Source organism: Microbacterium sp. 67-17, assembly GCF_001898325.1.
GTDB classification, from domain to species: domain Bacteria; phylum Actinomycetota; class Actinomycetes; order Actinomycetales; family Microbacteriaceae; genus Microbacterium; species Microbacterium schleiferi.
This window is the reverse complement of sequence record NZ_MKTR01000034.1, coordinates 298,555-354,306: the sequence shown is the minus strand read 5'-3', so window position 1 is coordinate 354,306 and position 55,752 is coordinate 298,555. Positions and strand designations below refer to the sequence as shown.

General features: G+C 67.2%; 58 protein-coding genes and 1 tRNA gene (2 of these 59 cut by a window edge). 28 read left to right on the top strand and 31 right to left on the bottom strand.

Annotated elements, in window-relative coordinates; genetic code table 11:
* From BGO47_RS14880 to BGO47_RS14855, 6 genes are all read left to right on the top strand, one after another.
* Window positions 1–2,231: the 3' portion of a discoidin domain-containing protein gene (locus BGO47_RS14880; RefSeq protein WP_292713167.1), read on the top strand. The gene continues 247 nt to the left of window position 1, outside the view; 2,231 of the gene's 2,478 nt are visible here — the last part of the coding sequence; its start codon lies off the left edge, out of view; the stop codon is at window positions 2,229–2,231.
* Between the two features lie 64 nt (window positions 2,232–2,295).
* Window positions 2,296–3,879: an FAD-dependent monooxygenase gene (locus tag BGO47_RS14875; protein ID WP_292713165.1), complete on the top strand. Its 1,584-nt coding sequence runs from the start codon at window positions 2,296–2,298 to the stop codon at window positions 3,877–3,879.
* Window positions 3,880–4,157: 278 nt separating this feature from the next.
* Window positions 4,158–4,502, top strand: coding sequence for a metalloregulator ArsR/SmtB family transcription factor (locus BGO47_RS14870; RefSeq protein ID WP_292713163.1), 345 nt, complete (start codon window positions 4,158–4,160; stop codon window positions 4,500–4,502).
* Window positions 4,499–5,743 (top strand): MFS transporter, encoded by a 1,245-nt coding sequence (locus BGO47_RS14865; RefSeq protein ID WP_292713161.1) that lies wholly within the window; start codon window positions 4,499–4,501, stop codon window positions 5,741–5,743. Before BGO47_RS14870 ends, BGO47_RS14865 begins: the two co-directional genes overlap by 4 nt.
* A gap of 151 nt (window positions 5,744–5,894) precedes the next feature.
* On the top strand, window positions 5,895–6,326 hold the full coding sequence (locus BGO47_RS14860) for a DUF6153 family protein (RefSeq protein WP_292713159.1): 432 nt from the start codon (window positions 5,895–5,897) through the stop codon (window positions 6,324–6,326).
* Window positions 6,327–6,407: 81 nt separating this feature from the next.
* A complete protein-coding gene (locus tag BGO47_RS14855) occupies window positions 6,408–7,025 on the top strand; it encodes a DUF305 domain-containing protein (protein WP_292713157.1) in 618 nt (205 codons plus the stop codon).
* A 379-nt stretch (window positions 7,026–7,404) separates the two neighbouring features.
* On the opposite strand, the gene BGO47_RS14850 is transcribed toward BGO47_RS14855, so the two are convergent.
* A tRNA-Ser gene (locus BGO47_RS14850) sits at window positions 7,405–7,495 on the bottom strand.
* A gap of 148 nt (window positions 7,496–7,643) precedes the next feature.
* Between BGO47_RS14850 and BGO47_RS14845 the strand changes: the two genes are divergently transcribed.
* The 8 genes from BGO47_RS14845 to BGO47_RS14810 all read left to right on the top strand — a co-directional run bounded on the left by BGO47_RS14845 (window position 7,644) and on the right by BGO47_RS14810 (window position 15,506).
* Window positions 7,644–8,168, top strand: a complete 525-nt coding sequence (locus BGO47_RS14845; RefSeq protein ID WP_292713154.1) for a ferritin — start codon at window positions 7,644–7,646, stop codon at window positions 8,166–8,168.
* Between the two features lie 55 nt (window positions 8,169–8,223).
* A complete protein-coding gene (locus tag BGO47_RS14840; protein ID WP_292713201.1) occupies window positions 8,224–9,609 on the top strand; it encodes an MFS transporter in 1,386 nt (461 codons plus the stop codon).
* Window positions 9,610–9,633: 24 nt separating this feature from the next.
* On the top strand, window positions 9,634–10,584 hold the full coding sequence (locus tag BGO47_RS14835; RefSeq protein ID WP_292713152.1) for an L-lactate dehydrogenase: 951 nt from the start codon (window positions 9,634–9,636) through the stop codon (window positions 10,582–10,584).
* 152 nt (window positions 10,585–10,736) lie between these two features.
* A complete protein-coding gene (locus tag BGO47_RS14830) occupies window positions 10,737–11,198 on the top strand; it encodes a DUF296 domain-containing protein (protein ID WP_292713150.1) in 462 nt (153 codons plus the stop codon).
* A 67-nt stretch (window positions 11,199–11,265) separates the two neighbouring features.
* Window positions 11,266–12,474, top strand: a complete 1,209-nt coding sequence (locus tag BGO47_RS14825) for an amidohydrolase family protein (protein WP_292713148.1) — start codon at window positions 11,266–11,268, stop codon at window positions 12,472–12,474.
* Complete coding sequence (locus BGO47_RS14820; RefSeq protein ID WP_292713146.1) at window positions 12,471–13,847, top strand: amidohydrolase; 1,377 nt, start codon at window positions 12,471–12,473, stop codon at window positions 13,845–13,847. The genes BGO47_RS14825 and BGO47_RS14820 overlap by 4 nt, the downstream gene beginning before the upstream one ends.
* Before the next feature lie 84 nt (window positions 13,848–13,931).
* A complete protein-coding gene (locus tag BGO47_RS14815) occupies window positions 13,932–14,675 on the top strand; it encodes a creatininase family protein (RefSeq protein ID WP_292713145.1) in 744 nt (247 codons plus the stop codon).
* A gap of 72 nt (window positions 14,676–14,747) precedes the next feature.
* Window positions 14,748–15,506, top strand: a complete 759-nt coding sequence (locus BGO47_RS14810) for a GntR family transcriptional regulator (RefSeq protein ID WP_292713143.1) — start codon at window positions 14,748–14,750, stop codon at window positions 15,504–15,506.
* Between the two features lie 12 nt (window positions 15,507–15,518).
* Here the strand turns inward: BGO47_RS14810 and BGO47_RS14805 are convergent, their stop codons facing one another.
* A complete protein-coding gene (locus BGO47_RS14805) occupies window positions 15,519–16,004 on the bottom strand; it encodes a nucleoside deaminase (protein ID WP_292713141.1) in 486 nt (161 codons plus the stop codon).
* Between the two features lie 181 nt (window positions 16,005–16,185).
* Here BGO47_RS14805 and add point away from each other — a divergent pair, with 181 nt between their 5' ends.
* The 9 genes from add (at window position 16,186) to radA (ending at window position 27,095) form a co-directional block, all read left to right on the top strand.
* Window positions 16,186–17,289 carry an adenosine deaminase gene (gene add, locus BGO47_RS14800; RefSeq protein ID WP_292713139.1) on the top strand — a complete coding sequence of 368 codons (1,104 nt, stop codon included), beginning with the start codon at window positions 16,186–16,188 and terminating at the stop codon, window positions 17,287–17,289.
* On the top strand, window positions 17,286–17,918 hold the full coding sequence (locus tag BGO47_RS14795) for a hypothetical protein (protein ID WP_292713137.1): 633 nt from the start codon (window positions 17,286–17,288) through the stop codon (window positions 17,916–17,918). Before add ends, BGO47_RS14795 begins: the two co-directional genes overlap by 4 nt.
* Before the next feature lie 20 nt (window positions 17,919–17,938).
* Window positions 17,939–18,952, top strand: a complete 1,014-nt coding sequence (locus BGO47_RS14790; protein WP_292713135.1) for a BMP family ABC transporter substrate-binding protein — start codon at window positions 17,939–17,941, stop codon at window positions 18,950–18,952.
* Complete coding sequence (locus BGO47_RS14785) at window positions 18,949–20,514, top strand: ATP-binding cassette domain-containing protein (RefSeq protein WP_292713133.1); 1,566 nt, start codon at window positions 18,949–18,951, stop codon at window positions 20,512–20,514. Before BGO47_RS14790 ends, BGO47_RS14785 begins: the two co-directional genes overlap by 4 nt.
* Window positions 20,511–22,331, top strand: coding sequence for an adenine deaminase C-terminal domain-containing protein (locus BGO47_RS14780; RefSeq protein WP_292713131.1), 1,821 nt, complete (start codon window positions 20,511–20,513; stop codon window positions 22,329–22,331). The genes BGO47_RS14785 and BGO47_RS14780 overlap by 4 nt, the downstream gene beginning before the upstream one ends.
* Window positions 22,328–23,473 (top strand): hypothetical protein, encoded by a 1,146-nt coding sequence (locus BGO47_RS14775; RefSeq protein ID WP_292713129.1) that lies wholly within the window; start codon window positions 22,328–22,330, stop codon window positions 23,471–23,473. Before BGO47_RS14780 ends, BGO47_RS14775 begins: the two co-directional genes overlap by 4 nt.
* Window positions 23,470–24,417 (top strand): ABC transporter permease, encoded by a 948-nt coding sequence (locus tag BGO47_RS14770; protein ID WP_292713127.1) that lies wholly within the window; start codon window positions 23,470–23,472, stop codon window positions 24,415–24,417. Before BGO47_RS14775 ends, BGO47_RS14770 begins: the two co-directional genes overlap by 4 nt.
* 24 nt (window positions 24,418–24,441) lie before the next feature.
* Window positions 24,442–25,560: an acyl-CoA dehydrogenase family protein gene (locus BGO47_RS14765; RefSeq protein ID WP_292713125.1), complete on the top strand. Its 1,119-nt coding sequence runs from the start codon at window positions 24,442–24,444 to the stop codon at window positions 25,558–25,560.
* A 152-nt stretch (window positions 25,561–25,712) separates the two neighbouring features.
* The gene (radA, locus tag BGO47_RS14760) at window positions 25,713–27,095 is read left to right on the top strand and encodes a DNA repair protein RadA (RefSeq protein WP_292713124.1); all 1,383 of its coding nucleotides are present in this window, start codon (window positions 25,713–25,715) and stop codon (window positions 27,093–27,095) included.
* A 100-nt stretch (window positions 27,096–27,195) separates the two neighbouring features.
* On the opposite strand, the gene BGO47_RS14755 is transcribed toward radA, so the two are convergent.
* From BGO47_RS14755 to BGO47_RS14710, 10 genes are all read right to left on the bottom strand, one after another.
* Window positions 27,196–28,050, bottom strand: coding sequence for a fumarylacetoacetate hydrolase family protein (locus BGO47_RS14755; protein ID WP_292713123.1), 855 nt, complete (start codon window positions 28,048–28,050; stop codon window positions 27,196–27,198).
* The gene (locus BGO47_RS14750) at window positions 28,047–28,457 is read right to left on the bottom strand and encodes a RidA family protein (protein WP_292713121.1); all 411 of its coding nucleotides are present in this window, start codon (window positions 28,455–28,457) and stop codon (window positions 28,047–28,049) included. Before BGO47_RS14750 ends, BGO47_RS14755 begins: the two co-directional genes overlap by 4 nt.
* Window positions 28,458–28,467: 10 nt before the next feature.
* Window positions 28,468–30,846 carry a bifunctional salicylyl-CoA 5-hydroxylase/oxidoreductase gene (locus BGO47_RS14745; protein WP_292713119.1) on the bottom strand — a complete coding sequence of 793 codons (2,379 nt, stop codon included), beginning with the start codon at window positions 30,844–30,846 and terminating at the stop codon, window positions 28,468–28,470.
* A 19-nt stretch (window positions 30,847–30,865) separates the two neighbouring features.
* On the bottom strand, window positions 30,866–31,723 hold the full coding sequence (locus BGO47_RS14740; protein WP_292713117.1) for an acyl-CoA thioesterase domain-containing protein: 858 nt from the start codon (window positions 31,721–31,723) through the stop codon (window positions 30,866–30,868).
* Window positions 31,720–32,145, bottom strand: a complete 426-nt coding sequence (locus BGO47_RS14735) for a cupin domain-containing protein (protein WP_292713115.1) — start codon at window positions 32,143–32,145, stop codon at window positions 31,720–31,722. The genes BGO47_RS14740 and BGO47_RS14735 overlap by 4 nt, the downstream gene beginning before the upstream one ends.
* A 24-nt stretch (window positions 32,146–32,169) precedes the next feature.
* Entirely contained in the window at window positions 32,170–32,373 is a 204-nt protein-coding gene (locus BGO47_RS14730) for a hypothetical protein (RefSeq protein WP_292713113.1), read from the bottom strand.
* Between the two features lie 13 nt (window positions 32,374–32,386).
* Entirely contained in the window at window positions 32,387–33,712 is a 1,326-nt protein-coding gene (locus BGO47_RS14725) for an AMP-binding protein (protein WP_292713111.1), read from the bottom strand.
* Window positions 33,713–33,892: 180 nt separating this feature from the next.
* Window positions 33,893–34,681: an amino acid ABC transporter ATP-binding protein gene (locus BGO47_RS14720; RefSeq protein ID WP_292713109.1), complete on the bottom strand. Its 789-nt coding sequence runs from the start codon at window positions 34,679–34,681 to the stop codon at window positions 33,893–33,895.
* Entirely contained in the window at window positions 34,678–35,553 is an 876-nt protein-coding gene (locus tag BGO47_RS14715) for an amino acid ABC transporter permease (RefSeq protein WP_292713107.1), read from the bottom strand. Before BGO47_RS14715 ends, BGO47_RS14720 begins: the two co-directional genes overlap by 4 nt.
* A 61-nt stretch (window positions 35,554–35,614) precedes the next feature.
* Window positions 35,615–36,583, bottom strand: a complete 969-nt coding sequence (locus BGO47_RS14710) for a transporter substrate-binding domain-containing protein (protein WP_292713091.1) — start codon at window positions 36,581–36,583, stop codon at window positions 35,615–35,617.
* A 176-nt stretch (window positions 36,584–36,759) separates the two neighbouring features.
* Between BGO47_RS14710 and BGO47_RS15145 the strand changes: the two genes are divergently transcribed.
* Window positions 36,760–37,071: an ATP-binding protein gene (locus BGO47_RS15145; protein ID WP_366246894.1), complete on the top strand. Its 312-nt coding sequence runs from the start codon at window positions 36,760–36,762 to the stop codon at window positions 37,069–37,071.
* Here BGO47_RS15145 and BGO47_RS14700 read toward each other — a convergent pair.
* From BGO47_RS14700 to BGO47_RS14640, 13 genes are all read right to left on the bottom strand, one after another.
* Window positions 37,043–37,999: a DUF1214 domain-containing protein gene (locus BGO47_RS14700; RefSeq protein WP_292713089.1), complete on the bottom strand. Its 957-nt coding sequence runs from the start codon at window positions 37,997–37,999 to the stop codon at window positions 37,043–37,045. The genes BGO47_RS15145 and BGO47_RS14700 overlap by 29 nt on opposite strands.
* A complete protein-coding gene (locus tag BGO47_RS14695) occupies window positions 37,977–38,762 on the bottom strand; it encodes an alpha/beta hydrolase (RefSeq protein ID WP_292713199.1) in 786 nt (261 codons plus the stop codon). The genes BGO47_RS14700 and BGO47_RS14695 overlap by 23 nt, the downstream gene beginning before the upstream one ends.
* 5 nt (window positions 38,763–38,767) lie before the next feature.
* Complete coding sequence (locus tag BGO47_RS14690) at window positions 38,768–39,268, bottom strand: flavin reductase family protein (protein WP_292713087.1); 501 nt, start codon at window positions 39,266–39,268, stop codon at window positions 38,768–38,770.
* Complete coding sequence (kynU, locus tag BGO47_RS14685; protein ID WP_292713085.1) at window positions 39,265–40,503, bottom strand: kynureninase; 1,239 nt, start codon at window positions 40,501–40,503, stop codon at window positions 39,265–39,267. Before kynU ends, BGO47_RS14690 begins: the two co-directional genes overlap by 4 nt.
* Window positions 40,500–41,357: a tryptophan 2,3-dioxygenase family protein gene (locus BGO47_RS14680; protein ID WP_292713082.1), complete on the bottom strand. Its 858-nt coding sequence runs from the start codon at window positions 41,355–41,357 to the stop codon at window positions 40,500–40,502. Before BGO47_RS14680 ends, kynU begins: the two co-directional genes overlap by 4 nt.
* Window positions 41,358–41,406: 49 nt before the next feature.
* A complete protein-coding gene (locus tag BGO47_RS14675; RefSeq protein ID WP_292713080.1) occupies window positions 41,407–41,703 on the bottom strand; it encodes an antibiotic biosynthesis monooxygenase in 297 nt (98 codons plus the stop codon).
* Window positions 41,704–41,737: 34 nt separating this feature from the next.
* Window positions 41,738–42,745, bottom strand: coding sequence for an LLM class flavin-dependent oxidoreductase (locus tag BGO47_RS14670; RefSeq protein ID WP_292713078.1), 1,008 nt, complete (start codon window positions 42,743–42,745; stop codon window positions 41,738–41,740).
* Window positions 42,742–43,023 carry a TIGR04076 family protein gene (locus BGO47_RS14665; RefSeq protein ID WP_292713076.1) on the bottom strand — a complete coding sequence of 94 codons (282 nt, stop codon included), beginning with the start codon at window positions 43,021–43,023 and terminating at the stop codon, window positions 42,742–42,744. The genes BGO47_RS14670 and BGO47_RS14665 overlap by 4 nt, the downstream gene beginning before the upstream one ends.
* On the bottom strand, window positions 43,020–43,352 hold the full coding sequence (locus tag BGO47_RS14660; protein ID WP_292713074.1) for a hypothetical protein: 333 nt from the start codon (window positions 43,350–43,352) through the stop codon (window positions 43,020–43,022). Before BGO47_RS14660 ends, BGO47_RS14665 begins: the two co-directional genes overlap by 4 nt.
* Complete coding sequence (locus BGO47_RS14655) at window positions 43,349–44,593, bottom strand: hypothetical protein (RefSeq protein ID WP_292713072.1); 1,245 nt, start codon at window positions 44,591–44,593, stop codon at window positions 43,349–43,351. Before BGO47_RS14655 ends, BGO47_RS14660 begins: the two co-directional genes overlap by 4 nt.
* A gap of 16 nt (window positions 44,594–44,609) precedes the next feature.
* Window positions 44,610–45,359, bottom strand: a complete 750-nt coding sequence (locus BGO47_RS14650) for an SDR family oxidoreductase (RefSeq protein WP_292713070.1) — start codon at window positions 45,357–45,359, stop codon at window positions 44,610–44,612.
* 131 nt (window positions 45,360–45,490) lie between these two features.
* Window positions 45,491–46,444, bottom strand: coding sequence for an alpha/beta hydrolase (locus tag BGO47_RS14645; RefSeq protein ID WP_292713068.1), 954 nt, complete (start codon window positions 46,442–46,444; stop codon window positions 45,491–45,493).
* Complete coding sequence (locus BGO47_RS14640; protein WP_292713066.1) at window positions 46,441–47,349, bottom strand: PaaX family transcriptional regulator C-terminal domain-containing protein; 909 nt, start codon at window positions 47,347–47,349, stop codon at window positions 46,441–46,443. Before BGO47_RS14640 ends, BGO47_RS14645 begins: the two co-directional genes overlap by 4 nt.
* Window positions 47,350–47,494: 145 nt before the next feature.
* Between BGO47_RS14640 and fgd the strand changes: the two genes are divergently transcribed.
* Entirely contained in the window at window positions 47,495–48,520 is a 1,026-nt protein-coding gene (fgd, locus tag BGO47_RS14635) for a glucose-6-phosphate dehydrogenase (coenzyme-F420) (protein ID WP_292713064.1), read from the top strand.
* Between the two features lie 66 nt (window positions 48,521–48,586).
* On the opposite strand, the gene BGO47_RS14630 is transcribed toward fgd, so the two are convergent.
* The 4 genes from BGO47_RS14630 to BGO47_RS14615 are packed head-to-tail and all read right to left on the bottom strand — an operon-like array spanning window position 48,587 to window position 51,080.
* On the bottom strand, window positions 48,587–48,997 hold the full coding sequence (locus BGO47_RS14630; RefSeq protein WP_292713062.1) for a dehydrogenase: 411 nt from the start codon (window positions 48,995–48,997) through the stop codon (window positions 48,587–48,589).
* Between the two features lie 47 nt (window positions 48,998–49,044).
* Complete coding sequence (locus BGO47_RS14625; protein WP_292713060.1) at window positions 49,045–49,728, bottom strand: hypothetical protein; 684 nt, start codon at window positions 49,726–49,728, stop codon at window positions 49,045–49,047.
* On the bottom strand, window positions 49,725–50,525 hold the full coding sequence (locus BGO47_RS14620) for a hypothetical protein (RefSeq protein WP_292713058.1): 801 nt from the start codon (window positions 50,523–50,525) through the stop codon (window positions 49,725–49,727). The genes BGO47_RS14625 and BGO47_RS14620 overlap by 4 nt, the downstream gene beginning before the upstream one ends.
* 48 nt (window positions 50,526–50,573) lie before the next feature.
* Window positions 50,574–51,080 (bottom strand): amino-acid N-acetyltransferase, encoded by a 507-nt coding sequence (locus BGO47_RS14615; protein WP_292713057.1) that lies wholly within the window; start codon window positions 51,078–51,080, stop codon window positions 50,574–50,576.
* 182 nt (window positions 51,081–51,262) lie between these two features.
* Between BGO47_RS14615 and BGO47_RS14610 the strand changes: the two genes are divergently transcribed.
* Entirely contained in the window at window positions 51,263–51,520 is a 258-nt protein-coding gene (locus BGO47_RS14610) for a hypothetical protein (protein ID WP_292713056.1), read from the top strand.
* A 57-nt stretch (window positions 51,521–51,577) separates the two neighbouring features.
* Here BGO47_RS14610 and BGO47_RS14605 read toward each other — a convergent pair whose 3' ends face one another.
* The gene (locus BGO47_RS14605) at window positions 51,578–54,106 is read right to left on the bottom strand and encodes an ATP-dependent Clp protease ATP-binding subunit (RefSeq protein WP_292713054.1); all 2,529 of its coding nucleotides are present in this window, start codon (window positions 54,104–54,106) and stop codon (window positions 51,578–51,580) included.
* A 356-nt stretch (window positions 54,107–54,462) separates the two neighbouring features.
* On the opposite strand from BGO47_RS14605, the gene BGO47_RS14600 reads away from it, so the two are divergent.
* Together BGO47_RS14600 and BGO47_RS14595 are read left to right on the top strand one after the other, a co-directional pair.
* Window positions 54,463–55,032 carry a hypothetical protein gene (locus BGO47_RS14600; RefSeq protein WP_292713052.1) on the top strand — a complete coding sequence of 190 codons (570 nt, stop codon included), beginning with the start codon at window positions 54,463–54,465 and terminating at the stop codon, window positions 55,030–55,032.
* Complete coding sequence (locus BGO47_RS14595) at window positions 55,029–55,271, top strand: helix-turn-helix transcriptional regulator (RefSeq protein WP_292713050.1); 243 nt, start codon at window positions 55,029–55,031, stop codon at window positions 55,269–55,271. The genes BGO47_RS14600 and BGO47_RS14595 overlap by 4 nt, the downstream gene beginning before the upstream one ends.
* A 108-nt stretch (window positions 55,272–55,379) precedes the next feature.
* Here the strand turns inward: BGO47_RS14595 and BGO47_RS14590 are convergent, their stop codons facing one another.
* Window positions 55,380–55,752, bottom strand: partial view of a hypothetical protein gene (locus BGO47_RS14590; RefSeq protein ID WP_292713048.1) — the final stretch only. 590 nt of this gene lie beyond the right edge of the window; 373 of the gene's 963 nt are visible here — the last part of the coding sequence; its start codon lies beyond the right edge, outside the window — the gene reads right to left on this strand; it ends in the stop codon at window positions 55,380–55,382.

Sequence of the window (55,752 nt, the reverse complement as noted above, 5' to 3'; positions counted from 1 at the left end):
ACACGATCTCGGGCGGCTCGTGGGGAGCGCTCGTCACCGGCACCCTCGCACTCGAGCCCGGCGACGAGCTGCTGATCTCGGTGGGCGCCGCAGGCGAGCCCGCGAGCGGCTGGGACGACGCAAGCAACCCGCACCCGCCCCTCGGCGGCTGGGGCGGTCTCGGAGCGAGCGGCGGCAACGGCGCCTGGGACAGCCTCGAGGAGCGCACGAGTGGTGCAGGTGGCGGCGCGACGACGATACAGCTCGTCCGGGGTGGCGTGACCACGACGATCGCCCTCGCGGGCGGCGGGGGCGGCGCGGGTGGATCCAGCAGCGACCCCGACCACTTCGGGCTGGGCGGCAACGCAGGGTATGAGGGCCGCTGGACAGGCGAGGACGGGCACCACGGCACGGTCGGACCTCTCGGAGGCAGCGGCGGTGCCGCCGCGGGCGCGGCCACGAGTGAGGGCGAGTCGGGCCACGGAGGCACCGACCTCGGCGGGAGCGGCGGAGGAGGCGGCGGCGGCGTGAAGGGCGGTGCCGGCGGGGGCGGCGCTCAGGGCGTCTCGGCCGGCGGAGGAGGCGGCGCAGGCTCGTCCATGGTCGACTCACTCGTCACGGGCGCCTCGATCGCACCGACCGGCGTCGACTTCTCGACCAACGGATGGGACTACCCGCCGAACGGATGGGTCGAGCTGGTCGTCACCTACAAGCCCGCCCCGACGATGAATGTCGCCGTGGAGAGCGCTTCGATCCTCGAGGGCGGGTCGATCGGCTGGGTCGCAGCATCCCTTCCGGATGACGCGACGGGCACCGTCGACTTCAGCGATGTCACGAACGCCTCGTCCCCCATCCCGCTCGGCTCGGCGACGGTGAGCGATGGGCTCGCCATGCTGGCACAGATATCCGTCCCCGTGACCGGTCTCGGCACGCACACGATCCAGGCCTCCTATTCGGGCGACCCGGCGTATGCGACGGCCACCGCCACAATCACCATCAGCGTCAGCGCGAACGATCTCGCGCTCGGCAAGACCGTGACCGCGAGCAGCTCGTTCGAGGCGAACGGATGGTCCGCGCAGTACCTCACCCAGGGGAACACGCAGAGCGAGGTCGGCCACTACGGATTCACGACCGACCCGGCTTCACCGACGCAGGACGCCGAGGCCTGGGTGTCGGTCGACCTCGGCGGCGAACAGAGCGTGGGCGGCGTGATCCTCGTCCCCCGTTCCACGACGGCGACAGACCCGGCGAACGTCGATGGCGCGGGGTACCCCCAGGCGTTCCGCATCGACGTCTCCGATGACGGGGCAAGCTGGACGACAGTAGAGACGTACACGAACCAGAGCGGCGACCATGGCGCGCGAACGTATGTCTTCGACACGCCGGCGACCGGTCGCTACGTGAGGGTCTTCGTCACAGAGCTCGGGCCGGAGGCCGCCGGTGATGACGGGTACCGCTTCCAGCTCGTCGGTCTGCAGGTCTACACGGATGTCCCGGCTGCCGCCCCCGCGTCGTTGGACGTGACCGTCGACGCCACCGACGCCTGGGCTCCGCTCGTCGATGTCGCAGCCCTGGATGTCTACGGAGTGCCGACGGGTCAGTCCTTCGGCTGCGACGTGGCACTGACCAGCAGCGACAGTGTCGACCGGATTCTCCCCGCGGCGGACTGCTCGTCGTGGACGGTGGAGCTGGATGAGTTGAACCCGGCATCGCGGACCTTCACGGCGACGCTGACGACCGACCCGTCCGTCACCGGAACGGCAGCGTATGAACCGCCCAGCGCGCCGGACGAACGCGCGGCCACGGTCGTGGCCGTCCGCGATGCACGATTGGTCGGCGACTCGGGTGTCGTCATCCACGCGGATGTCGCGGCGGCGGCGACCCAGATCAGCGCGGCCGCCGTGCCCCTGGGAACGATGCGCGTGCTCGAGGGCGACACGGAACTTGTGCGGGCCGACGTGCAGGAGGGAACGGCAACGCTCGCCGTCGAGAACCTCCGGCCGGGCATCCACAGGCTCCGCCTGGAGTACCTCGGCAGCGCGGAGCACCTGCCCTCGTCCGCCGAGGTCACGATCCAGGTGCGAGGAGCAGACACCTCCCCGCCCACAACCTCGCTGGCAGCCACCGGCGGAGAGGCGCCCGTCGCGACGCTGTGGCTAGCCGCGGTCGTCCTCACGCTGGGTGCCGCGTCGCTCGGCTGGTCCGCCGTTCGCCGTGCACGGGTTCGGGTCGAGGGTCCGGCGCATGACTAGTTCGCTGCCGGATGCCCCACGCCTAACCGCAACACGATCCGCACACTCGAAACAGGAGAGCACGATGGTCAACGAAGTATCCACACCTCCGCACACCGGCGTCCTCGTCGTGGGCGCAGGGCCGGTCGGACTGGTCGCGGCGGTCGACCTCGCACGGCGAGGTGTGGCGGTGCGGATCATCGACAAGATGCCTGATCCCACCGACGAGTCGCGGGCGGTCGTGCTGCACGCTCGATCCCTCGAACTGCTCGACCAGCTCGGTGTTCTCGCCGACATCGAAGCCACAGGTGTGAGGACGACCGGTGCGCAGATGCACGCGAACGGCTCGATCCTCGGACGCGTCGGCTTCGACACGATCGACAGCCCGTTCCCGTACTCAATCACCATCCCGCAGACTGACACCGAACGCATCCTGCGCGAGCGTCTTTCGTCGCTCGGCGTCGAGATCGAGCGGGGCGTGACTTACACCGGCCTCGAGCAGGACACGAGCGGGGTGCGTGCGAACCTGACCCACCCCGACGGCACCTCCGAGGTCGCCCACGCGGCGTGGCTCGTCGGCGCCGACGGCGCGAAGGGAGCGGTACGGCACAGCCTGGGTCTGAAGCTTGAGGGCGTCTTCAAGGGCGAGCGATTCCTCATGGGCGACGTCGATGCCGACTTCGCGCACGAGAAGCAGTCGTTCCACATCTTCTTCTCTCCCGGCGATGCCGTGGGGATGCTGTTCCCGATGGCGGGCAAGCGCGTGCGCGTGATCTGCCAGATCCCCGCCGACACTCCCGAGACCCGTGAGCCCACGCTCGAGTGGCTCCAGGAGTCGGTTGACGAGCGCAAGATGGACGTCAGGATCGAATCCTCGCGGTGGCTCACGATCTTCGAGATCCATCACGCGCAGGTGCCTCGATACCGGACGCGGCGCGCTTTCCTCGCGGGCGACGCCGCCCATGTCCACTCCCCGGCGGGCGGGCTCGGTATGAACACCGGCATCCAGGATGCCTTCAACCTCACCTGGAAACTCGCCGCCGCCGTGCGCGGCGAAGCGAGCGAGGAACTGCTCGACAGCTACCACGCCGAACGCCACCCCGTCGCCGCCGATGTCATCACGTTCACGACCGAGTTGACGCACGCGGGCACCCTTGCCTCGCCGTTCGCCCGCGAAGCGCGCAACCTGCTGATGAAGGCGGCGTTGAGGATGCCACTCGCGCGCCACGCGATGGCGAACGAGATCGAGCAGATGACCGTTGACTACCGGTACGCACCCCTGGCCGAGTCAGGTCACCGGGGGCCCGTCCGGGCGGGCGACCCCGTTCGCGCTGTCGCCGAGGTCGGACTGTGGCCGGCCCTGGCCCACCGTGATCCCAGCGGATCGGGTTACGCCCTCGTGCTGGTCGCCGACGAGGCCGGAACCTTCCCCGCCTTTGCCGCGCCGGCCGGAGCGCAGACGATCCGGGTCGCCCCGACGGCAGATGCGGGCGCCGTCGCCGATCCCGACGGGCGAGTCGCCGCGCGCTACGGTCTGGACGAGCGCGGCGGCGCGATCCTGGTGCGCCCCGATGGGTACATCGCCGCGATCGCCGACGCCGAGCACCCGAGCGACGTCGACGCCTATGTCATCGCCGCGTCTGCCGAACCCTCAGGAACAGTTCGGTGAGCACATCAGCTGCTACGGAGTGACCTGATCGCTGCGTAACCCGGTTTCCGAAGCGATCCATAATCGTCCAGGATGCGAGGTAGTCGGACTGTAGTCGGGAGCTCCTCGCCGAACGTGAAAGAACCCCTGCGATCCCCTTGTTTCCAGGGGATCGCAGGGGTTCTTGACGACGTGCACCATGTCGGCGCTTGGACGCTGCGGCTTGCATACCTACCGAAGCTTCGCGCAGCCATCGGGCCGGCTCCCGCGCATGCTCGCGAGTAACCTATTATTTGCGTATGCATGCAGATACTAACTTTAATGGCTCGCAGCTCGAAGGCGAGTTCGTCGAGATCGCGGCCGAGATCTTCGGGCTCCTCGCCGACGCAACCCGCATCAGAATCGTGCTCGCCCTGCACGCTGGCGAGCTGCCCGTGAACGAGATCGCGGAGTTCGTGGGACGCAGCCCGGCGGCAGTGTCGCAGCACCTGGCGAAGCTGCGGTGGACCAAGATCGTGCTCGTGCGCAAGGACGGCAACCGCATGTTCTATCGACTCGCGGATGAGCACGCACACCGCCTGGTGATCGAAGCGATCAAGCAGGCCGAGCACGCGGTCAGCGATACTCCCCGCCACCACGCGTGATCCACGTTCTTCGAGACCCCACCTACCGGTCGCTTTTCTCCGCACAGGTGGTGGCCCTGGTGGGGACGGGTCTGCTCACCGTCGCCCTCGGTTTGTTGGCGTTCGACCTCGCAGGAGGAGTGGCCGGGTCGGTCCTCGGCACTGCGCTGACGATCAAGATGGTCGCCTACGTCGGTGTCTCCCCCATCATGGCGGCCCTCGTTGACCGACTACCCAAGAAGATGGTGCTCGTCGGCGCTGATCTGATCCGCCTGGCGATTGCGATCACCCTCCCGTTCGTCAGCGAGATCTGGCAGATCTATGTGCTCGTGTTCATCCTGCAGTCCGCGTCGGCCACGTTTACCCCCGCCTTCCAGTCGCTCATCCCGAGCGTCCTCCCCGACACCCATGACTACACGCGTGCGCTGGCGCTGTCTCGTCTGGCATACGACCTTGAGGCGCTCCTGAGCCCGACCATCGCAGCCGCGCTCCTGGCCGTCACCCCCTACAACAGCCTCTTTGCCGGCACTGCTGTGGGGTTCGCCGTATCCGCGGCACTCGTCCTCGTGACACGCCTCCCACGTCAGGACGCCGACGCTGCCTCATCGACGTTCTGGCAACGACTTGCCGAAGGGTTGCGGGTGTTCGCCCGCACACCGGCGCTCCGGTTCCTCGCGCTCGCGAACATCGTGGTCGCCGCCGGTACCGCAATCGTGCTCGTCAACTCCGTCGTCTATGTCAAAGCTGTCCTCGCGCTGGACGACTCCGCTCTCGCCCTCACGCTCGGCTCCTACGGCATCGGGTCACTGTTCGTCGCTCTGATGATCCCACGCCTCGTCCGCCGACACGGCGCCATCCGCACGATGATTGCGGGGACCGCAGTCATCGTGACCGGGCTGATCACAGCATCCGTGGTCACCGCGTGGGGAACGGGCCTCGTCGCGGGGTGGTGGATGACCCTGGGAACCTGGGCGGCCCTGGGAGCGGGAACCGCGCTGGTCACCACCCCCTCCGCGATCCTCCTCGCCGAGGCATCCACCCCGAGCAACCGCAACCTCGTCTACACGGCACAGTTCGCCCTCTCACACGCATGCTTCCTGATCACCTACCCCCTCGCCGGATGGTTAGGAGTTGTAAGCCTCACCGCCGCAGCCGTCGCCCTCACCGCCATCGGAGCCGCCGCCGCCATCGCGGCACAAACCACACGCGGCGCACGAGAGCTTCACGCCGCGCAGAATGTCGGTGACACGCCAGGGCTGTGACGATCGAACGTTGCGTATGCCCGCGGGACGTGTCCTGGTAGTCAAGCACGACACGCACGTCCTCGGATCCGACTCGATCGATAAGTGGCACGGGGTGAGACGGGGTGGGGGCAAATACCCCTCCGGGGTATACTTCCGCCAAGGAATGCCCATGACCCTCAACGCAACGCGAACCCGTCTGCATCCGCGGATGCCGTGGCGGTGGATGCTGTCGGTACTGCTTGCGGCCCTCGTGATGGTGGGTCTGCTATCAATGCACACACTCATGACTGGGCACTCCGAGGCGCCGAGTGGGGGCGTGTCGAGTATCGAGGCCGAGCACGGCCACGGGTCCTCGCCGAACGCCGGTGCCCTCTCCGAGTCCGCCTGCGAAAGCTGCACCTCCGGAGGGATGCACGACGCGCTGAGCGTGGTGTGCGTGATCGGCCTGCTGGCGGCGGCGCTGTGGGCTGCACGCTCCGGACCGGGGGTGATCCGCAGGCGAAGGAGCGCGCGGACCGTGCTGGCGCGCCTGGTCGCGGTGCCGACTTCGGCGATGACTCGCCCGCCGTCATTGCTGGATCTTTCGATAAGTCGAACATGAATCGGCCTTCCCGGCTCCCGCGGTCAGGGTCGAGCCATGCCCGCACGCGGGCGCAGTTCACTAATCGATGGAGAAGAACAAGTGAGTGTGAAGAAGTATCGGTTGATGGCGTTGACGGTCGCGCCGGTCGCGATGGCGGTTTCGCTGGCAGGATGCGCGTATCTCGGTGGCGCCTCGGCACCGGGGATGGGCCAGGGCGGGATGATGTCGTCCGCGGCTCCGTCTGCCCTCGCGGAGGGCGAGATCAACGCGTCGGACTCGATGTTCGTGATGATGATGATCCCCCACCACGAGCAGGCGATCGACATGAGCGATATGGTCCTCGGCAAGGACGGCATCGACGAGCAGACGCGGGATCTGGCGCAGCAGATCAAGGATGCCCAAGGCCCCGAGATCGAGCTCATGCGGTCCTGGCTGACCAGTTGGGGAATGGGCACCAGCAACGACATGAGCGGGATGGGGCACGGCGACGGGATGATGTCGGATGACGACATGGCGGCCCTAGAAGGCGCCCACGGCGCCGACGCGGCGCGGTTGTTCCTGGAGCAAATGATCGTGCACCACGAGGGCGCGATCGCGATGGCGCAAACCGAACTCGACCAAGGGACCAACCCAGCGGTTCGTTCGCTCGCCCAAACGATCCTGGATGCGCAGACCGCTGAGATCGTCAGGATGAAGGACCTCCTCACCCAGATATGACAGGACATCCCTCGGACTACTCCGCGCCTTCCTGACGGTGGGGCTTGGTCGACGCCGCGGCGGCACTCCTGCGTTGCGTCCTTCTATGAGCAGCGACCTTGTCGTTGTCGCACGGACCATCGCACGATGACTCAACAAGGTCCGATGCGTCGGCCACCCTGCCGAAATCCCTCCACCACGCGGCATGTCACCAGTCTCGCCAACGCCCAGTGGATCCCGCCAACCTACGGTGGGATCCTTTTACCCACGGAACACGCTTAGCGGTCCAGATCAGAAAAGCCCAGGTCAAAGGCTATTTCCGGGCCTGGACGCGTTTACCCGAATCTTTACCCACACGCAGATCAGCGCCCCGAAAAGAGGCGCTGATCTGGGAGAAAAATGGCGGTGACGGTGGGATTTGAACCCACGGTAGGGGGTTACCCTACACAACTTTTCGAGAGTTGCACCTTCGGCCGCTCGGACACGTCACCGTCGTCCAGCTTACGACACGCCACACCGGCGTCGAAATCCTGCACCGGGTCGCTTCGCCGTGATCAGCAGCACGCCCTCACCACTGTCTTCGTCACACCACCGTCTGCCAGGATGGGATGGAGAGTTTCGCGACCCGATCGGAGTGTCATGACCACGTTCGACCAACTGCTCTCTGAGCAGATCGGCCACGAGTTCGCGGCCAGCCAGCAGTACATCGCCATCGCGGTTTGGTACGACGACCACGACCTGCCACAGCTCGCGCGCCACTTCTACCGCCAGTCGGTCGAAGAGCGCAACCACGCGATGATGCTCATCCAGTACCGCCTTGACCGTGACATGGGCGTATCAGTCCCCGGCGTTCCGGCTGTGCGCACCGACTTCGCCGATCACGCCGAGCCGATCCGTCTCGCCCTCGAGCAGGAGAAGCGGGTGTCCTCCCAGATCGAGGCATTGTTCGCTGCGGCCCGCGCAGAGAGCGATGGCCTGGGCGAGCAGGCGATGCTGTGGTTCCTGAAGGAGCAGGTTGAGGAGGTCGCGTCAATGACGACTCTGCTGACCATCGCCGAACGCACCACAAACCTCTTCGACATCGAGAACTTCGTCGCCCGCGACATGCCCAATGGAGACTCGGCCGAGGCCGACGCACCACCCGCTGCCGGCGGAGCCCTCTGATCTGAGCGACCCCACTGTCGCGCGGGGCGCGTAGCGTGGCGGTGTGGCATCTCGCATGAGTCGGCCCCAGCGGCTCATCCTCACGATCGCGATCCTGGCGTCGTTCGTCGCGTTCCTCGACGGAACGCTCATCAACGTCGCCCTCCCCGCGATCGAAGCCGAACTCGGCGGTGGCCTCACGACGCAGCAGTGGGTCGTGGATGCCTATCTCATCACTCTCGGATCGCTCATCCTGCTCGCCGGCTCGATCTCGGATGCCTTCGGCCGACTGCTCGTGCTGCGGATCGGCCTCTACGGGTTCGCCGCGGCATCCGTCGTGATCGCGATCGCACCGGACCCCGTCATCCTGATCGTCGCCCGCGCGGTGCAGGGCGCGGCCGGCGCGTTCCTGGTGCCCAGCTCTCTGGCGCTGATCACTTCACGCTTCGACGGCGCGATGCGGGGACGTGCCATCGGGATCTGGACCGCCATGACCACCGGCGCGATGATCGTCGGCCCCCTCATCGGTGGGGTTTTCGTCGACTACCTGTCGTGGCGGTTCGCATTCGTCATCAACATCGTGCCCATCGGCATCACACTGTGGCTGCTGCACCGGCTCGGGGAGCGCGACGAGCGTCGCCCCGACGCGCGCATCGACTGGATCGGCGCTGCCCTGTGCACGTTCGGACTCGGCGGGGCGGTCTTCGCGCTGATCGAACAGCCGAACCTCGGATGGGGATCGCCGGTGATCTGGGGGACGTTCGCGGCCGGCATCCTGCTGTTCGCGCTCTTCCTATGGCGTCAGCGGTCGGCGACGACGCCGATGTTACCGCTTGACCTGTTCCGCATCCGCAACTTCTGGACCGGGAACATCGCGACTCTGTTCGTGTACGCAGCGCTCTCGCTCAACGGCTTCGTGGTCACGGTCTACCTGCAGCAAGAGGCCGGGTTCTCGGCGACCCTGGCGGGACTCGCGAGCCTGCCGACCACCGTGATGATGGTGCTGCTGAGTGCGTCGATGGGATCCCTGTCCGACCGCTTCGGACCCCGGGTCTTCATGACCGTCGGGCCTCTCGTGATGGCCGGCGGATCGCTGCTGCTTCTGGCGGTCACAGACCCCGTAAACTACTGGCTCCAGCTGCTGCCGGGGCTCATCCTGTTCGGCCTCGGGCTTGCGATCACGGTCTCACCGCTCACCGCCGCGATCCTGGGTGCCGTCGATCCCGCTCGCTCGGGGATCGCCTCGGCGGTGAACAATGCGGTCGCGAGGATCGCCGGGCTGCTCATCATTGCCACTCTCGCGACGATCGTCGCAGGGAGCCTCGACCTGGACGGCTTCCACCGCGCCGCGATCGTCACAGCCGGACTCATGGTGGCGGGCGGGATCGTGTCGTTCCTCGGCATCCGGAACCCCACCGTCGCCGCAGTCGAGGCGGACCCGGCACCCGCTACCGGGGCGTAACGTCGACCTGCCAGACTGTCCCCCATGAGTGTGATCGAGAACTCGAAAGTCACCGTCGTCGGCGCCGGCAGCGTCGGCTCCAGCGTTGCCTATGCCGCACTCATCCGCGGCTCGGCCCGCCACGTCGCCCTCTACGACATCAATACCGCCAAGGTGGATGCCGAGATTCTCGATCTCGCCCACGGCACCCTCTTCACCGGATCGAGTGACATCAGCGGTGGCAGCGACATCTCCGTTGCTGAAGGCTCCCACGTCGTCGTGATCACCGCAGGCGCCAAGCAGAACCCCGGACAGAGCCGCATCGAGCTGGCAGGTGTGAACGCGGGCATCCTGCGAAAGATGCTCCCCCAGCTGCTAGAAGTCGCCCCCGACGCCGTCTACGTGATCGTCACGAACCCGTGCGATGTGCTCACCGTTCTCGCGCAGGAGGAGACCGGCCTTCCCCCGGAGCGACTCTTCGCGTCAGGGACCGTCCTCGACACCTCACGCCTGCGGTGGAAACTCGCCCAGCGAGCCGGGGTCGCCACCTCGAGCGTGCACGCCTACATCATCGGTGAACACGGCGACACGGAGTTCGCTCTGTGGTCCCACGCAAGCATCGGCACGGTCCCCCTCCTGGAGTGGGAATCGGAGGGCCACCCCCGGATGACGGTCGATGAGCTGGATGGCATCACGGTGGACGTGCGCGACTCCGCCTACAAAGTCATCCAGGGCAAGGGCGCAACCAACTACGCGATCGGACTCTCGTCGGCCCGCATCATCGAGGCGATCCTCCGCGACGAGAACGCCGTGCTCCCCGTCAGCACCGTCCTGCGCGATTTCCACGGCATCAACGGCGTCGCGCTGTCTGTGCCCTCGATCGTCAACTCTCGCGGTGCGTTCCCGATCCGTCAGACGCCGTTCTCACCGAACGAGCTCGCACTGCTGCGCCGCTCGGCCGACGCCTTGCGCGAGGTGGCGGTGTCACTGCGCTGATCCGGTCACCGCGCGACACCCTACGGTGGAGCCATGCACCCGACAGCACGGCGACGCCCCCACTTCTCGCGCACATCGCCCGCACCGACCCCAACCTCCGCGGAGGAGATCACTGGATGGGCGAGCCATTCGGACCCGCGTGCAGGTGTGCGGTGAGAAGTGCACAGATCACGACGGGTCGTCAGTGGATGCTCGTGCTCGATCCCGGCGAAGAACTCCTCGAGACGATCACCGCTTGGTGTGTCGGCGCGGGAGTCGCGCAGGCGACAGTAACCCTGTTCGGCGCGTTCCGCTCGGTGCGTCTCATCGGCACCAATGCACCGCTCGCCGACGAGGAGCCTCCACTCGCCGACGCCGTCGACATCGCCTACCTCGAGGGCGTGGGGTCGGGCACAATCACAAGTGTCGGAGGAACGCCCAGGCCCCACATCCACGTCGCCGCGGGCGTGAAGTCACAGGGGTCAACCGCGTATGCCGGGCATCTGCTGCGGGGCGAGGTGCACTACACCGTCGAGGTGACGGTGACCGAGGTGGTCTCACCGACATTCGCTCTGCGCCCCGACAGCGCCGCCTTCGGTCTGACCTGTCTCCACTTCACGAACGGCGAGGAATGACCGACTCTACGAAGGGATGCGCGCCGATCGTGCTCGAACACCCGACTCTGAGGCAGAGGAAGACACCATGACAGGCACCACGATCTCCGGCATCGATGTGTGGGACGGCCACCAGTCACTGGGCCTCGTCGACCTCACCTGGGAGGCGGGGATGATCACTTCGGTCACGCCGTCGGATCGGGAGGCACCCGCCTCCGGTCTCAGCGTGATCCCGGGCCTGGTCGACACCCACGTCCACCTGGATACCAACGCGATCTCGGGCAAGGCCGACCGCTCGTGGGCACTCATCACGCCCCCCGAGGAGCGGTCGCTGCACATCCTCGCGCACGCCCAGCGGGCCGTGAGAGGCGGCGTCACGACCCTCCGCGACCTTGCCTCCGACACGTGTCACTTCGCCGTCTCGCGAGCCCTCGATGCGGGCATCGTGGACGGTCCACGTCTGTATGGCGCGGGACCCGTGGGAATGACCGCCGGCCACGGCGACCTGTTCACCCCGCCGCACTACCCGCACCGGCCCGCGACTGCCGACAGTCCCGATGAGTGCCGCAAGCTCGTGCGTACCTGGGCCCGAGCAGGGGCGGAGTCGATCAAGATCTACACGTCGGGCGGCATCCTCTCGATGGGTGACAAAGTCACGTGGCGCAACCACACTGACGCAGAACTTGCCGCCACCGTGGATGAAGCGCATGCCCTCGGCATGCTCGTGGCCGCGCACAGCCACACCGCGGAAGGCATCGACCGGGCCCTGGCTGCCGGGGCCGATTCGATCGAGCACGGCACCGGGATGACGCCGGAGCAGATGCGCGTACTGGCAGAGCGAAACATTCCGGTCGGCCCGACGCTCCTGATCCACGAACGCCTCGAAGCGGGCGCCGAGGGGATCGCCGACGATGCACGGGAGAAATCGGCCGAGATGGCCCGGGTCCGCGGCACCCGTCTGCGCGATGCTGGTCGTGCGGGGGTGCGGTTCGTGCTCGGGACCGATGCCAACGGCGTGTTCACCCTCTTCGGCGACCAGATGGAGGAAGTTCGTCTCATGGCGGAGCTTTTCGGCTGGGATGCCGAGCGCGCACTGCGGGCAGCAACGAGCGATGCTGCAGACTCGATCAACCTGGGGGGGCTCGTCGGCACGATCCGAGCCGGCATGGCGGCCGATTTCATCGTTGTCGAGGGGCGCCCCTGGGAGGACATCGCCGCGCTCGACACGGCGCGGATTCGCGCGGTAGTCGCACGCGGGCGCGTCCAGGCTGGCGCGCTGCCGGTGGTCGTGGCATGAGCGCGGGCATCCAGCTGATCACGGCCGACATCGTCGTGCCGATGACGCGCGAGACCGAGGTCCTCGTGGATGCCGGAGTCGCGATCGACGGCGACACGATCGTCGCGATCGATGACATCACGGCCCTGCGCGGGCGATTCCCCGGCGCATCCGAGCGGCACCTGGCCGACCACGTCCTGCTCCCGGGGCTCATCAACGGTCACCACCACTCGGGCCTCCTGCGCGGCACCGCCGAACACCTTCCTGTCTGGGAGTGGCTGCGCCTGCACATCGACCCGATGCACCGCGTGCTCGAGCCAGACGACGCCGAGGCCGCAGCCCGACTCTGCTACGCAGAAGGGTTGCTGTCGGGCACGACGACTGTCGTCGACATGTGGCGGTACATGGATCGCGCCGCGGCAGTTGCCACCGAACTCGGCAACCGGCTCGTCACCGTCAACTACGTGGGCGAGCACCCCGACTACGACTACTTCGACACGCTCGACGACAACGAACGGGTCCTCCGGGAGTGGACCGGCGCGGCAGGCGGGCGCATCATGCCGTGGGTCGGACTAGAGCATCCGTTCTACGCCGACGAGGCGGGCCAGCAGCGCGCGATCGCGATGGCAAAGGACTTCGACACCGGGATCTACACCCACTGCAGCGAGTCCGAATGGGACGTCCAGATCTTCCAAGAGCGCATGGGCATGCGGCCGATGCACGCACTGGAGAAGCTGGGATTCTTCGATACGCCGCGGACCATGATCGCCCACGCGGTATGGCTGGATGCCGACGAGATCACCCTGATGGCAGATCGTGGCGTGAGCATCTCGCACAACCCCGTGAGCAATATGAAGCTTGCCAGCGGCATGGCCCCTATCGCTGAGCTCATCGAGGCCGGCGTCGCGGTTGCCCTCGGCACCGATGGTGAGAAAGAGAACAACAACCTCGACATGTTCGAGGAGATGAAGGTCGCGTCCCTGCTGGGCAAGCTACGAAAGATGGATGCCGCGGCCATGGATTCCTGGCAGGTGCTGCGGATGGCCACGATCGAGGGCGCCCGCGCGATCGGGCAGGCGGATCGGCTCGGTTCCCTCGAGCCGGGCAAACAGGCAGACCTCATCGCCGTGCGTTCGCACACTCCGCGGATGACGCCCCTGCTTCCTGCCGGCGCCTACGCCAACATCCACCACAACCTCGTTCACGCGGTGCGCGGGTCGGATGTCTCGCTGACGATGGTGGCAGGTCACGTACTCGTCGAGGACGGTGACCTGCGTTCGGGTGACCTGTCTCGCATCATCGACGATGCGCGCGACCGCATCCCGGGCCTCTTCGCGCGACGCACCGCATACCTCGATTCGATCGAGAGGCCGCCGGGACTGTTCGATGACTGACGGCCACGCAGCCCGCTACCGTTGGGCCAGGAACGCGCATCCGACTCAGCGGCGACACGCTCGCCCCGACCCCGCGGAGACTCTGTGATCGAACTCAGCTCGTCGACATGGACCGACATGCGCGATGTCTTGGCTTCGGGTCCTCCCCTCGCCGTCTTGCCGTTCGGAGCTCTAGAGCAGCACGGCCCGCATCTGCCTCTGGATACCGATACCCGCCAAGCAGAGGCGATCGCCCGCGGAATCGCCTCGGGCCTGGATGCCGTGCTCCTCCCGAGCATCGAGTACGGAAACACGTGGGGAAACGCCGCCTTCCCCGGCACCGTGTCACTCTCGGTCGACACTGTGGCGGCGATCTGCGGCGATATTGCGGCGTCGCTGGATGCGGCGGGCTTTGCCCTCTTGGTCGTGGTGAACGGGGACTACGGCAACCGGCTGCCCCTCCAGCTCGCCGCCGAGAAGCGGGCGGCGGCAGGCGAACGGATGCCGGTCCTGGTGCTCGACTATCCCGGGCTTGTCGACATCGGCGATCAGGTCAAAGAGAGCCCCTGGGCAGCCCCGGGCCTGTGCCACGCCGACGAGCTCGAGACGTCGATGATGCTCGCCATCTTTCCCGACACCGTGCACCCCGAGCGGTTCGCCGCTGAATATCCAGAACTGCCGCCCGACTTCGGACAGCGACCCCAGGCGTTGGCGCCGCTCGGGGAGACAGGAGTGTTCGGCGACCCTCGCGCGGCGACCGCCGCGAAGGGCGAACAGATCATCGCGCATGTCGTCACACAGTCGCTGGCCGCGATCGAGCGCACTCTGCGAAGTCTTGGGCTTCGGTGAGCACCCATGACATGGCCGACCGCTAGCGTGTGGCTCAGCCCCACTGCCACCGCGCCTGCGTGAGGAGACCCCGTGACCACCTACCTCCCGCTACCGCGCCCGGCTGGTGACGCGGACACCATGCGTGTCCAGCACGGGCTGCTGCGCTATGTGCGCGAAGCTGCCGCGCTCGGGGCACCCCTGCCCGGTGAGCTGGAACTGACGGCGCGGCTGGAGTGCAGCCGCCAGCAACTGCGCAACGCCATGGCGCAGCTCGAGGCGCAGGGAATCGTGCGGCGGCGACAGGGGACCGTGACCACGGTCGATCCCATCGCGCTGCGACTGAGCGTCCGTCTCGAGGAGCAGTTCGAGCACACCGAGCTTCTCGACCGCCTGGGCTATCACGCCGAGGTGGAGGTCCTCGAGTCCCGCACGCTGTCGCTCGGCGCTGAGATCGGTGCCGTGATGGAGCGGCCCGCAGACACGACTCGACTCGCCGTTCGCAAGCGGTGGCGCGCGGATGGCGCCGTCGCGATGATCGCCGACGACACGGTGCCGATTCCGGGTGAGCTACCCCCGGAGTTCGACCCGGGCGAGTCGGTGTTCACCTTCGCGGCGCGGGTATGGGGAGAGCCTGTCGTGTGGGAAGTCACGACGCCCGGGGTGGCGACGCTGTCGGGCGAACTCGCCGAGCTGTTCGAGAAGCCCGAGGGCACCCCGGTCATGACGCTGGAGGTCATCGGCATCGGCGCGAGCGCGCGCCGCATCCTGCATAGCGTCGAGTACCACGACCCCGGGATCGTGTCCTACTCGCTCGTGCGCACCGTCCGCCCGCCGTGGAGCGCGCTGTAAGCTCGTCGCCCGCTAGAGCCAGAAGCCCTCGTGCACGACGGAGGCCTCATCTTCGATGTGCGGCCCTGAGACCTCAATCGCGCGCTGTCCTCGGGCGAACACCTCACGGCACGGCAGCGAGAACGTCGGGTTCTCGGGGTGGTCACCGGTGAGACCGAGAAGTCGATACTCCGAGAGTGCATAGACGACCCGGTCGATCCCTGCCCAATAGGCGGCCCCCGAGCACATGACGCAGGGTTCCGCACTGGTGTAGAGAGTCGATCCCTTCATGCCCTCGATGCCGAGCGCCCGGGCAGCCGCGGCGACGGCCCGCAGCTCAGCGTGTTGGGTCGGGTCACCGGCCGGTGGCAGGGAGTTGTTTCCCGCCGTGGCAACGACCGCACCGGACGCATCGACCACGAGTGCTCCGAAGGGGTGGGCGCCGGCCTCACGCGTCTGGGCGGCGATATCGATGGATGCCCGAAGATGCGCGAGGTCGAGGTCGGTCAGATCAGACACGGAGAAGCTCCCTTGTGAACAAGTCGATGAGGTCGGCCCGAGTCTACGTCGTAACAAGCCGTAATTTAGCGCGTCGATTACGACGCTGTTACAGGTGTCGAAAGGTTACGGGTCAACTTGTCAACAAGTACCACCCAGCGGATAGCGTTCTGACAGCCGACCCGAAAGGCACCGCACCCTCATGCCGACCCCCGTTCCTGCCGCCCCCCGTATTGACGAGCAGGCCATTCGCGCGCTCCCGAAAGCTGAGGTGCACATCCACCTCGAGGGGACGTTCTCGCTGCACGACATGCTCGTGTTGGCGAAAGAGAGCGGCGTCACGCTCCCCGGGCCGGCCCGGACGATCTTCGACATCTCCACCCACGACGACTTCTCCGCGCCGAGCGTGACCACGGGCGGCGGCACAGGCGCCGGGTCTGCGGGTCTGACCGGCTTCCTGCGCTTCCTCGACTGGCAGTGCGGCCTCGTCCGCACGCCGGAACAGGCTGCGCGCGTGGCGTACGCGTTCGCTGCCCGGCAGACTGCGTCGGGAATCCGCTACTCGGATGTCATCGTCAATCCGACTCACTGGAACGCCTGGCGCGGGCGCGAGCTCGATCTGCTCGCCGCCCTGTCGGAAGGATTCGACGAGGCAGCCCAGGACGGCCTCTGCGAAACCGGCATCGCGTACTCCCTGCTGCGCAGCCAAACAGCCCGTGAAGCCGAGGACATCGTGGCCGCGCTCACCTACCGCCGACCCGAGCGCGTGGTGGCACTCTCCGTGGACGGCGACGAAAAGGTCACGGGTCGCACCGGCGAGAAGTTTCAGGCGGCATTCTCCCGCGCCGCCGTTGCGGGCCTTCGCCGCACCGTCCATGCCGGAGAGTCGAGCGGCCCGGCGGGGGTCTGGGATGCGATCGATCTGCTGCAGGCAGAACGCATCGACCACGGGGTTCGCTCGATCGAAGACCCCGCCCTCATCGAGCGACTGGTGCGCGACGAGATCAGCCTGGGCGTGTGCCCGCGCTCGAACGTGTCGCTGGGCATCTATCCCGATTGGGTCTCGCATCCACTGCCGCGGCTCCTGGATGCCGGTGTCCGTGTCACGCTGAACACCGACGACCCGGTGCCGCTCGGCACGACCCTCGAGGCCGACTGGGCCGTGGCTGCCGCGCAGTTCGGTTTCACCGAAGCCGACCTTGCGGGCTTCGCCCGCCGCTCGATCGAGGCATCTTTCGCATCCGACGACCTCAAGCGCGACCTCCTCACCGAACTCGACGCGCACGTGGCGGCGCCGACATCATGAGCCCCCTTCGCCCCCCGGTGACGATCGCTGCCGCGGCCCTTGTCGCGTCGACAGCGCTCGCTCTGGCGTGGGCGGCAAGCGCGCATGCTGCCGACGAAAGCGTGGCGCTGGCGCCGATCGTTGCCGACTGGCCCGACCGGTTCAGCGTCGTCGGCACGAAGGCGGAACCGCTGTACACCGAGCGCATTTCGTTCGGGCGGTCCGGTGACGATTTCACGCTCGAGATCGAGGTTCTCTCCCAAGGCGACGTTGCGCTCGGGACCCAGACCAGCACCGTGTCGGTGGATGACGGCACTGTTCGCTGGGTCGAAGGGTGCACGAAGACCGACGCCCAGTGTGAGAACGACACCGGTCTACGCGGCTTTCTGACGACAGCTCTCGTCGTCGCTGCGCAGCGAGCGGGCACACTCCCGGCATCCGGCGTCGTGCGCGATCTGCACGGCACGGATGTCGTCTGCATCGACGACGCGGACCTGTACTCCGCGCCGTCCACGGTCTCCCTGCACCCCTGCTTCGACATCGCTTCCGGGGCTGTCCTCGGGCAATGGTCCCCCGATTCACACGCGTTCGTCGGCGCCACCCTCGCCGACGGATTCCACATCACCACCCCTGCACCACCACTTCCCTGACCCTCCCGAAAGGACACAGCATGCGTATCTCCCGCTCCCTCGCGTTCCTCGCAACCGCCGCGACAGCCGCGGTCGTTCTCGCCGGATGCTCGGCCTCCACCGAGCCGGCAGCATCCGGCGAGCCCGCCTCCGGGGTCATCACCGTCGGTGCCCTCACCCCCGGCAATGCGAACGACGGCGCGTTCAACCAGGCGCTCGCCGACGCCCTCGCACAGCTCGAGGAGGAGGGTCTGATCACGTACGAGCTGCGCGAGCAGATGGCCGACCCGGCCGAGAGCGAGCCCGTGATCGCCGACTTCGCCAGCCAGGGCGTAGACCTCATCATCGGACACGGCATCGAGCTCGGCGACGCCATCTTCTCGGTAGCCGAGGACTTCCCCGACGTCGCCTTTACGGCATCGGGTGGGGCCGACATCCTGGAGAAGTACACCGACAACGTCGAGACCTGGACCTACGACGTCTCTCAGGTCGGCTACCTGTCGGGCTACATCGCGGGGCTGACGCAGCTCTCGCCGATCGGGCGGGTCGAGAGCCTGGAGCTCGACTTCATCACGGCGACTGACGCGTTCTTCCAGCAGGGTGTGGCAGCAGCCAACCCGAGCGCCGAGCTGCTCCCGGTCGTCTACGCCGGAAGCTTCGACGACGCCGAGGCCGCAGCCTCCGCCACCACCGGCCTCATCGGCCAGGGCGCGCAGCTGGTCTACACGACCGGCGATGGCATCGCCGCGGGTGTCGGAGCCGCAGCTGCTGACGCCGGAGTTCCCACGGTCGGCGTCTCGCCGGCGGCGGGCGAAGAAGCACTCTCGGTGAACGTCTCGACCGTGGACCTCGACATGTACCCCATCGTCAAGGCGTGGGTCGAAGAGGTGGCTGCCGGCGAGTTCGGCGGCAAGGGCGTGGTCTCCACGCTCCAGAACGGCGGCCTGACCTACCAGGAGATCAACGACGTCAACGGCACCATCCCCGCGGATGTCGCCACGAAGGTCGAAGAACTGATCGCCGGCCTCACCGACGGAAGCGTCACGATCTCTTGACCAGCACCTCCTCCTTCGAGACCGGCCGGGCCCTGGTGGCCCGGTCGGTCTCGAAGACCTTCGGCGCCACGCGTGCTCTGCACGACGTGGATATCGTGGTGCGCCCCGGCACCGTTCACGCCCTCGTTGGCGAGAACGGCGCCGGCAAGTCGACGCTCGCCAAGATCCTCGCGGGAATCCAGGCGCCGGATGCCGGCACGATGACCATCGGCGGTGCCGCATACGCTCCGCACGACCGCGCTGCAGCCAAGGCCCGCGGCGTGAACATGGTGCCGCAGCAGTTGAGCCTCGTCGGCGAGCTCTCGCTGCTCGAGAACTTCCTGCTCGTGAGCCCCCGCCGCCTGCTACGGCGCCGCGCAGCTCACACCCTTCTCTCCCACACCCTCGAACGGGCAGACGTCGACGTCGACCTGACCGTACCCACGCGGAGCCTCACGCAGGCTCACCGCCAGCTCGGCGAGATCGTCGTCGCCCTGGCTGAGGGCGCGACGACCCTGATCCTCGACGAACCGACGGCAAGCCTTGGCCCCCACGAAGTCGGCGGCCTGTTCGACCACCTCCGCGCGCTGTGCGAGGGCGGCACGGCAATCGTGCTCATCACGCACCGCCTCGAAGAGGTCGGGGCTGTCGCCGACGACGTTTCGGTACTCTCCCACGGCCGCCTCGTGCACCACGGTCCCGCCGCCGAGCTCAGCCCAGACCGCGTCGCGCGCCTCATGGTCGGCGAGCTACCGCCTCCCGCCGAGCGAGCACCGCGAACCCCGGGTGACACCGTCCTTGAGCTCCGGCACGTCACCGCGGTCTCCGACACGGATGCCGACCTCGAGGCCGTCAGCCTGCAGGTGCGCGCGGGCGAGATCGTCGGGGTAGCCGGAGTAGCCGGGAGCGGCCAGAACACGCTCATGGATGTCCTCGCGGGGTTGACTGTCCCCCGCGGGGGGACCGTGCGGATCGACGACCTCGACCGGCCGCGGGCCGTGGACCTGCTCGAACGCGGCGTCGCCTGGATCCCCGAGGAGCGCAGCGACGGGCTTGTGCCGAGCCTCAGCCTCGGAGACACCCTCTCGCTCTACGACAATGCCGTGGGCTCGGCATCCCGGCGCCCGAAGGAACGTCGCGATGCGGAATCGACGCTCCAGGACTTCGACGTCCGCCCCGCGAACCCCACTCTCGCCGCCGGCGGCCTCTCGGGCGGCAACCAGCAGAAGCTCCTGGTCTCGCGGGAGCTCGGCACGGGCTCCCCGCGAGTCGTGCTCGCTTACGGTCCGACACAGGGCTTGGACCTGCGCGCAGCGCAGGCGATCCGTGAGCGGCTGGTCGCGGCGGCCGAATCGGGTGCCGCAGTTCTTGTCGCGTCGCACGATCTCGAGGAGCTGATGCAGCTCGCGGACCGCATCCTCGTCATGTTCTCGGGACGCATCGCCGCCGAGTGGCCGATCGCTGAGGTCACCACCGACAAGGTCGGGGCGGCGATGGCGGGTCTGAATTCCACCGCCTCGTCGACGACGTCCCCAACGACCGCCACGTCAACCACCACTCCTACCACTGAGGATCTCCCGTGACCGAGCTGAGCAGTCTGGTCCCCACGACCGAGGAACTGGTGCGCCTGCGCGCCGTCGCGTCGGGGAACGACACCCCTGACCTCATCATCCGCGGTGGCCTGGTGCAGTCGCCGGGCACCGAGGAGTGGCTCGAACGGGATGTCGTGATCAGCGGACGACACATCGCCACGCTCACCCCCTGGGGCCACATGCCCGAGGCGCACCGCGAGATCGATGCATCCGGCAGCTACGTGGTTCCGGGCTTCATCGACGCGCACCTGCACATCGAGTACACGAACCTCACCCCCGGCGAACTCGCGCACCTGTCCGTCCCACGCGGCACGACAACAGTCCTCGTCGATCCCAACGGCGCTGCAAACGTCTGGGGGGCTGACGGGATGGATTTCATGCTGTCCACCCGCACTCCGCTGCACATCTTCCAACAGGTCTCACCGACCACGCCGGGCGCCCCACACCTCGAGCTCGGCGGTGCCGTCATCCCCGAGGAGACGGTACGCGCACGCCTGTGGGATGACGTGACCGCGACCCTCGGCGAGACGAACCCGTTCGACTACAGCGAGCGCTCGACGGGAAGGTTCCGCGAAGCCCTGGCGGCGCGGCGCCGGATGACGGGCCACACCGCCGCTCAAACGCACGAGTCGCTCTGGGGATACCTCGCCGCGGGCATCAGCGATGACCACAACGCGTCCACCGTTGATGAGGTGCTCGAGCGCACGCGACTCGGGGCGATGATCACGATCATGGCTTCGTCCCTCACCGACAACACGCTGCCGCTGTTCGCCGACCTCGAAGCCATCGCACCGGCACTTCGGAGCCTGTGCTTCTGCGCCGACGACAAGCACGCGCTCGATCTGTCGGCAGAGGGTCACATCGATCACCACATCCGTCAGGCCATCCGCTTCGGTGTGGATCCGCAGCTGGCATACCGGATGGCGACGACGCAGCCGGCTCATTACTACCGCCTCGACCAGGTGCTCGGCATCCTCGCCCCCTCGCGCCTGGCCGACGTGCAGATCATCCCGGATCTCGCCGAGGTCCGCCCCTCGCACGTCATCGTCGCCGGTCAACTGCAGGGGCACGACGGCGCCCCGCTGTTCACCAACACCGACGACATTCCGGCGTGGACCCTGGACACGGTGCACCTGCCGGCCGAGCTCCCGGCTGACATCTTCGCGCTGGCTGCTCCCGAGGGCGCGCAGCGGGTGAGCGTGCGGGCGATGGAGATGTACAACGGCTACTTCAAGCGGGAGTTCGAAGCGAGCCTCGAGGTCGTCGACGGGCGCGTGGTCTCGGACGCCGAGACCGATGTCTTGAAGATCGCCGTCGTCGACCGTCACCATGGGACTGCCGAGACCGGCATCGGATTCGTGCGCGGCTTCGGCCTGACTCGCGGGGCTGTGGCGATCACCATGAACTGCCCCAACATGAATATCGCGGTGGTTGGCGCAGACGATGCGTCAATGCTCATGGCCGTCGAAGAGCTCGGGCGAATGGGTGGCGGTTTCGTCACTGTCGCTGACGGCGAGGTCGTCGGGCGGGTTCCGCTTCCCGTCGGCGGAATGATGAGCGCCGAGCCCTGGCAGCAGACCGCCGCAGCCCTCGCGGAAGGTCACGCCGCGACGGCGGCGCTGGGATGCCGCATCCCGTCGCCCTACATCATCCTGTCGTTCGTCGGCCTCTACGTCGTGCCCGACCTCGGGCTGACCGAGCGGGGTCTGATCGACGCCGCGACGCAGTCGTTTGTCGATGTGCTTCTCCCCGGCCCCGCCGGCGCGTGCGGTCACACGCATCCCCCCCACGATGAGGCGCACACATGAGCGGCAGGGTGCGCGGGTGGATGCTCGCGGGAAGCGTCGTCGTCGCCGTCCTGGTCGTCGCGACAGTGCTCATCCTCCTCGCCGGCGCCGACCCACTAACCGGCCTGCAGGGCCTGATCGCCGGGGTCTCGAGTTCCCCCTATCGCGTCGGTGAGTTGCTCGTCGGGGCGGTGCCGATCGCGATCGTCGCGCTGACGCTCATCCCCGCGCTGCGCGCCGGCGTGTTCTCCGTTGGAGCCGAGGGCCAGGTGATCTTCGGCGCGATCTTCGCAACCGCCGCGACCCTCGGCACAGCCGGCCTGTTCGGCGAGGGGGTTCCCGCCCCGGTGTACTGGGTCATCGGCATGGTCTCGGGCGCCCTCGGCGGTGCCGCGTTCGCGCTGCTGCCGGCGTGGCTCGCCGAGCGCTGGCACGTGAACATCATCTTGTCGACCCTCCTGCTCAACTACATCGCTGCGGGCTTTCTCGGCTGGACGCTTCGCACATGGCTCGCAAGTGATGAGAACACAGCTACCCCGCAGAGCCCCCAGCTGCCCGAGGCATCCGCCCTGCCCGACCTGATTCCCGGCACGCGCGCGCACATCGGCGTGCTGCTGATCATCGTGGTCGCCGTGCTGTTCGAGTGGTGGCGGCGCACCTCGCAGGCAACCCGCATCGGCGTGTTCGCCGAGCGTCCACGCCTGGCCCTACGGCTGGGAACGACCCGCGCGCGGACTCTCTACGGCACGATGCTCGTCTCCGGCGCCGGAGCTGGCGTGGTGGGGTGGCTGCAGGTTGCCGGCGTGAATGAGCGCCTCTTCAACTCGGTCTCGGGAGGCGTCGGGTTCTCCGGCCTCGCTGTCGCCCTTCTCGGGGCGCTCCTGCCCGGCGGCATCCTGCTCGCCGCACTCTTCTTCTCCGCGCTGACCGCGGGAGCCCTCGGCATCCAATCGGCGACGGGCACCGTGCCCTCCTCGATCGCCGACGTCATCAAGGGCGTCCTGCTGCTGGGCGTCGCCGCCGTCGCCGGTGTTACGGCACGATCGGGGGCGGCCAGACCCGCCGCGGCGCCTCCGTTGACGGATGTCGCATCAGTCGCTCCCGACGGTGAACCCACCCCGGCGGCTGCGTCGGTGTCGGCAGGGACGGAGGAGCGATCATGAGCATCGAGCTGTGGGCCTCCATCCTCGCCGGCGCGATCGTGCTCGCGACGCCGCTGGTCATCGCCGGGCTCGGCGAGGGGTTCGTCGAGCGCGCGGGCCGGCTGAACCTCGGCATCGAGGGGATGATGATCCTCGGCGCGTTCGTCGCCGTATTCGTCGCGAGCTTCGCGGGGCTCGTCGCCGGCCTTGTCGCAGCGATGCTCACCGGCCTCGTCCTGGCCGCCCTCATGAACCTCGTCGTATACCGACTCGGCGCCAACGAGATCGTCGTGGGGCTTGCGATCACGATGCTCGGCCTCGGGCTGTCCACCTATCTCTATCAACTGTGGGTGCCCGCCGGTCAGACCAACGTCTCAGTACCGACGGCACCCAAGCTCGATCTCGGCATCCTCACCGACATCCCGCTCATCGGGCCTGCCCTGTTCGGGCAGAGTCCCCTCGTCTACGGTGCCCTCGTGCTCGCGATCGCCGCCTGGGCGGTGTTCCGCTTCACGCGCTTCGGCCTGCAGGTGCGCGCCGTCGGCGCCGACCCGACCTCGGCGGCGCTTCGGGGTGTCCGCCCGCGGCAGATCGGAGCCCAGACGCTGCTGATCGGCGGGGCGCTCGCGGGGCTCGCGGGCAGTGTCATCACCCTCGGCTCGATCGGCGCGTTCAGCCCCGACATCACCGCAGGCCGGGGCTACATCGTGCTGGCAATCGTGATCATGGGGAGGATGACTCCCGTCGGCATCGCGATCGGGGCGCTGCTGTTCGGCTTCCTGCAGAGCTTCTCGCTGCTGGCGCAGTCGACCGCGATCCAGCTTCCGAGCGAGCTGTACCAGACCTTCCCCTACGCCATCACACTGATCGTTCTCGTGCTGACCTCTCGCGCAGCGCTCCGCCGTCACCTGGGCCGGCACGTGCGCAGCAAGCCGGGCCGTACCCAGAGCCTCACCCCCGCCTGACCTCATTCGACCAAGGGAACACCCATGCTGACCCGACGCTCCCCGTTCGCCGTCCCCGCTGCCGAGCAGATCTGGATCGACACAGTCACGACGCTCGCTCAGGAGTTCGCGGCAACCGTAGCCGACGACGACCGTGACGCCCGGCTGCCGATCGAGCACCTGCGCGCCCTGTCGACCTCGGGACTGGATGCCGCGTTCCTGCCCGTGGAGCATGGCGGCCAGGGCCTGTCTTATGTGACGCTGGCGCACACGGTCCGGATCCTCGCCGCCCACCATCCCGCCGTCGCCACCGTCTGGCTCATGCACATCGGCGCAGCCCACGCGCTCGTGACGATGTCGAGTCCCGACGAGGCGGCGTTCTTTGCCGCCGAGCTGCGCGCGGGAAAGCGATTCGTCAATGCCCTCTCCGAGCCCGCGGGGGGCAGGTTCTTCCTCGCGCCCCAGCAGAACGCGACCCCCACCGGCGAGAACTGGACACTCACCGGTCGCAAGGTGTTCGTCTCGGGCTCCGAGGCCGCCGACCACATGCTCGTCAACACGAGCATCGACGGGGTACCGGCCTTCTTCGGAGTGACCGTCGACGACAGCATCAGCTTCCCGCCCATCGACGAGACCGTCGGGATGCGCGCCACGCGCAGCCGCACGGTGCTGTTCGAGAACACACCGCTGCTGGCATCCCGCCGGTGCGGTTTCCCCCCTGCCGACTACGCCAACCTCATCACCGTCGGCTTCGGAATGCTCTCGATCGGCATCGCCCAGTCGGCGATGGATGCCTATGCCACCGCCGCCCGCAAGAGCAAGGGCGGCGCGCCCTCCCAGGCCGAGAACCAGTGGGTGCAGATGGAGACCGGCATGCTGTGGACGCAGCTGCAGGCAGCACGCCTGTTCGCCGAGCGCGTCGCCTGGCTTGCCGACGAGCGGTCCGAGGAAGCGATGCCCGCCGCCGCCGAGTCGAAGATGCTCGCCAACGAGGTGGCCAAGCAGGCAGCGGCCGAGGCGCTCCGCGTCGGTGGCGGCGGGAGCTTCCTGCTGAGCTCGCCGATTCAGCGGATCTTCCGCGACGCGCAGGCCGGAGCCCTCATGGCTTACTCGGTGCCGCTGACCCAACAGGTCGTCGGCGAAGCAGTCCTCGCCGACGGCTGATCCCGGCGCAGGCGTCGCTAACTCCTCAAGGCTGCCGCCGCAGCGGCTCCCGAACCGCCGATCGACCCGAACATCCGCCGGATGTGAGGAGTTAGCCACAGAGGGAGGCGTGCCCGGGCGGCGGTGTCGGATGCCGCGGCTAGCCTGATCGCATGGCCAAACGTCCCACCGCCGCTCCCTACCGGTGTACCGAGTGCGGCTGGACGACACTCAAGTGGGTCGGGCGCTGCGGCGAGTGCCAGCAGTGGGGCACGGTCGTCGAGGCAGCCGAACAGACCGGGATCGTGCGGACGCTCGCCCCCACGGCGCCGAGCGCCGATCGCGCAGCGCAACCGATCACGCGGGTCTCGGCATCGGACGCTCCCCGCCGCACGACAGGCATCGGCGAATTCGACCGCGTGCTCGGCGGCGGGCTCGTCCCGGGTGCCGCAATCCTGCTCTCCGGCGAGCCCGGCGTCGGCAAGTCGACCCTGCTGTTGGATGTCGCGGCGCACTCCGCGGCATCCGGTCACCGTGTTCTCTATGCAAGTGCCGAAGAGTCGGTCGCGCAGGTCAGGCTGCGGGCATCTCGCACCGGTGCCCTACACGATGAGTTGTACCTCGCGAGCGAGACCGACCTCGCGATGATTCTCGGCAACGTCGACGAGGTGCAGCCGAGTCTGCTGATCGTCGACTCGGTGCAGACTGTCTCGTCGGCACTGCATGAGGGCGCGGCCGGTCATCCATCGCAGGTGCGCGAGGTGGCCTCGACCCTCATCCGCGTTGCCAAGGAGCGCGGTCTTCCGGTCATCATCGTCGGGCACGTGACCAAAGACGGTTCGATCGCGGGACCCCGCATCCTCGAGCACCTCGTCGATGTCGTCTGCCATTTCGAGGGCGACCGCCAAAGTTCGCTGCGCTTCGTGCGCGCCCTCAAGAACCGATTCGGCCCGACCGACGAAGTCGGATGCTTCGATATGACAGGCGACGGCATCCAGGAGGTCGCCGACCCCAGCGCGCTGTTCCTCGGGCACGGCGACCCGGTAGCGGGAACCTGCGTCACGATCGCGATGGAGGGGCGCCGGGCCCTCCCTGTCGAGGTTCAGGCGCTCACGATCAAGACCTCGGCCCCGAACCCGCGACGCATCGTGAACGGCGTCGAAGCTTCCCGCGTTGCCATGGTGCTCGCCGTGCTCGAACGCCGAGCGGGCATCGTCGTCAGCGACCACGACGTGTACGTCTCCACCGTCGGCGGGGTGCGCCTCGCGGAGCCGGCCGCCGACCTCGCGATCGCCGTGGCCGTTGCCAATGCCGTCAGTGAGACCGCCCTCGCCAAGGGAACCGCAGCGATCGGCGAGCTGAGCCTCGCGGGCGAGATCAGACCCGTGATGCAGGCAGGCCAGCGGCGGGCCGAGGCCGAACGTCTCGGCTACCGCACGGTCGTGGATGCGGCATCCAAGAACCTGCGCGGCGCCCTCGGCGACCTGAGTCTGCACACCGTGCGGCCGGGGCGGCGACCCGAGCCCGGGCGCTTCGACGATGGACCGGGCTTCTAGCGGGCAGCTCGGTCAGTCCTGGAGCCCAACCTGATCATGACCGCTGCGCACGAGCGCCGTGTCTGTCGTGCGGCCGCATCAACCGGGCCACGCGGCCGTGTCAGATTCCCCCGACATCGAGGATTCGGAGGCGGTTCGACACACTCCCGATGCCGTCCACGGTGACTGTTACGCGTTCGCCATCGGCGAGGTGCTCGGGAGGCTCTGACGCATGCCCAACGCCTCCGGGCGTGCCCGTGGCCACGACGTCGCCCGGCCGAAGCGTCACGATCCTCGAAATGTACGAAAGAAGATCCGCCGGCGAGAAGACGAGATCGTCGATGGATGCGTGCTGGCGGCGTGTCTCACCGACCGTGGTCGAGACATGGGCCCGCGCCGGGAGCTCGTCGGCGGTCACGAGCACCGGGCCGAGGGGGGTCGAGGATTCGAACGTCTTCCCCTGGAGCCACTGCGTCGTGCGGTACTGGTACGCCCGCACGGTCACATCGTTCATGACGGTGAAGCCAGCGATCGCCTCGGCCGCCTGCGCCGTCGAGGCGTGGCGCAGCGGTCGCCCCACGACGACGGCGAGCTCGCCCTCCCAGTCCACGGTGTCGGCCGCTTCTCGAGGGATGAGGATGTCGTCTCCCGCACCGATGAGCGCCTCGGCGTACTTCGCGAACAGTGTCGGATGCGTCGGCAGCTCCCGGCCCATCTCGAGGATGTGCTCGCGATAGTTCAGGCCGACGCACACGATCTTGCCAGGACGAACGACCACCGGAGCATAGTCCGTCGACGCAAGGGCCGACAGCGTGTGAACGCGACCCGATGCGCCCGCCGCCCTCGCCCGCCAGTCCGGGTCGCTCAGGAGCTCACCGAGATCGCCGGCTCCGTCGATCTCGATGGCAGCATCGGCTCCGGGGTCGACGCGCACGGCGCGCGTGAGCCCCGCCGTCCGAATCGTCGCGAGCCTCACACGCCCTCCGGGCCGGCGAGCACCGCGACGCCGGCGATCTCGATCATGGCTTCCGGCTGCCACAACCCGGTGACGCCGATGCCGGCCATCGCGGGGTAGTGGGCACCTGCGAGCTCGCGCCAGATCGCGCCGATCTCACGTCCGTGCGCCTGGTAATCGCTGATGTCGGTCAGGTAGATCGTGACGCTCACGAGGTCCTCGGGACGTCCGCCAGCCGCTGCGAGGGCATCCAGCAGGTTGCCGAACGACTGCCGGAACTGCGCCACGATGCCGCCCGACACGATCGCGCCGTCGGCGGTCATCGCCGTCTGACCCGCGAGGTGAACGGATGCCCCGGGCCCGGCGACGACCGCATGGGCGAAGCCCGACGGCCGAGCGAGCGAGGGAGGGTTGATGAGCTGGTGCACGTCGGGGCTCCTAAAGTGTGACGACGACGGGCGCGGCGGGGCGCCAGCGCGCGGGAATGGGGGTATCGGCAGCTGCCGCGCGGAGCATGAGGCGCGGGCGGACCGCGTCGGTGCGAGACACCGGGGGCTTGCGGCGCCCCGCGCGGAACGGGAGTGGCCACGCGACGCCGTCCCCGCGGTAGTCCTGTTCGGCGGCGGCGTGCAGGGTCCACTGCGGGTCGTAGAGGTGGGTGCGACCGAGTGCGCACAGGTCGGCTCGACCTGCCAGCAGCAGGGAGTTGACATCGTCGTACGACGAGATCGCACCGACGGCGATGACCGGGACCCCGCGGGCTGCCGCGACCCGATTGCGGATGGCGTCAGCAAAAGGCGCCTGGTAGCTGCGCCCGAACTGCGGAGTTTCATGGCCCACGACCTGGCCGCTGGACACGTCGATGGCCGCAGCTCCGTGGTCGATGAACGCCGTCGCGATCGCCACGGCGTCATCCACATCATTGCCGCCCTCGGCCCAATCAACCGCCGAGAGCCGGACGGTGAGCGGCTTTCGCGCAGGCCACACCGCTCGCACCGCGTCAAAGACCTCGAGCGGGAAACGCAGACGGTTCTCGAGCGACCCGCCGTAGCCGTCGGTGCGCGCATTGCTCAGCGGGGACAGGAACGACGACAGAAGATAACCGTGGGCGGCGTGGATCTCGAGCAGATCGAAGCCCGCGGCATCCGCCCGCTGAGCGGCGGTGGTGAACTCCGCGATGACCGCATCCATGCCGGCACGGTCGAGTGGGCGCGGGAGAATGCTGCCCTCCTTGTACGGTAGGGCCGACGGCCCGATCGGCTCCCACGCTCCGTCTTCGAGAGGATCGTCGATCCCCTCCCACATCAGTCGCGTGGAACCCTTGCGGCCCGAGTGACCCAGCTGCGCGCCGATCTTCGCATCCGACTGGTCGTGCACGAAGTCCACGACCCGCCGCCAGGCTACGGTCTGCTCATCCGTGTAGAGACCCGTGCACCCCGGTGTGATGCGACCCTCGGGCGATGTGCCGATCATCTCGGTCATGACCAGGCCTGCACCTCCGAGTGCCTTCGAGCCCAGATGCACGAGATGGAACTCGTTGGCGAGGCCATCCGTCGCGCTGTACATGTCCATCGGCGAGACGACGATGCGGTTGGCAAGCTCGAGCTCACCGATGCGGATCGGCTGGAACATGGCAGGCGCGACGCGTCCGCCGTCGACGCCGGCGGCGAAGTGGCGGTCCATGGCTGTCGCGAACGCGGGGTCGCGCAGCTCCAGGTTGTCGCGCGTGATGCGCCGGCTGCGGGTCATGAGGTTGAAGGAGAACTGCAGCGAATCCTGGTCGACGTACTGTCCAATATTCTCGAACCACTCGAGGCTCGCCTGCGCAGCGCGCTGCAGCGACAGCACGACAGGTCGGCGCTGCGCATCGTATGCTTCCAGCGCCGTGTCGACGGAGTCGTTCTCGCTCATGGCGGCTGCCAGGGCGAGGGCGTCTTCGAGGGCGAGCTTCGTCCCCGACCCGATCGAGAAGTGCGCCGTGTGCGCGGCATCCCCCACCAGGACGACATTGCCGCGATGCCAGCGCTCGTTGCGGACGGTCGTGAACGTGAGCCAACGGGAGTTGTTGGCCAGCAGCCGGGACCCGTCGAGCTCGTCGGCGAACAGCTCGGCGATACGGGCGATCGAGCGCTCGTCGCTCCTGCCGGGCGGCAGTGCGGGATCGTCCCAGGCGGCGAAGCCGGCGCGCTCCCACACGTCGGGATGCATCTCGACAATGAAGGTGCTCTCGGTCGACGAATACGGGTAGCCGTGCACCTGCATCCGCCCGAACGGCGTGTCCCTGACGATGAAGGTGAATGCCTCGAATGGGCGGTCCAGTGCGAGCCAGATGTACTTCGACTTCCGCGGATCCAGTGAAGCGCCGAAGCCCTCGGGCCAGCGTTGGCGGGTGCGGGAGTTGAGGCCGTCGGAGGCGACCACGAGGTCGTACTCACGCTGGAGTTCCTCGACGTCGGGCGCGGTCGTGGCAAAGTGCATCGTGACGCCGAGCGCCGCGCACCTCGCCTGCAACAGCTGCAGCAGTCGCTTGCGGCTGAGCGCCGAGAAGCCCTGGCCCCCGACGCGATGCGTGTCGCCGCCGACGTGGACGTCGATCTCGCTCCATCGCGCCATCTCGGCGGCCATTCCCGAGAACATGTCAGGGTCGGCGGCGCGGATGCCGTCGATCGTCTCGTCGCTGAACACGACGCCGAACCCGAACGTGTCGTCCGCGGCGTTGCGTTCCCACACCGTGATCTCGTGGGCGGGGTCGAGCTGCTTCATGAGGGCGGAGAAGTACAGGCCTCCCGGGCCTCCGCCAATGACGGCGATGCGCACGTCGTGCTCCTTCGTGTCGTCAGGATGCGGCGGAGAGCCGCCGGATCATCCCCTGTTGGGCGACCGAGGCGACATGAACCCCGTCCGCGGTGAAGAACTCGCCCTCCACGAGGGCGCGTCCGTTGCTGTGCGAGACCAGGCGGAGCTCGCACAGCAGCCAGTCATCCAGACGCGCGTCCTCGTGCAGCCACAGCGAGTGGTCAAGGCTCGCCGTGGCAAGGCCAGGATCGGTCCATGCCCATCCCTGAGCCCGCAGCGCGGGTTCGAGCATCGCGTAGTCGCAGACGTAGACGAGCGCGAGCCTGTGCAGCGCCGGGTCCTCCCCCAGACCGTCCAGGGCGCGCAGCCACAGCCGCACCTCGGCCGGCCCGGGCGCGGCCCCGTCACTCACGTAGCTGTCGGGGCCGACGTGGCGCAGCTCGAAACTGCGCCCGTCCGCCCAGTAGTCGACGACCTCGGCGGGAGCTCCCTGGGCCCGGGTTCGCGCGTCGGCAAGCTCGGTGGGGGCGGGGGCGGGTTGGGGCGTCGCGGCGACGCGCGGGGAGTCCTCCCCGACATGGAACGATGCCAACGCGCTGAGCACGACCCGGCCGTCCTCGGTCGCGGTGACTCGCCGGGACGAGTACGAGCGTCCGTTACGGAGCGTCTCCACGTCGTAGCGCAGTACGGCTCCCACGGTCGCGGGCGCGACGAACAGGGAATGGATGGCATGCAGCGCACGGTCGTCGGCGACGGTGCGCGTCGCGGCGGCGGCGGCCTGCGCGAGCAGATCGCCACCGTATGACTTGGGCCAGGGCACGGGTTGGGTGCGCGCCGTGAATCCCGTACCGTCCTCGCTCAGCGCGACGGCGGCGAGGAACCCGGACGCCTCACTCACGCGCGCCGAAACCCGTCGAGCGTGTCGTCAGGCACATCCGGAAGATTGACGACGATGTTGTCCGGTGTCCGGGCGGTGAGCCACACAAGCTCCTCGGTGGTGCTCATGTTCGCCTCGACGTGCGGCATGAACGGCGGCACGAATACGAAGTCTCCAGCTGTCATGTCGAGCCACTCGCGGTAGCCGTCGCCGAAGTAGATGCGCCCCGAACCGGCCAGCACGTAGCCTCCCGTCTCGGCCTCGCCGTGGTGGTGAGGCAGCGATCGGAATCCCGGCTCATTGCTGACTCGCCCGAACCAGATGCGGGTTGCGGGGGTGTGCTGCGGGCTGACTCCCGACGCGCGGTGTGCGCCGCCAGAGTTGGCGGTTCCCTCGTAGAGGTGACCAGCCCTGGTCACGACGGGGACGGTCTTGTCGGTCATGCGGGTTCCTTTCTTTGCACAGCGTCAGACGCCAACGTCGACGAGGTGCTCGAACACGATGCCCAAGTCGGTCATCGCAACGGCCAAGGGAGCGAGCGCGGCGAGTGCGCCAGCCCGTGTCGAGGGCGCGAGGTCGTCGCGGCGGACGAATGCGCACAGACTCGCATAGAGGTCGGCGAGCTCACGCTCGGCATCCGTGAGCTCAGCGCCCAGCAGATCGGTGGTCATGGCTCCTCCGGGGTCAGACGGGTCTCAGGTCGTGAAGTCGGCGCGCCTTGAGCTCGAACCGTGGGAGCTCTCCGGCGGCGCGTCGGCGGATGAGGAAGCGCAGTCCCTCGTGAGCATCGGCCAGTTCGGTGCGCAGACCGCGTTCGAGGTCGTTCCAGCCGGCGTCACCGAAGGTGTCAATGGTCTCCACATGGAGCGTGATCTCGTCGCGGATGCCTTCGCGGGTGATCTCCACCTGGAACTCGTCGACCTCGGGAAACTGACGAACGATGCCTTCGATGGCGCGCGGGTACACGTTCGTTCCGCGCACGAGCTTCATGTCGTCAACGCGGCCGATGATGCCACCTTCGTAGAGGTCCCACGTGCGCCCGTTCGTGGCGGCGGTATGCGGCAGTTTCACGACGAGGTCTTTGGTGCGGTAGCGCAGGAGCGGGATCATGCTGCGTCCGAACGAAGTCGTCACGCGCTCACCCGCTTCGCCGTAGGGCATCTCTGCTCCGGTGTCGGGATCGACCACCTGTTCAATGAAGTGGTCCTCGATGATGTGGCACCCACCTGGTTGGTCCGCAGGCTCGAACATGAAGATCGTCGAGATCTCCGTCATCCCGGCAGTGTCGAACACCTTCGCCCCCCACTGCTCCTCGATGAGGTCACGGGTGGCTGCCGGCGTCGGCTCGCCCGAGAGGATCACGATCCGCACGGGCGACGAGCGCAGATCGAGTCCGAGGATCTCAGCCTCCTGGGCCATGCGCAGGGCGTACGTCGGAGTGGAGGCCACCACCGTGGCGCCAAAGTCGACGATCTGCTTGACCCGCGCCGCGGTGGTCTGCGCGCCGCCGGGGATCGCGAGGGCACCGATCTTCTCGAGGCCGTTGTGCAGCCCCCAGAATCCGATGAAGGATCCGTAGCCGAAGGCTACATATCCGATGTCATGCGACCGCACGCCCGCTCCCCACAGCGCGTAGCACCACATCTCGGCGGCCCAGGACCAGTCCTTCCGCGAGTCCAGAGCGCGCAAGGGCTGCTTGCCGCTCGTCCCGCTCGTGGTGTGAAGCCGGATCGCTACGTCATCACCGGCGACGGGGAGCTCGCCATAGGGAGGGTGATCGGCCTGGCTCTGCATCCACTCTTCGCGGGTCAGGAACGGGATGCGCTGAACGTCGTCCCAGGTGCGGAGCTGGTCGGGCGAGAAGCCGGCGGCCGCGAAGGTGCGGCGGTAGAAGGGGCTGCGCGCGAAAGCCCAGTCCGCCACGCGGCGAAGCTTCGCCAGCTGGAGGGAACGCAGGTCCCCGCGCGACAGCGTCTCGGTCTTCGGGTTCCAGTACGGGAACGTGTCCATGTCACCTCGACTCGGCAGGGGTGGGTAATGATGCCTTCGCAGCATATCGCGCTTGTGACGCCCGTCATCTTTCTGGCATGTAACGATCACGTTTCACTGACCCGGACATGCCACAGGGCCCCCGCATCGAGCCGTCTGGCTCGGTACGGGGGCCCTGTGCGGACACCGTCGGGTTGATCGTCAGTGCAGCACAGCCGCCAAGAACGCCCTGGTCCGGTCGCTTGTTGGAGAATCGAGGACCTGCGACGGCGGCCCCTGCTCCACGATGCGACCGCCATCCATAAAGACGATCCGGTCGGCGACTTCCCGCGCGAAACCCATCTCGTGAGTGACAACGACCATCGTGATACCGCCCGTCAAAGCGAGGTCCTTCATCACCGCGAGCACTTCTCCGACCAGCTCAGGGTCGAGGGCGCTCGTGGGTTCGTCGAACAGCATCACTTTCGGCCGCATCGCCATTGCTCGCGCAATCGCCACGCGCTGCTGCTGTCCACCCGAGAGCTGCGACGGGTAATGCTCTTCCTTGCCGGATAGCCCGACGCGGCCGAGCAGCTCACGCGCGTACTCCCGCGCTTCGGTCCGACTCTCCTTCTTCACCTTTATCGGCCCCAGCGCCACATTCTCGATCGCGGTCATGTGCGGGAACAGGTTGAAGTGCTGAAACACCATCCCGACGCGCGTGCGCTGCTCTGCAGCATCCCGCTCATGCAACTCATGCAGGCGCCCTCGCTGCAGGCGGTATCCCATGAGATCGCCGAGCACTTCAACCGAACCCGTGTTGATCTCTTCGAGGTGATTGATGCACCGCAGCAGCGTGCTCTTGCCTGAGCCCGAGGGCCCGATCAGGCACACCGTCTCCCCCGCGGCGACCTCGAGGTCGATGTTGTAGAGCACCTGGGTGTTGCCGTACCACTTGTCCATGTCGAAGACGCGGACCACGGGAGCGGTCGACGATGCTGTCATGGTCATCGCTCGGCCACCTTTCGCTCGAGGAAGAACTGCGCTACCGAGAAGACCGCGATCACGAGCAGATACCAGATGGTCGCGACGATAAGCATCTCTATCGTGCGGAAGTTGATTCCACTCAGGCCGAGCACGACCGTAAGCAGATCGCCTCCGGCGATCACCGAGACGATCGCCGAGGCCTTCAGCATGCCGATGAACTCGTTACCCAACGGGGGCACAATGATCCGCAACGCCTGCGGAAGGACGATGAACTGCAGCGTCATCCCCGAGCGCATACCCAGCGCCTTGGCCGCTTCACGCTGGCCGCGTCCCACTGCCAGCAGACCGCTGCGCACGATCTCCGCCATGTAGCCCGAGCCGGCGAGCGCCAGTCCAAGAACTGACGCGACGAACGGACTGACGACATCGGCGGTCGCGACATCCACGAAGTTCCCGCCAAGGAAGGGGTTCGGAATGACGATGCGCTTGAAGAACAATCCAAGGTTGCCAAGAAAGATCAGAAGGACGATGAGTGGAATGCCACGGAAAACGAACACCCATCCGGCAGCGAACCAGCGCATGACACGGCTCTCTGCCATGTACATCACACCGATCACGACGGCCAACACCAACGCCAGCACCATGCCGATAACCGTCATCACCAATGTGACGCCGAGACCGCGCAGGACGTTGGGGTTGAGCAGGTACTCGGCGACGACCGCCCAGTTGAAACTCGGGTTCGTCGCGAAGCTGTAGATGAGCCCCAGTAAGAGCAGGACGACGATCGTCGCGCCGATGCCCCGGCCATAGTGACGGACGGGAACGACGTTCAGTTTGACGGGACGCGACGTCGGCGGTGGGACCTCGGGCGGGCTCGTCACGGTTTTGTCAGACATGAGACCTCGATATCTGGAAGACATGAGGGTCGGGAGCAGCGCGGCTCCCGACCCTCAGAAATCACTCGGACTCGCCCGGAGCCAGCCCGGTGTAGGGGTTGATGACGACCTCATCGACCGTCACGGCAGCGGGGCCCACGCCCCACTCGTCCAGCACCGCTTGATAGCTGCCGTCTTCGATTGCGAGGCGCAGCGCGCCAGCGAGCGCTTCGCTGAGACCGGGGTTTGCCTTCGACACCGTGATGGTGATGTAGCTCGGGGCTTCCTCGTCTTCGGGGATCTCGACAGCTGCGAGCTCTCCGCCTGATCCATCCGCGTAGCTGACTTGGTTCGCCGTCGTGTCCAGCCAGGCATCGATTGTCCCTGCTCGAACCGCGCTGATGGCGGCGGTTGCACCTTGATACTCGGCAATCTCAATGACCGGCTCGCCCGCGGGAACGCAGAAGCTTTCGTTGACCGACTTGACCAAGTCGATGTGGACGGAACCAACTCCGGTACCGACCGTGAGTCCGCACATGTCCTTGAGTCCCGTTACATCCGCCACGGTCTCAGAGAGCGCGAGGATGGCATCCGTAGTCTTGTAGAACGGGATCTGGTCGTACTCGGCGGCTTCCCGCTCTGCGGTCCCGGTGACCTGCGCCCACAGCGCGTCGACCACGCCGGACAGAACACCCGGAAGCTGCGCGGGCCACTGCATGTTGGTCCACTCTGGCTCGAGCCCGATGATCGGAGCAACCAGCGCAGCGAGATCGGGGGCAACACCGACCGCGACATTCGTGTCGGCTGCGTCGACACTGATCATCGGTGGAGTCTCCCACAATCCACCCAGCGAGAGCACGCCTGACTCGGCGATCTGCTCGGGGACGAGGGCTGCGAGTTCTTCGTCGACGACTCCAGTGTCGGCGGTTGACGTGTCGACCGGTTCTGTTGTGCCGCTACAAGCGGACAGCAAAGCGGCGGTGGACAGAATCGCCAGCGAGGTCAGAGCGACCCGCGAGCGACGCGATTTCTGAAGATGGATTCCGGCCATGGGGGGTCCCGTCAGGTGAGGTGCAGCGTTGTTGGTGCGACGACATCGGGTGATTCGCCACTTCATTTCTAGGCGGCGTATGTAACCGACGCGTTTCCTCGCGTTTCCGCGAATGTATCATTTTGCTGCCCTCCGTCACAATTGCGTTATACAAATCGGTTTCGGATCTCGATCGCATGGCGCGTCATCCGCCGGAACAGCGCGTGCTGGTCCGTGCCGTCGGCGCTACCTGCGTCCGCGCTGACCACCTGCTTGAGTGCGGTGCGGTGTGCGTCCCGCTGACGTCGGGCGTTCGGAACTGGCACGGGACACACGATGAGCTGGGCTACCCGGAACACCATCGCCGCCACGCCGAGTTGCTCCTGCACGTCCTCACCGACCGAGAAGAAAGAGCATCCACGGCGACCTCGACCAAGGAGGCTTTCGACGGATGGACGAAGACCTTCACCGACCCGAGACTCAGGCGAGGGGATCGGTATCAGTGGTGAGCGTGGGGAATGTCCAGTCCCCGTCGAGGACCTCTTGCCGCGGACGGTACAGCCTCACGAGGTAGTTCCAGCCGTCGGTGATCGGAATCACGTTGGGGACATCGGCCGGGTAGTCACCGAATCGGACCGTGGTCGTGCCGTCGTCGTTACGGGTACCGGTGATGTTGTTGATCGTGTACGCGCCACGTTCGTTGGGTTCGAAGAACCCGTCGGCGTTGTAGACGGAAATCGACCAGAACCCATCGACCGGAACGTCTCCGACGGTCAACTCGTACTGCCCGACGGGCAGACGCGGGTCGACGCCGATGTAGCTCGCTTCGCTCGAGGGAAGCCCTCCCCAACCCGCGGCGGTGCCGATCAGGTGACGCACAGGGTCGATCTCTTCAGCACTGCCGAACATGCGATCAAACCCTGTCAGGTTGCGCGCCAGCGAGAGCAGCGCCGCGCGCGTTTCGTCGAGACTGGTCGTATCGTACGCGGGCGCTTCGAACGGGTTCGACGAGTCGGCTACCAGCGTGATCCCATCCTGGATGGTGGCCACGGCCGCCACGTCGTGCGGGTCCATCGGATCGACGAGGACGCGCACCGCGATCCCGACATGAGGTGTATCGAACTGCTCCTGCGTCAGGCGATACTCGCCAGCGTCGTGGAAGATCGCGTTGACGTAGTGGTTCTCGTTCACCACCATCGCTGACAGATACCGGTCACCGTGTGCGGGGATCGTTAATGTGGCCCCGGCGCTGATGTCGACGACGGCGAAGCTGTACAACGTGTCCCGATTGAGCCGGATCACGGTCTGCTTGTCGATCGCAGCGGGCTCCCGATTGTGCAGGAACCGGTTGACACCCCCCGCGTCCGACTGCAGGGCCCCCATCATCCGATGAGTCTCAGCGAGAGCAAAATTGTCAACGTTCACCAACGTGGTCATTGAAAGATCCTCCCACCTCAGGGTTCAATGGCGAAGTGGCGATCGCGCTCGCGACACGGGAGAAGACCTCCGAGCGGGGATCGATAACGTCATAGTGATCGGCTCCCGGCAGCACGATCAGCTCCGCGTCCGGAGCCTTGCGCCGGTAGGCGCGGGAGTATGCCACCGGCACCTCGTCGTCGCGATCGCCGTGAAGCAGCACGATCTCACACGGTGGTACCGCGCGTCGGAGCGGGTCAATCGCGGCCACCTGTGCCTCCGATGGCTCGCTCTCACCGAGCAGCGCCGCAACTGCCCCGTTCGACAGGCGCGCGTCGTGCGCGGCTGCGAGGTCCAGCACCCCGGCGAGGGAGACGACGCGCCGGGGTGGGCGGGGGATGTCAGCGGCTACGACCAATGCCAGATGACCGCCTGCCGAGTGTCCCGCGACGACGACGTCCGACTCTGCGGCGCCGAGCAGTCCCGGCACCCGCTGAAGGATCTCGGCGACATCGGCGAGAGTCCCGGGGATGCCGCCGCCTGGTTCTCCCACTCGGCGATACTCCGGAAGGGCCACCATGATGCCGTTCTGCGCCGCCAACGCTGCCGCCATCCCCCGCAGATACGTCCGGTCATAAGCGGCGCGCCAGAAACCTCCATGAAGGAGGATCGCAAGCCCCGCGGACGCGTGCGGCGGATCGAACACCTCGACGACCGCAGCGGGCCGGGGGTCATAGTGCAGCGTGCGGTCTGGGGCCGGGCCGGGCCGATCGAGCACGTGCACTCGGGTCAATCCTCCTGCATCGAACGGAAGCCGGACCGGTGGAAGACGAGCGGGTTCAGCTCGGGGTTGAGCCCCAGGCCATCAACCTGCAGCAGCACCATGTGGTGGTCACCCGCGGGGAACTCGGAGTAGATCGAGCACTCCAACCACACCGGAGAGCCCATCAGGAATAGCGCACCCGACTCTGCGACGTGGGTGTCGACACCGTCGAATCGATGAGCGCGGTCCTTGGACGCGATCTTGCGCGCGTACGGCTCGTGGTCGGATGCCATGACCGAGATCCCGATGCTCGCGGCGCGCCGGACGATCGGCCAGGTCTGCGATCCGTTCTGAACAGCAAAGGAGACCAGAGGTGGATCCAGCGACACTCCGACGGTGAACGACGAGGCGACGAGCGCCTCATTTGCTCCGTCCACCACGGCGCCGATGCAGGCCACACCCGAGGGGAACAGGGCAAACGTCTGGCGCAGCAGCTGCGGGTCGGGAAGCTCTCGCTTCAGCGTCACAGGTTGCTCCTCTCGGTGCGAGCGATCAGTTCTTCACCGATGGCGACGATAGCCCGTCGCACCTCGGTGAACGAGGTAGATAGCGGAGACATCCCCAGCCGGATGCCGGTGGGGGGTCGAAAGTCGGGAATCACGCCGCGCTCCCACAGACTTGAGATAAGCACCGGGAACTCCGGATGATCGACTGTGATGTGCCCCCCGCGCACGTCCGCTTCTCGGGGCGAGGACAACGTGACCCCAAGTGCGGCGAGGATCTGATCGTAGAGTTCGATCGCATAGTCGGTCAGGGCGATGGACTTCTCGCGGATCGCGTCGATACCGACCTGCTCGATGATCTCCAACGAGACCGACAGCGGCATCATCGCGAGTATCGGAGGCGTCCCGCTGATGAAGCGCCGAATGCCGTCAGCAGGCTGGTAGTCCGGCCCCATCAGGAAGGAGTCCTTGACTCCCATCCAGCCGGGGATCGGCTGCACAGCCGTCGGGATGTGCTCTGCGCGCACGTAGAGGAACGCCGGTGATCCTGGCCCACCGTTGAGGTACTTGTATGTGCATCCGGTGGCGAAGTCGACCCCCCAAGCGTCCAACTCGAGCGGGAGCACCCCGGCTGAGTGGCACAGATCCCACACGACGACGGCCCCTGCGGCATGCGTGGCCGCGGTTATCGCGGGGATGTCGGCGATGTAACCCGAGCGGTAGGCGATGTGGCTGAGCACGACGACGGCCGTGTCAGGTCCGAGCACGGCAGCGACATCGGCCACCGTGACGCCGGTCGCCGGGTCGGTGTCGATCCAATCGACCTGGGCGCCGGTCTCGGCGGCGATCCCTTGCACGACGTAGCGATCGGTCGGGAAGTTCGCCCGGTCGATGACGATGCGCGAGCGATCGGGTCTGGCTGCGAGCGCCGCACGGATGAGCTTGTACAGCGAGACGGTCGTCGAGTCGGCAACGATCGTCTGCCCGGGCGCTGCGCCCAGGACGAGGTGGCCGAGACGGTCACCGATCTCGAGCGGGGCCTCGAACCAGCCCTCGTCCCACCCGCGGATCAGACGCGTCCCCCAGCTCTCGGTGATGAACTGGGTCATCCGGTCGGCGACGGCGAGCGGCGGGCGCCCCAGCGAATTGCCGTCGAGGTAGACGATGCTCTCGTCGTCGGCGGCGACGAACGCGTCACGGTATGCGGCGAGCGGGTCGACGGCATCCAGCGTCGCCGCGTCGTGAAGGGCCACGGTCATGGCTGTCCAATCCTTGTTCGCACCTCGAACAGTTCGGGGAAGAAGGTCAGTTCCAGCGCCTTCTGCAAGAAACCGACCCCGCTCGAGCCGCCGGTGCCGCGTTTCATACCAATCGTGCGCTGCACCGTCCGAAGGTGCCGGAAGCGCCACAGCTGGAAGCTGTCTTCGAGGTCGACGAGTTCCTCACAGGCCTCGTACTCCTCCCAGTGCTCCTCCGCGTTCTCGTAGATCGCGGTGAGCACGTCGCACAGCTCGTCGTCGAAGATGTGAGCGACCGTCACGTCCCGGTCGAGCAGTCGCTGCGGGACGGCGTGGCCGTGGCGCGCGAGATAGCGCAGGAACTGGTCGTACAGACTCGGCGCCTCCAGCGCATCCGTCAGCATCGCAGCGTTCTCGGGCTCACCCTCGAACACCCGCAGCATCTTGGCGTTCTTGTTGCCCAACAGGAACTCGACAGCGCGATACTGCGCGGACTGAAAGCCCGACGAGTTGGCCAGGGTGCCGCGGAACTGCGCGTACTCGGTCGGTGTGAGCGTCGCCAGCACCGACCACTGCTCGATCATCGACCGCTGGATGTGCTTGATCCGCGCGATCTTCTTCAGTGCGTCGCCGAGGTCGTCGGCGGCGAGCGCGGCACACCCTGCCCACAGCTCGTGGAGCAACAGCTTCAGCCACAGCTCGGTGGTCTGGTGCTGGATGATGAAGAGCATCTCGTCGTGGTGCTCGGGACTGCTGAGCGGCTGCTGAGCAGAGAGCACCTGATCGAGCTGCAAGTAGGACCCGTAGGTGAGCTTCTCCTTGAGATCGGTCACGATCTCGGATTCGAGCTCGCGAGTGTTCGACTCGACGGTCATACCGCTTCCCCTCTCGTAGCGTGCGCAGCAGGTTCGCCAGCGTGCACGATCAGTCCTCGACGACGTCGACGACGTACTTCGTGAAGGCGGGCGGGGCCGCGGCGGCACCCTGGATGAAGGCCGTCCACTCGAGGACGTGCGGCTGCTGGATGTGCGCACGGTGCGACTCAGTCGGCTCCCAGACCTCGATCAGACGCAAGTAGCTCTCGTCCTCGACGTTCCAGGACAGGTTGTACTCGACGCAGCCGTCCTCGGCGCGGCAGGCTGCCGCGAACTCTGCGGCCTTTGCGGTCACCTCGTCCTTCCGAGCCGGGTCGACGAGGATTCCGCCGTAGACGTAGAGCATGGGTGTTCCTTTCGTGAGAGTCGCGGGGGTCGGATCAGAGCATGCGGCGCAGCTCGGGCAGGACGCGTTCGCCGAGCAGCTTCATGGCAGCGGGCCCGTCAGGCCCCATCGGAGGCCCAAAGGACAGGTGCCGCGCACCGGCAGAGATGAGGGCGCCGCACTGATCGATGACGTCCTCGATGCCGCCGACGATGCCAAGGCTCATCATGTCGTCGGAGACCGACGCGACCGCATCTTCCACCCGGCCCTCGGTCATGAGCCCCTGCGTACGCGCGAACTCCTCGGGATCGAGGCCGTTGGCCAGGAGCGCCTCGGTTGAGAGCGATCCGCTGTACTCGGCGATGTGGTGGGCCATGAGGCGCCGGGCCGCATCCCGATCGTCGTCAATCGACACCCAGACACAGGCGGCGACATCCAGGTCCTCGACCACCCGGCCCGCGCGGGCGGCACCGACCTCAAGCTGGCGCATGACGTTGAACACGTGTGTCGGGGGCAGGCACAGCGGCAGCGCGCCGTCGGCGTAGCGGCCGGTCATTTCGATCATCCTCGGACCGAGCGCACCGACATAGACCGGCGTCGGCCGGGGATCTTTGAGGAGCGCGTTCGGGGTCCACCCCTCACCCGCGCCGGGCACGCCTGCGGGCGAGCGACCGGCCACGAGTTCTTTGATCGCGATGACGGCCTCGCGCGTACGGATGACGGGCTTGTCGGGCGTGATGCCTGCCCACGAGAAGAACACCTCGGAGCCGGCGCCCAGGCCCAGAAGGAACCGGCCGCCAGACAGGTCCTGCAGCCCCGAGGCGTACTGCGCGATCTGGGCCGGGTGCACGGTGACAGGGTCCATGACGCCCGAGCCGAACCTGATGCGGCTGGTGCGCATCGCGATCGCGGCGAGCTGGACGAGACCCGGTGCGCCGAAGACGTCGTTGCCTGTCCACACCTGGTCAAACCCGAGCTCTTCGGCGAAGACGGCGCGATCGGCCATCTCCCGCACGCCGACGGAGGCTCCTATGCGCACACTAAAGGTGGCATCACGGCTCACGGGGTCACCTCTGGCGCGTGGGAGAGCGTCATCCGCAGTGCCTCAGGCGGGTCGGGGCATTGAACGACCGGCTTGGAATCGAACCACCCGTCCACGTCGTCCTTACCCAGGGGCCCATTGATCAGCGGCAAGACGGATGCAATCGCGAAGTAGCAGAAGTGCTGCCCGTCCGGCATGCTGAAACCTTCAGGGCCGACCTCGAACCAGTCGCCGACTGCCATCCCGCAGGCCGAGTAGTTCATCGAAGTGACGGTGCATCTGATTCTGCGAGCACTCACTCGGTTACCTCCGTTCCCGGCTCAGTGGATTCTTGCTCGTCAGCATCGAGGCCCTCGACGCGCATGACGAGGTTCTCTCGTGCGTCGGCGCCACAGATCCAGGGCTTCCGGATGAGCCAGCTATCGGCCGGCAACGGAGACTGGCGCATCACGACGATAGGGAGAACAACCGCAAGCGCCTCGGGGCAGAAGGTCCCTCCCGGGGGCAGAGTCAGGGCGGTGCCATTGACCTCGAAGCTGTCTCCGACGCGGCCGGAGCCGCGCATCTCGTCGATCTTCTCGACGACGACTCGCACCCGTTCACTGCCAGGGAGCATGGGGGTGGTCACTTCGCGTCCGCAGCCCAGCCGGCTTCATCGGCGACGGTGCGCCCCTGCTCGGGGTGCATCATCGCCGCGGTCGCCAGCGCACCGAGGTGCATGCGGCGAGTGCCCGCGTGGGCAAGCGCACCCAGTCCGTCACGCACGACGCGCTGGATCTCGTTCCGGTCCAGGATGTAGCTGGCTGCGGCCAGTTCGGTGCAGAGGTTCAGGACACGACGCAGTGCGCCGCCTGCGACGGCGTTGGCAGCCGTCATTCGTGCACGCTGCACGTCCGTCAGCTTCGCCCCCGGGGCGAAGAGGACCTGGTCGGTCAGCCGACACACCTCGCGCACGCCGGCATAGGCGAAGTCGACCTCACCCATCGCTTCGCCGAGAGCCTGACGTGTTGCGGCGTCAACCTTCGACGGAGCGCTCTGCATGCGGTACCCGATGTACTCAGCAGCGAGGTCGACCGCGTGGCGGGCAACCCCCAGCGCAACGCCCGTCAATGCAACGTGGGAGACGCCGACGCTCTTGTCCAGCGGGTCCCCGTCGGCGGTGTCCGCAGCCTCACGGTCGAAGCTGTATCGCTCGGGCACGAACGCGCCCGGTGCCGGGATCGAGTACGACGTGCTGCCGGAGCCCCGCACGCCCAGGACCTGCCAGTCGTGCTTCACGTCGATCGCTTCACGAGGCAGCCAGAACCCCAGGTGCACTTGCTTGCCGTCCGCACCCAGGACCGGTTCGCCATCCGCGAACACCTCGGCGCCGCCGATGATGTGCTCTGCCGTGTAACTCCCGCTCCCCCAGCCCCAGTCGCCGCTGACGAGATAGCCGCCCTCGACACGGTCGGCGCGGCCGCGCGGGTGGAAAGCGCCGCTCGTGGGCATGTCGCGGCTCGGATAGAGCTCCGCGTAGGCCTTGTCGCTCAAGCGACCGGCGTAGTAGCCCGTGGCGTTGAGCACGCCGACGTTCCAGCCGATGCCGCCGTCGACCGCTGACACCAGCGCGGTGACCTCGACCTGCTGGACGAGCGACATCTCGACACCGCCCCGGCTGCGCGGAAATGCCATCTGGAATGCCCCGGCCGCGCGCAACGCGCGCGCCGCGCGCGGCGACAGCCGGGCGAGGCGCTCGGACTCGTCGGCTTCTTCGGCCAGCAGCGGGAGGATCGCGTGGATGTTCGCGATGATCGCCTCTGCGCTGTCGGGGGTCTTCAGCCCAGCGATGACCGGGTCGGTCTCGACGGGAGCGTCGATGATGGTCATGGGATTCCTTCCGATATCAGGCGGTGATCGGCTCGCCGCCGGTGACCCACACGGTCTGACCGGTCAGCTGAGGAGAGACGGTGAGCATCCCCACGACCGCGGCGACGTCGGGTGCGGTCGGGAACGCGCCGAGCGCGGTGCGCGAAAGGAGGAGCTCGGACAGCTCCTCCTGAACGGGATCAAGGTGGTCGGCCGGATCGAGCACGCGGCCCGGTGCGACGATGTTCGCCGTGATGCCCGCACGCCCCTCCTCGAGAGCGACGTAGCGGGTGAGTGTCGTCGCGGCGGACTTGGCGGCGCCGTAGGCACCGAAGCCCGGATGGGGGCGCGACATGAGCGCGCCCGAGACATAGACGATGCGACCCCACCCAGCGGCCTGCATCCCAGGCAGCGCGCGTCGCACGGTCGCGGCGTACCCCTGCACGGCGGCGAGGTGCACTTCGAGGAATGCCCGACCCTGGTCGGCGACGCGGCGCGGTTCGGACGCGATGTGGGCGGTGTCCACGAGGACGCCGACCGTGCCATGGGCAGTCTCGATCGTCGCGAACGCTTCCTCGATCGACGCGTCGTCGGCGGTATCGATCCGCACCGCGGTGCCGTCAATTTCGGACGCGAGTCGGTCCGCCGCCTCACGAGACGTGCGGTAGCCGACGATGACGCGCCCGCCCCGCGCACGTAGGTCGCGGCAGATGGCTGACCCGAGCCGCCCGGCGCCGCCGACGACCAGAACAGTGCGTCCGTCGAGCCGTGCGGCAGCCGTGGTCATCTCGCGTCCTCTCTGCAGTGCGGCCAGGGTCCCGGCCACTCATCTTTCCTACCGGGCGGATGTCACAGAGACGTGACAAGCGGTTACCGCCTTGTTTCGTAATCGTGACTTCCGTCAAGTTTACGTCATATTCAGAGATCGTAGAGTGCGACTCCTCCATCGGAGAACACGCGCGCCAGCGTGGCGCCCTCGGACCCCTCGAACAGTCGCGGGTCGACTACCGCGGCCTGATACTCGTGGCCGTAGCGACGCACGAAATCCTCGACGTCCTCGGCACGCACCTGGTCCTCGCCGATGCGCGGATGAAGGCGGGCGTGCCGGCGCGAGGGCTCCCGTCCCCCCGCGGCGACGGCGCGGTCGACCGACTCGATGACGGCGGCATCCGCCTGCACCGTCAGGATTCCTTGCCGGTGACCGCTGGGGGCATAGGTCTGCGCGAGCCACCGGTCGAGTGTCGTGGACGTCATATCGATCACCTCGTTGTCGGGATGTGCCGAAAGGGCAGGAGTCGCCGTCGCGACGGGGGTGCGCGGCCAGGTGCCGGTCTCGCACCATGCGAGGGCGTCGGGCCAGGGACCGTAACCGGAGGCCGTGTTCAGGTGGGCACCCTCGGCAAGGCGCACCCATTCGGCTCCCGTCTGCGCGACGAGCGACGCGGCCCCGCCCGGAAGGTACGGATCGTCATCGGCAGACACGAGGAGCGGCACCGGATGCCGACGGCGCAGTGCCTCGGCCGTGCCCTTTCCCGGGCGGTACTCCGACACGTCTCCGCCATGGGCCCCGGCCGCAGGCGGCGCGACGAGCAGCACGCGCGAGATCGGGGGTATGTCGAGTCCGGGGTCTTCGCACATCCGCAGCCACAGCAGCACACTCAGGCCGTGTGCCACGACGATGGGCTGCTCGGCGAGGCGAAGGGCGCGCACGACCACCCGCGACCAGGCATCGTAGCGCGGGCTCTCGGGGTCAGGGAGCGTGAGATAGTCGACCCGCCAGCCCTGCTCGGTCAGCCGTTCCGCGAGCCAACCCTGCCAGTGCACCGGAGCCCGGCGGTGCTGCCAGCCGTCGAGCAGCACGACCTCGCTCACGCCGAGATCACCTCGACCGAGGCCGCTCGGCTGGGGTTATCGACGCGGCGGCCGGTCACCTCGGACACATAGTCCGTCGCGGGACCACTGAACCGTCGCCGCAGAAGCCGCAGAAGGGCCGTGGATGCCGGGCCGGGCCAGTCACGCGGCAGCAGCGCGGGCGGAAGGCCGGGGTCGACGTAGGGGATGATGCGCCACGAGTCCACGCCGCGGATGTACGTCGCGAAGGCCTCACGGCTCGAGCCGGGTTCGATCGCGGCGATCGCCGCGTGGTCGCGCAGGAACTCGTCGTGGTGGGAGCGGATCTCGGATAGATCCCACCACTGTGCAACGGCATCAGCGAGTTCGCCAGCCACCCGGGGATGATCGGCAACGAACACTGTTGCCCGATCGCGAACCGACAGGTCCTTGAGGATCTCCTCGACCTCGTCGAGGAGATAGGCCGGGGCGATCCACAGCGCCGGCGACACTGTGCCGCAGCCGATCCACTGAAGGCGACGGCGCAGCTGGTGCCGAAGGCCCCTGCTCTCTTCCGGAATCGAGAAGGACACAAGGCACCAGCGGCTGGCCCCGTCCATGTTGCGCGGGTGGTAGATGCGACGATCGCCCCGCTCGAGCATGGGTACAGCCTCGGGCGCCAGGCGGTATCCCGCGGTGCGTCCGCGCGACTCTGGCACGAGCAGCCGCTTCTTCTTTACACGGGCCAGCGCGGTACGAGCCCGAGGTCCCGGGACACCCAGCGCGTCCAGCAACTGCAAGAGATCGGCCACGGAGATCCAGCCGTCAAGCTCGCGCAGGTAGATTCCGACGACGGTCCGAAGCAGAGAGGTCGTACTCCCGGGGCGGGAGTCGATGTCGTCAAGGCTATCCGCCGGCTCGTTCACCCCGCCCATCAGTTCGACCATACGATGACTGTATCGCTATTCCGACGACCGTTACGTTTCCGATTGGTTACCGTTGGGTTGGTGGGAATCGGGCGGTGCGACGTCAACGAGCGCTAACGCCCTCGCGCTTGCTCGCACCGGCCCTGACGACGAGAGGATCTTCGACATGACTGTACCCCTGCGCATCGGCTATAAGGCATCCGCCGAGCAATTCGACCCCGGCCACCTCGCCGATCTCGCAGTGCTCGCCGAGGAGGTCGGCTTCGACTCCGTCTTCATCTCGGACCACTTCCAGCCGTGGATGCACGAGGGCGGACATGCCCCCGCTGCCTTGCCGTGGCTCGGCGCCGTCGGCGCACGAACATCGCGCGTGCTGCTGGGCACCTCGGTGCTGACCCCCACCTTCCGGTACCATCCGGGGGTCATCGCGCAGGCTTTCGGCACCCTGGGAGTTCTCTACCCCGGACGCATCATCCTCGGCGTCGGTACGGGTGAAGCACTCAACGAGGTGACCCTCGGCCTCGACTGGCCCGACGCCCCCGAGCGCTTCCAGCGCATGAAGGAGTCGATCGCGCTTATGCGAGCCCTCTGGCAGGACGACCGCGTGACCTTCGAGGGCACGTACTATTCCGTCAAGGACGCGACGGTGTACGACCGCCCCGACGTGCCCGTCCCCGTTTACATCGGTGCATCCGGACCCGCCGCGACCCGGCTGGCCGGCCGCGTGGCCGACGGCTACATCACGACCAGCGGAAAGAAGCCCGAGCTCTACACCGAGACCCTGCTGCCTGCACTTCACGAGGGCCTCGAGAAGGCCGGTCGCGCTCCCGACGCGATCGACACCCTCATGGAGGTCAAGGTGTCGCTGGCCGATACCGTCGCCGAGGCTCAGGAAAAGACCCGGTTCTGGGCTCCGCTGGCCCTCTCGCCCGAAGAGAAGATGGGCATCCACGACCCCGTCGAGATGCAGCGGCGCGCCGCCGCCCTGCCGACCGAACGGGCGGCGGCCCGCTTCATCGTCAGCACGGATCCCGCCGAGCACGTGGAACGCATCGCCGAGTATGTGCACCTCGGCTTTCGTCACCTGGTGTTCCATGACCCGGGCGCGGACCAAGAGTCGTTCCTTCGCCTGTACGGCGCGGAGATCCTTCCTCGGCTACGGCACAGGTTCGCGCCCAGCGCTTCCGCGTAGCGCGCGCTAGGCGCGCACCGCGCCAGCCGACCGACTTCGCGCGGCTTGACACCGCCCGCAGAGCGATCAGGGCCCGTCGGTGATCTCGAGCGCCGCGACGAGATCGCCGGGGCTCGCCTGCAACGGATGCGGTCCTGCCAGGTCGAAGAAGACTGTCGTGATCTCGTCGAGGTGTGCCTGGAGAAAGGTCTTGAGGCTTGCCGGCGGCATCAGCGCAACCGCCGGCGGGAGGGTCGCCGGCTTGTTTGCCGCGTCGCTGAAGAGAAGGAGAGCGACCTGGCCCGTGTTCGTGTCGCGAAAGGTCCACACTTCGCCGACGTCGAGGGGATTGTCGCGCTGGCCCGGCTTCATGAGCGGCACTACTGTCGGGCCGTGACGCAGAGCAAAAGCGACAGCTGCCATGTCCTGTGTCTGGAGCGCATCAGCCAATTGTGTGTTGCGGAACTCCAGCGGCTTCGCGCCCTTCTTCCCAGCCATCCTTCCAGGGTAGATGAGCAGCCGATGCCTCCCAGAATCGGGTCGGTTCAGTAGAGGAAGAACTGCTTGGTCTGGTCCGAGGCGACGCCGCCGATCTCCACAGCGAGGTGGTACGACGCACCACCAGCGCCTGCCGCCGGGCGCGACTGGGAATCGCACGTACTGACGGATGAGCGGGTGCGGTCCCATGTCAGCGGGGTCGAGCTCTCAACGGTCTGACCGGCCTCGAGGGTGACGATCATGTCACTCGGTTCGGTCTGGCAATCGGTCGAGCGCCACCATGTGTCGCTACCACTGGTGATCGCGAACGATTGCGTCGTGGTTCCGACGTTGATCGTGCACGAGGCATCCGATGTGTTCGTGAGCCGGATCGACAGCTGGGGGTTCTGACCCGATGCGTACTCGTCCTGGTCGGTAAGGGCCTCGACCGCCACATCTCCGCGCGTGCACGTCGGGGGCGCGGTCTCCAGGGGGCCGGGGTCCGCGGTCGCCGCAGCGTCGGGTGCCGACGAGTCAGTCGGGGCGGGCGTTGTCGGGCTCGGGCTCGGGCTGGAGGATGACGTACGGGTCGGCTTGGGGTCGGCATCCGGTTGCGCGGCACTCGACCACGGTTGGGCGACAAACAGCCACACAACAACGGCGATGATCGCAATGAGTGCGAGGAGCACGACGAGCCGGCGGCGCCGGTAAACGCCCGGCGAGGGGCGACGGCGCGGCGGCTGGGTGCTCATGCCTCCAGGGTAGGCGTCGTGCCGTTCGGCCCCTGATCGGCGCGCCCGTGGTCATTCGAGGAGCCGATGGACTCATCGAGCACGGGCGCGACCAGCTCCGCGACGCTCACGCCACGGCGGCGGGCCGTCTTGAGAAGGTGGTTCGCGATATCGGCGGGAAAGTCTTGCGGCACGCTTATGGCCGGGCTATCCCGCAGCAGCAACGCGAGCACGGGAACGACCACGACGCCCAGCGCACTCAGAATGCCGAGCGTCCCGAGCGCTCGCGGATAGATCTCGGCATCCGCAATCGCCTCCCACCACACCCCAGCGACCGCGAGCGCCGTCGTAACGCTCAGGGCGACCAGTGTGGCCGCGAGTCCGATGCGGATGATGGGACGATGCCGCTGCGACAGCAGGAGCATGAGTGCGGCAAGCGCCCAGGCCGCGGAGATGATCAGCCCGCTCACGAGGAGCCGACTGAGAATCCGCCAGAAGTCATCCGAGCCCTGCTCGGCCCACACGCTGATCAGGGCGACGACGGCAGAAGCAGCGTTCACGCCAGCGCCGGCAACGCCGAACGAATGCGCGGGGCGAGCCCACAGGGCCAGACACGATAGGGCGCCGACGCTAAACCCCCCGACGATCAGCGTCGTCACCAGAACGCGGCTCATCAGATCGCCCTCAGGCCCGATCAGCAGCACGGCGATCCCGGCTCCGGCGGCGACGACGAACGAGACGACGATCACCGCAACCAAAGCCGTGAGGATGTCCCGGCGCGTTGCGTGTTTTGGATGAGGTTGCGAGGAATGCGCCATGACGGGAGAGTCCCACGCGCCTGCTCGGCCCGCAAGGGCCCAGGAGCCTTACCCGAAGGTCTTCAGCATCCGGGTGTTGCCGAGGGTGTTGGGCTTCACATGGGCGAGGTCCAGGAACTCGGCGACGCCCTCGTCAGGGGAACGGATGAGCTGCGAGTAGACATCCGGGTCGACGACCTGCTCGCCGATCACCTCGAAACCGCGGGCCGAAAAGAACTCGACTTCGAAGGTCAGACAGAACAGCCGCCGCAGCCCCAGGGCGCGAGCGTTCTCTTCCAATCGATCGACGATGGCGCGGCCGACACCGTGATGCAGCCACTCATCGGCAACGATCAGAGTGCGGATCTCGCCGAGGTCGTCCCACATCACGTGCAGCGCGCCGCATCCGATGAGTCGACCGTCGGCATCCTCCGCAACGGTGAACTGCTGCACCGACTCGAACAGCACCACGAGGTCCTTGCCCAGGAGCACTCGCCGCTGCACCCAGGGTTCGAGGAGGGCCTGGATTGCGCGAACGTCCGCCGTTCGTGCCGGGCGGACGCTGAATTCGGTCATCCTCCCAGCCTAGAGCGCGAACTCTCCGAGGACTCTGCCAGGCGCACCCCCTTCCCGGATCCACTGGCGCGGCGGATGATCGAGGTAGCACCACCGATCGCGCGGTGATGTCAAGCCCCCACCGTTTTGCGCGGTGCGGGTGGACCCTTCAGGAGCAGTTCCCTTCTACGGGAGGAGCCACCATGGTCCCCACGACATCCACCCCCACGCCCGCTGCCGCACCTCGAGACCCCGCACCGACGGCAGAATCGGTCGTCCTCATCGGTCCCACCACGTACGAAGTGCACCGGGCTGATCGGGTCGTGGGCTACATCGACATCGTCGGCGGGGTCTATGTCGCCCTCGCCGGCGCCCGCTACGACCACGCGGTCGAGGTGCGGCAGTCGATCATCCTCGACACAGCCGTAGCCGCGCTCGCCCTGCCCTCCGCGGCGGCTTGAGCAAACGACGAAGGGGACGGATGCCGAAGCATCCGTCCCCTCTCAGACTGTGCGGGATCAGTCCGAGGTGATCGCCAGGTCAGGCGTGATCGAGATGTCGCCACCGGAGATCACACCGACTGCCACCTTCTCGCCGCGCGGACCGTGCTCGAACAGGAACTGACCGTTCTCGGCATCCACCTTGACGTGGTCGCCGGGGTTGAGTTCGCCGTGCAGGATCTTCTCGGAGAGCTGGTCCTCGATCTCGTGCTGCATCGCGCGACGCAGCGGGCGAGCACCGAGGGCCGGGTCGAACCCGACCTCGATGAGGCGGTCCTTCGCGGCCAGCGACAGCTCGATGGTCATGTCGCGATCCAGCAGGCGCTCGCCGAGGCGCTTCGTGAACAGGTCCACGATCTGGCGCAGTTCGTCCTTGTCGAGCTGGGGGAACACGATGATGTCGTCAACGCGATTCAAGAACTCGGGCTTGAAGTGGCGCTTGAGCTCCTCGTTCACCTTGCCCTTCATCCGCTCGTACGACGTCGCGGTGTCACCCTCGACCTGGAACCCGACCGGGCCGCCGGCGATCGCCTGCGAACCGAGGTTCGTGGTCATGATGATGACGGTGTTCTTGAAGTCGACGACGCGTCCCTGACCGTCGGTCAACCGACCCTCTTCGAGGATCTGCAGGAGCGAGTTGAAGATGTCGGGGTGGGCCTTCTCGATCTCGTCGAACAGCACGACCGAGAACGGCTTGCGACGCACCTTCTCGGTGAGCTGGCCGCCCTCTTCGAAGCCGACAAAGCCAGGAGGGGCACCGAACAGCCGAGAGACGGTGTGCTTCTCACCGAACTCGCTCATGTCGAGCGAGATCAGCGCGCCCTCGTCGTCGAACAAGAACTCGGCGAGCGCCTTGGCAAGCTCGGTCTTTCCGACGCCGGTCGGGCCGGCGAAGATGAACGAGCCCGAGGGGCGCTTCGGGTCCTTCAGCCCCGCGCGCTGACGACGGATCGTCTTCGACAGAGCCGCGATCGCCTCTTCCTGACCGATGACGCGCTGGTGCAGCGCCTTCTCCATGAAGACGAGGCGGCTGGACTCCTCCTCGGTGAGCTTGAAGACCGGGATGCCGGTGGCCTGCGCGAGCACCTCGGCGATCAGACCCTCGTCGACGACGGCGGGCGAAGAGACCTCACCCGAACGCCACTGCTTCTCGAGGCGCAGACGCTCGGCGAGCAGGCTCTTCTCCTCGTCACGCAAGGACGCTGCCTTCTCGAAGTCCTGGTCCTCGGATGCCGCTTCCTTCTGCTCCCGCACCTTCGCGATCTTCTCGTCGAACTCGCGAAGCTCCGGCGGGCTCGACAGGATGCTCAGGCGCAGGCGCGCGCCAGCCTCATCGATCAGGTCGATGGCCTTGTCAGGCAGGAAGCGGTCGCTGATGTAGCGGTCGGCGAGGTTCGCGGCGGCGACGATCGCGCCATCCGTGATCTGCACCTTGTGGTGCGCCTCGTACCGGTCGCGCAGCCCCTTCAGGATGTTGATCGCGTGGGGCAGCGACGGCTCTGCAACCTGGATCGGCTGGAAGCGACGCTCGAGCGCGGCATCCTTCTCGAAGTGCTTGCGGTACTCATCCAGCGTCGTGGCACCGATCGTCTGCAGCTCACCGCGGGCGAGGAGCGGCTTCAGAATGGATGCCGCGTCGATCGCACCCTCGGCAGCACCGGCACCGACGAGCGTGTGGATCTCGTCGATGAACACGATGATGTCGCCGCGGGTGCGGATCTCCTTCGTGACCTTCTTGAGGCGCTCTTCGAAGTCACCGCGGTAGCGGGATCCGGCGATGAGCGAGCCGAGGTCGAGCGAGTAGAGCTGCTTGTCCTTCAGCGTCTCAGGGACGTCGCCCTTCACGATCGCCTGCGCGAGGCCCTCGACGACGGCGGTCTTGCCGACGCCGGGCTCACCGATCAGCACGGGGTTGTTCTTGGAGCGACGCGAGAGGATCTGCATGACCCGCTCGATCTCCTTCTCGCGACCGATGACGGGGTCGAGCTTGTTATCGCGCGCGGCCTGCGTCAAGTTGCGTCCGAACTGGTCGAGCACCTGCGAGCCACCCTGCGTGGTTCCCTGGGCCTGCTCGCCGGCACCGGATGCAACACCCGCGGGCTCCTTGCCCTGGTAGCCCGAGAGTAGCTGGATGACCTGCTGGCGCACCTTGTTGAGGTCGGCGCCGAGCTTGACGAGCACCTGAGCGGCAACGCCCTCACCCTCGCGGATGAGGCCGAGCAGGATGTGCTCGGTGCCGATGTAGTTGTGGCCGAGCTGCAGTGCCTCGCGCAGGGACAGCTCGAGAACCTTCTTGGCGCGGGGCGTGAACGGGATGTGACCCGTCGGCTGCTGCTGGCCCTGGCCGATGATGTCTTGTACCTGCTCGCGAACGGCATCGAGCGAAATGCCGAGCGACTCGAGCGCCTTGGCAGCAACGCCCTCACCCTCGTGGATCAGACCCAGGAGGATGTGCTCGGTGCCGATGTAGTTGTGGTTGAGCATCTTCGCCTCTTCTTGGGCGAGCACAACCACGCGACGGGCACGGTCGGTGAATCTCTCGAACATCCGCTTACTCCTTCGGCCGGTGAGTCGCTGGATGCTGACCCACTGCTGGCGTCGTACATCGAGAGTAACGATCGGGCGCGAAGGCTATGCCCGTGTTCGCCAGGGGCATACGAGGGTTGGCGCGCGCTCGCGCCGGGATCCGTTCGTTCGTTTGCCGCCACACGCCGCGACCCCAGCCCGCCGAGCGCGAATCGGGGCAACCGAATCCCGAACGTGTGCACCAACCTGGCTGTTGACCAACTCGCCGTCTGCAGCATATCGTTTTCCAATAACAACGTTTATCGATATGCGCGGAGGTTTGAATGGCATCCACAGCCAGCCCTTACCGAGTTCTCTCTCGTGGGGACACGATCGCAATGTCAGTGTTCTTCGTCACCGGGGCGCTCTTGGTCGTGACCAGCGCGATAAGTGCAGTGTCGAACATCGTCGAGCTGTTCACCGACTCGGCCACTCGGGTGTTCGCGGAGTTCGCCGGGACGGCGGCTCAGGCGCCCATCGGACCGGATGGCGACACCGTCACAGTCGAGCTCGATTCCGCCTACCTTCTCGCCGATCAACTCCCGTTGGCATCCGTGGTGGCGTTGGTCCTGGAACAGGCGGTGGTGGTTGCCGCTGTAGCAACGGTCGTGACGAGTCTCCTGCTGGTGATGTGGAGCATTCTGCGCGGCAGAGTGTTCGGCCGCCGCAATACGACCCTCATCGGCACGGCTGCGACAGCAGGCTTTGCCGGCGTGGCACTGGCACCCTTCTTCGGCAACATGGGCGCGAACGGAGCGTTTGCAGCAATCTCCGGGGGCGACTTTGACAACGTCGTCTTGTCGGCGAATCTCGCCCAGCTCTTCGGCATCGCCTTCCTCGGCGCACTTGGCACGACAGTATTCATGGTCGGCGATCGCATGCAGCGCGACACCGAAGGGCTCGTGTGAGCCCCGCCGAGGTCGAGGATGACGGCCCCAGCGGCATCCACTGTCGCCTCGATGAGTTGCTCGCCGAACGCGGGATGACGCTGACGAGACTGTCAGAACTGGTCGGCGTTTCGGTGGTGAACCTGTCGATCCTCAAGAACGATCGCGCTCGCGCCATCCGTTACTCCACCCTCTCAGCGATCTGCCGCGCCCTGGATTGCGAGGTCGGGGACCTCCTCGTCCGCGCGGACGTGCGCTAGGCATCCGCCCGCCCGCTCGTCGCCGCACTCTGTGCCGGCAATCGTTCGCTTGCCCCATGCCGTGCCCGGGCACCGTCGCTCACGGCGTGTTGCGGCAAGTGAACGGTGTCAGTACCGGGCCGCAAGAGCGAGACGGATGCGGGTGAACAGCTCCCCGCGGTGGAGATAGAGATCGTCCTTCGTGACCCTCACGATCCGCCAACCACGTTCGACGAGCATCTCGTGGCGCCGAATGTCCCGCGCCCACTGCTCTGCATCCCGCAGGTGATGCTCTCCCTCGTACTCGAAACACACACCCTTTGCGGGATAGGCGAGATCGAGAAGTGCGAGCAGTCGATCCCCGTCCAAGACCGGCCAGTTGCATTCGGGCTCGGGCAATCCTGCGTGGAGAACGGCCAGACGCAAATGAGTCTCCGGGCGCGACCTTGAGCGAGCCCGAACCAGGGGACGCGCAGCACGCAATCGCTCGATACCGAGTCGG

What these genes read in the sequence shown, in the direction of transcription:
- BGO47_RS14620 (WP_292713058.1), bottom strand. Translation starts at nt 50,525, where the DNA reads ATGGCGCATTCCTCGCAACCTCATCCAAAACACGCAACGCGCCGGGAC.
- BGO47_RS14845 (WP_292713154.1), top strand. Translation starts at nt 7,644, where the DNA reads ATGACCACGTTCGACCAACTGCTCTCTGAGCAGATCGGCCACGAGTTC.
- BGO47_RS14790 (WP_292713135.1), top strand. Translation starts at nt 17,939, where the DNA reads ATGCGTATCTCCCGCTCCCTCGCGTTCCTCGCAACCGCCGCGACAGCC.
- BGO47_RS14860 (WP_292713159.1), top strand. Translation starts at nt 5,895, where the DNA reads ATGACCCTCAACGCAACGCGAACCCGTCTGCATCCGCGGATGCCGTGG.
- radA (WP_292713124.1), top strand. Translation starts at nt 25,713, where the DNA reads ATGGCCAAACGTCCCACCGCCGCTCCCTACCGGTGTACCGAGTGCGGC.
- BGO47_RS14840 (WP_292713201.1), top strand. Translation starts at nt 8,224, where the DNA reads ATGAGTCGGCCCCAGCGGCTCATCCTCACGATCGCGATCCTGGCGTCG.
- BGO47_RS14710 (WP_292713091.1), bottom strand. Translation starts at nt 36,583, where the DNA reads ATGGCCGGAATCCATCTTCAGAAATCGCGTCGCTCGCGGGTCGCTCTG.
- BGO47_RS14875 (WP_292713165.1), top strand. Translation starts at nt 2,296, where the DNA reads ATGGTCAACGAAGTATCCACACCTCCGCACACCGGCGTCCTCGTCGTG.
- BGO47_RS14675 (WP_292713080.1), bottom strand. Translation starts at nt 41,703, where the DNA reads ATGCTCTACGTCTACGGCGGAATCCTCGTCGACCCGGCTCGGAAGGAC.
- kynU (WP_292713085.1), bottom strand. Translation starts at nt 40,503, where the DNA reads ATGACCGTGGCCCTTCACGACGCGGCGACGCTGGATGCCGTCGACCCG.
- BGO47_RS14820 (WP_292713146.1), top strand. Translation starts at nt 12,471, where the DNA reads ATGAGCGCGGGCATCCAGCTGATCACGGCCGACATCGTCGTGCCGATG.
- BGO47_RS14715 (WP_292713107.1), bottom strand. Translation starts at nt 35,553, where the DNA reads ATGTCTGACAAAACCGTGACGAGCCCGCCCGAGGTCCCACCGCCGACG.
- BGO47_RS14650 (WP_292713070.1), bottom strand. Translation starts at nt 45,359, where the DNA reads ATGACCACGGCTGCCGCACGGCTCGACGGACGCACTGTTCTGGTCGTC.
- BGO47_RS14770 (WP_292713127.1), top strand. Translation starts at nt 23,470, where the DNA reads ATGAGCATCGAGCTGTGGGCCTCCATCCTCGCCGGCGCGATCGTGCTC.
- BGO47_RS14795 (WP_292713137.1), top strand. Translation starts at nt 17,286, where the DNA reads ATGAGCCCCCTTCGCCCCCCGGTGACGATCGCTGCCGCGGCCCTTGTC.
- BGO47_RS14730 (WP_292713113.1), bottom strand. Translation starts at nt 32,373, where the DNA reads ATGACCACCGATCTGCTGGGCGCTGAGCTCACGGATGCCGAGCGTGAG.
- BGO47_RS15145 (WP_366246894.1), top strand. Translation starts at nt 36,760, where the DNA reads ATGGCGCGTCATCCGCCGGAACAGCGCGTGCTGGTCCGTGCCGTCGGC.
- BGO47_RS14680 (WP_292713082.1), bottom strand. Translation starts at nt 41,357, where the DNA reads ATGACCGTCGAGTCGAACACTCGCGAGCTCGAATCCGAGATCGTGACC.
- BGO47_RS14765 (WP_292713125.1), top strand. Translation starts at nt 24,442, where the DNA reads ATGCTGACCCGACGCTCCCCGTTCGCCGTCCCCGCTGCCGAGCAGATC.
- BGO47_RS14720 (WP_292713109.1), bottom strand. Translation starts at nt 34,681, where the DNA reads ATGACCATGACAGCATCGTCGACCGCTCCCGTGGTCCGCGTCTTCGAC.
- BGO47_RS14725 (WP_292713111.1), bottom strand. Translation starts at nt 33,712, where the DNA reads ATGGACACGTTCCCGTACTGGAACCCGAAGACCGAGACGCTGTCGCGC.
- BGO47_RS14610 (WP_292713056.1), top strand. Translation starts at nt 51,263, where the DNA reads ATGGTCCCCACGACATCCACCCCCACGCCCGCTGCCGCACCTCGAGAC.
- BGO47_RS14735 (WP_292713115.1), bottom strand. Translation starts at nt 32,145, where the DNA reads ATGACCGACAAGACCGTCCCCGTCGTGACCAGGGCTGGTCACCTCTAC.
- BGO47_RS14775 (WP_292713129.1), top strand. Translation starts at nt 22,328, where the DNA reads ATGAGCGGCAGGGTGCGCGGGTGGATGCTCGCGGGAAGCGTCGTCGTC.
- BGO47_RS14625 (WP_292713060.1), bottom strand. Translation starts at nt 49,728, where the DNA reads ATGAGCACCCAGCCGCCGCGCCGTCGCCCCTCGCCGGGCGTTTACCGG.
- BGO47_RS14600 (WP_292713052.1), top strand. Translation starts at nt 54,463, where the DNA reads ATGTCAGTGTTCTTCGTCACCGGGGCGCTCTTGGTCGTGACCAGCGCG.
- fgd (WP_292713064.1), top strand. Translation starts at nt 47,495, where the DNA reads ATGACTGTACCCCTGCGCATCGGCTATAAGGCATCCGCCGAGCAATTC.
- BGO47_RS14605 (WP_292713054.1), bottom strand. Translation starts at nt 54,106, where the DNA reads ATGTTCGAGAGATTCACCGACCGTGCCCGTCGCGTGGTTGTGCTCGCC.
- BGO47_RS14700 (WP_292713089.1), bottom strand. Translation starts at nt 37,999, where the DNA reads ATGACCACGTTGGTGAACGTTGACAATTTTGCTCTCGCTGAGACTCAT.
- BGO47_RS14825 (WP_292713148.1), top strand. Translation starts at nt 11,266, where the DNA reads ATGACAGGCACCACGATCTCCGGCATCGATGTGTGGGACGGCCACCAG.
- BGO47_RS14640 (WP_292713066.1), bottom strand. Translation starts at nt 47,349, where the DNA reads ATGGTCGAACTGATGGGCGGGGTGAACGAGCCGGCGGATAGCCTTGAC.
- BGO47_RS14655 (WP_292713072.1), bottom strand. Translation starts at nt 44,593, where the DNA reads ATGACCATCATCGACGCTCCCGTCGAGACCGACCCGGTCATCGCTGGG.
- add (WP_292713139.1), top strand. Translation starts at nt 16,186, where the DNA reads ATGCCGACCCCCGTTCCTGCCGCCCCCCGTATTGACGAGCAGGCCATT.
- BGO47_RS14630 (WP_292713062.1), bottom strand. Translation starts at nt 48,997, where the DNA reads ATGGCTGGGAAGAAGGGCGCGAAGCCGCTGGAGTTCCGCAACACACAA.
- BGO47_RS14615 (WP_292713057.1), bottom strand. Translation starts at nt 51,080, where the DNA reads ATGACCGAATTCAGCGTCCGCCCGGCACGAACGGCGGACGTTCGCGCA.
- BGO47_RS14835 (WP_292713152.1), top strand. Translation starts at nt 9,634, where the DNA reads ATGAGTGTGATCGAGAACTCGAAAGTCACCGTCGTCGGCGCCGGCAGC.
- BGO47_RS14870 (WP_292713163.1), top strand. Translation starts at nt 4,158, where the DNA reads ATGCATGCAGATACTAACTTTAATGGCTCGCAGCTCGAAGGCGAGTTC.